The sequence below is a fragment of the Mesorhizobium sp. M1428 genome (assembly GCF_040317515.1).
GTDB lineage: Bacteria > Pseudomonadota > Alphaproteobacteria > Rhizobiales > Rhizobiaceae > Mesorhizobium.
In genome coordinates this window covers 57,672-108,767 of sequence record NZ_JAMYKT010000018.1, presented here as the reverse complement: position 1 = coordinate 108,767, position 51,096 = coordinate 57,672, and the positions used below count along the sequence as shown (strand labels likewise).

Below are 51,096 nucleotides of genomic sequence, written 5' to 3'. Positions count from 1 at the left end.
TGCCCCTCGGGGCGGCGGCGGGGCGGCCCACCGCAACCTCTTCGCAAAAAAATAACAGCCTAAGTGCAATTCCACACATGCGCGGGGGGCCATGCCCGCCGCTCTTGTTTTTTGCATACCAAAGACGCCCGCCTCAGGCCGCCTTTGCTTCTGCTTCATGGAGCGCGAAAGAGCGCCCGTCCGCGTCGAAAATATGCAGGTCGCCGGCGTCCGCCGTCAGCCGCAGCGTCGCCCCGCGCTTGACCTCGACATTGCCCGGCAGCTTGGTCACCAGCGGCAGGTCGGCGCGGCCGATGTCGACATAGACGAGTTGGACCTCGCCGAGTTGCTCGACATAATCGACCGTGCCTTCGAACAAATAGTCGGCGCCGGTGGCAATCATCAGATCCTCCGGCCGCACCCCGAAGCTCACCGCAGCGCCTTTCGCCGAGGCAGGCGTTGCGATCGGCACCGTCGCCTTGCGGCCGCCGACATGGCTGACGACGGTCGGGTTGCCGGTCCTGTCGATCGTCGCCGGCAGGATGTTCATCGCCGGCGAGCCGATGAACTGGGCGACGAACAGATTGCCGGGCCGCTTGTAGAGCTCCATCGGCGTGCCGACCTGTTCGATATGGCCTTCCTTCAGCACCACGATGCGGTCAGCCAGCGTCATCGCCTCGACCTGGTCGTGGGTGACGTAGATCATCGTTGTGGCCGGCATCGATTCCTTGAGCTTGGCGATCTCGATGCGGGTGGCGACACGCAGCGCCGCGTCGAGGTTGGATAGCGGCTCGTCGAACAGGAAGACCTTGGGATTGCGCACGATGGCGCGGCCGATGGCGACGCGCTGGCGCTGGCCGCCCGACATCGCCTTGGGCAGACGGTCGAGATATTTGGTCAGCTGCAGGATCTCGGCCGCCTGGCGCACCCGCTTGTCGATCTCGGCCTTGCTTTCCTTACCGATCTTCATCGAGAAGGCCATGTTGTCGTAGACGGTCATGTGCGGATAGAGCGCATAGGACTGGAACACCATGGCGATGCCGCGCTTCGACGGCGGCACGTCGTTGACGATCTCGCCGTCGATCTTGAGCTCGCCCGAGGTGATCTCCTCCAGCCCGGCGATGCAGCGCAGCAAGGTCGACTTGCCGCAACCAGAGGGGCCGACGAAGACGATGAATTCGCCCGACTTTATGTCGAGGTCGACGCCGTGCAGAATGTTGAGATTGCCATATGATTTCCTCACTTGCCTTAGCGTGACATCGGCCATGGTACCCTCCAGTTCTTCCTTGAATTCAGTCGATACGCCCGAACCAGGCGCCGTAGCCGCCGAGGCGGATAGTGCCGGCGCCAGTCTGTCCCGAAAACCCGTGTCCCGGCAAGGGCTGCAGTGAGCGGCCGCCAAGATCGACCTCGGCCGGCTTTGCTCCGAGATTGAAGGCGCAGACGATCTGCTCGTTGCCTTCGCGGCGCGTGAAGGCGACGGTGTCGCCCTCGCTTTCGATGAACTCGATATCACCCTTGGCCAGTGCCGGATGAGCGCGGCGGAAAGCCAGGAAGCGCCGGTAGTGCTCGAGCAGCGAGCCGTCGTCGCCTTGCTGCACATTGACGGCTTGCGCAAGGTGCTTGCTGGGCACCGGCAGCCAGGGCTTTGCCGTCGAGAAGCCGCCATTGCGGGCAGCACCGTCCCAAACCATCGGCGTGCGGCAGCCGTCGCGGCCCTTGAATTCCGGCCAGAAGCGGATGCCGTATGGGTCCTGCAGATCCTCGAAGCTGAGTTCGGCCTCGCTGAGCCCGAGCTCCTCGCCCTGATAGATGCAGACCGAGCCGCGCAACGACATCAGCAGCGCCGAGATGACCTTGAGATAGGCGGTCGGGTCGGGCTCGCCGGCTGCCCAGCGCGAGGCAGGGCGCATCACGTCATGGTTGGAGAAGGCCCAGCACGACCAGCCGTCGCTGGCGACCTTGCCGAAGGTTTCCAGCACCGAACGCACCTTTGCCGCGCTGATCTTCTCCGGCGCCAGGAAGTCGAAGGAGTAGCACATATGCACGCGCTTGCCGCCGGCCGTATAGGCCGCCACCACTTCCAGCCCACGCTGCGAATCGCCGACCTCGCCAACCGCGGCCGTCGCCGGATATTCGTCGAGCAAGGCGCGGAAGCGTTCGAGGAAGCCGAGGTTTTCAGGCCGGCTCTTGTCGTAGAGATGGTCCTGGTAGTTGTAGGGGTTCACCGCCGGCGCCGTCTGGTCGTTGCGCTGCTCGGGCGGCAGCGGCGGATTGTCTTCCAGGCCTTGGCTGTGGAAATAGAAATTGATGGTATCGAGGCGGAAGCCATCGACGCCGCGCTCCAGCCAGAAGCGGGTGACGTCGAGCAGCGCGTCCTGGACGGCGCGGCTGTGGAAGTTGAGGTCGGGCTGTTCGGCCAGGAAATTATGCAGATAGTATTGCTGGCGGCTGGTGTCCCACTGCCAGGCCGAGCCGCCGAAGATCGACAGCCAGTTGTTGGGCGGCGTGCCGTCCGGCTTGGCATCCGCCCAGACATACCAGTCGGCTTTTGGATTGCTGCGGCTCGACCGGCTCTCCTTGAACCACGGATGGATGTCGGCGGTGTGCGACAGCACCTCGTCGATCATCACCTTGAGCCCAAGCCGATGCGCCTCTGCGGCCAGCGCGTCGAAGTCGGCCAGCGTGCCGAACATCGGATCGACATCGCAATAATCCGACACGTCGTAGCCAAAATCCTTCATCGGCGATTTGAAGAATGGCGAGATCCAGATGGCGTCGACACCGAGCGCGGCGATGTAGGCCAGCCGGCCGATAATGCCCCTGAGGTCGCCGATGCCGTCGCCGTTCGAATCCTGATAGCTGCGCGGGTAGATCTGGTAGATCACCGCACCTCGCCACCAGTCGCGATCGATGGCGAGATCGGGCTTCGGGGTGGCCTTCAAAGCGGATTGCATGATCTCAACCTCCTTTCACCGAGCCGGCAAGCAGCCCGCGGACGAAATAGCGCTGCAGCGAGAAGAACACGATCAGCGGCACGATGATGGTGACGAAGGCCGATGTCGTCAGGATCTCCCAGTCGCCGCCGCGCGAGCCGAGCAACGCATTGAGCTTGGCGGTCAGCACGATCTGGTCGCCCTCGGTACCGAGGAAAACCATCGCCACCAGCAGATCGTTCCACACCCAGAGAAACTGGAAGATGGCGAACGAGGCCAGCACCGGGAACGACAATGGCAGCACGATCTTGACGAAGATCTCGAAATCGCTGGCGCCGTCGATGCGCGCCGATTCCATGATCTCGCGTGGCAGGCCGGCAATGTAGCTCCTCAGGAGATAGATGGCGAAAGGCAGGCCGAAGCCGGTATGCGCCAGCCAGATGCCGAGGTAGGTCTTCGATGGCACGCCGAAGAAGCTGCCGACGCCGTTATAGAGCTTCAACAGCGGGATCAGCGACATCTGCAGCGGCACGACCAGGAGGCCGATGATGACGGCGATGAGCAGCGCTCGGCCTGGAAAGCGCATCCAGGCCAGCGCGTAGGCGGCGAACGCGGCGATCAGGATTGGAATGACGGTCGACGGAATGGTGACGGTCAGCGAGTTCATGAAGGAGCGGCCGATGCCTTCCGAAAACAGCACCGTGTCGTAATTGTCGGTGGTGAATTTCGGCGGCGCCGACGAGGCGTAATAGACGCGCTGGCCGCGTTCGCTTTCGAAAGCCTTCGGCGAGGTCATGACGAAACTGCCGTCGGCATTGAGCTGCAAGGTCACGCCGTCGCCGAGATCGGCTGTCGTGCCGGCGGGATATTGCGTCGGCGCTGCCGACTTGACGCCGAAGGCGCTGATGTTGCGGGTCGGGCCGTCGCCGAAGATATTGCCTTGCAGGACGAACTTGCCGTCCTTCTCGACCTGCGCCGAGGCGGGTGGCAGCCGTCCGGCTTCCGTCTGGCTGGAACTGGTGAACGAGTTCCACCAGCCCGAAGCGATGATCTGGTCCTTGTCGCGCAGCGACGAGACCAGAATGCCGAGCGTCGGGATCGTCCAGATCGCAACGAAGATGAAGACGGCGATATGAACGCCGAAACGGCTGACAAAGGACTTTCCGGTCGAGACAGTCATCTCAATGCCCTTCCGTCTCTTTGTTCGCCTGGCGGATGTTCCAGACCATGATCGGAATGACCGCGATCATGATGATGATGGCGATGGTGGCGCCGCGGCCGAAATCGCCGCCGCCGCGGAACATCCAATCGAACATCAGATTGGCGAGCACCTGGCTGTTCCACTGGCCGTTGGTCATGGTCAGCACGATGTCGAAAACCTTCAGCACCAGGATGGTGATGGTGGTCCAGACGACGGCGATGGTGCCCCAGATCTGCGGCACCATGATCTTCCAGAAGATCTGGAAAGGGTTGGCGCCGTCGATGACGGCGGCTTCCAGCGTCTCTTCTGGAATGCCGCGCAAGGCCGACGACAGGATGACCATGGCAAAGCCGGTCTGGATCCAGATCAGGATGACCATCAGGAAGAAATTGTTCCAGAACGGCAGCGATATCCAGACCTGCGGCTGGCCGCCGAAATACTGGATGATGGCGTTGAGCAGGCCGATCTGCGTCTGCCCGTCGCCGCGATACTCGTAGATGAATTTCCAGATGACGCTGGCGCCGACGAAGGAGATCGCCAGCGGCAGGAAGATCAGGCTCTTGGCGATGGTGCCCCACCAGATCTTGTCGGTGAGCACGGCGATGATCAGCCCGAGGAAGGTGCAGGCGGCCGGCACCACCGCCAGCCAGATGATGTTGTTGAGGATCGAGTTGCGGAACTCGCGGTCGCCGAACGCCCATTGATAGTTGGCCAAGCCGACGAAATGGGCGCCGCCGCGATCGAGGAACGACAGCCTCAGTGTCTCCACCACCGGGTAGATCAGGTAGATAGTGAGGATGATCATCGCCGGGCCGACGAACAGCCAGGGCCTGATCACCCCCTGCCGGCGCAGATTGTTAATCGCCGCCTTGCCGGAAACGCCGCGTGCCGGAAAGATCGTGTCGAGTGCCTTGTTGGCGCCCCAGAAATAGGCGACGCAGCCGCCCACGCCGATGATGATGACGAATATCGCCGAAAAAATCTGAGCCGCCATGGGTCCCTCCCCCTGCGCACGGATCCGCCAGTCGAGAATGGCTTTGGCGACGGGATCATGCGCCGATTCAGTTGTCTGGAGCGCGACCAGCCGAAAAGCAGGTCACTGGGCGCGCGTCATGCCGGAATGCGTTGTGCTCACGACAATCGACGCGACGCCAAGCACCGGATAAGGTCCGGGCCGTTTTGAGGCCCGGACCGCAACATGGGAACTCAAGCCTGCCGCTTACTTGATCGCGTCCCAGCTTTTCTGGATGTCGGTGGCGACGTCCTGGGCGGACTTGCCGCCGACCAGGTCGATCATGCCGGTCCAGAACGCACCGGCGCCGATCTTGCCCGGCATCAGGTCGGACCCGTCGAAGCGGAAGGTCGAGGCGTTGGCCAGGATCTCGCCCTGCTTCTTCAGCGCGTCGCTGGCATAGGCGTCCTTGTTGACCGACTTGAACGGCGTCACGAAGCCGCCCTGTGCCATCCAGATCTCATGAGCGAGCGGCAGCTTCAGGAATTCGATGAACGCGCGGGCACTCTTGCTATCCTTGGTGATCATGGCCAGCGTGCCGGCGCCGAGCACCGGAGTGCCCAGCTCGGGCTTGGAGGCGTAGGGCGGGTAATAGAAGAAGTCGGCATCCTCGCCGATCTTGGTGCCTTGCGGGAAGAAAGTCGGGATGAAGGATGCCTGGTGGTGCAGATAGCATTTCGGCGGCACCGAGAAGAGGCCCTTCGGGCTGTCGCGGAAATCCGTCGCCGCAACCGCCTTGGCGCCGCCCTCGACCATTTTGTCGTCGGTCGCGATCTTGCCGAAAATGTCGATGGCGTTGACCACGGCCGGATCGTTGAACGGAATTTCGTTCTTCACCCATTTGTCGTAGGTCTCTGGCGTCTGGGTGCGCAGCATGATGTCTTCGACCCAGTCGGTCGCCGGCCAGCCGGTGGCGCCGCCCGAACCGAGCCCGATGCACCATGGCGTGCCGCCGTCGGCGATGATCTTCTTTTCGAGCTCGGCAAGCTCTTCCTGCGTCTTCGGCACCTTGTAGCCGGCTTCCTCGAAATTATCCGGCGAGTACCAGACCAGCGATTTCACGTCGGCCTTGTAGGGGAAGGCGAAGAAGCCGGGCTTGCCGTCCTTGTCCTTGAAGGTGCCGAGGTCGACCCAGGATTGGCCGGCGCCGTAATTGTCCTTGACCCAGTTGGCGGTGTCGTCGCCGAGCGGCGTCAAAAGGCCCTTCGATGCCAGATCCTGGATCAGGCCCGGCTGCGGCAGCACGGCGATGTTGGGCGGGCTGCCGGCCTGCGTGTCGATGACGATCTGCTGCTCGTAATTCTCCGACGAGGAGTACTTGATCTCGGCGCCGGTGGCTTCGGAGAAGTAATCGAGGACGGTGCGGATCAGCCCTTCGTCCTCGCCGCGCCACGGTCCGAAGATCGTCAGCGTCTCGCCCTTGAGGTCGACCTTCTTGAGCTCTTCGTAGTTGGCCCAGTTGAAACGGGGATCTTCGCCCGGCTTGAACTTCAGTTCGGCTTGCGCGGGCATGGCCAGGGCGAGCGTGGCAAACGCAGCGCCCAGCAGAAGCATTTTCTTCATCGGTATTCCCTCCCAGTGGTGACAAACACCGAACGAAACCTCCATTCCGTCCGCCGGCGCTGCAGGACTGTGACTCAGTCGGAAAGGAACTGCAACCTTTCGTGGAGTCTTCCAAAGCGCTTTGGTGATTTTGATCACGCCACTGAATTAATCCGGAGTCAAGAGGGAGCCGGTTTAATCGATTTAATTTCTGCGGCCTGATGCCGGCGAAAGTGCGCTGCAGCACAGTTTTCTGGCGGTGCAGCAGCAAATTCGGCTTCAAACCGGCCCGAACCGTGCGTAAGGTCATTGCGCCCGGCAACGCGGTTCGTAGCGGTCAGGTCGATTCAGATTAAAAGCGCTTTGAGGTTTGGAGGCCTCCGGTGAACCTCAAGCAGCTCTCCCACATGCTGGCGCTTTCGCAGACCACGGTGAGCCGTGCATTGAACGGCTACCCGGAAGTCAACGAGGAAACGCGCCGGCGGGTGATCGATGCCGCCAAGCGTCACGGCTACCGCCCCAATCCGAGCGCGCGCCGGCTGGCGACCGGCAAGACCGGTATGATCGGCTATGTGCTGCCGACGGGGACGACCGTCGATATCGACCCGCATTTCGTCGAGTTCCTGTCCGGCCTCGGCGACTATGCGCGTTCGCACGAGCTCGACCTAGTGCTGTCACCGGCCGATGCCGACGACCAGGAGACGACCTACCGCCGCATTGTCGCCAACCGGCAGGTCGACGCGGTCTATATCTCCTCGCCGAGGCCGGCCGACCGGCGGGTGGCACTCGTCAATACGCTCGGCATTCCCTTCATCGTCCACGGCCGCAGCGAAGGCTTCGATTTCGACTACCCCTTCACCGACATCGACAATGAGGGCGCCTTCCACGAAGCGGCGCGGCTTCTCGTTCAACTCGGGCACAGGCGTCTGGCACTGATCAATGGCGACGATCGCGAGACCTTCGCCATCCATCGCGAGCGCGGCGTGCGCCGCGCGCTTGCGGCAAGCGGCCTGCTGCTTCGCGATCAGCATGTCTGTTCCCTCACCATGACCGAGGAGAACGGCTACCGCGCCGCCAGGCGTCTGCTGGAACAAAGCGACGCGCCAACGGCGATCGCCTGCTCCAGCCTGATCATGGCGCTCGGCGTGGTGCGCGCGGTGCGCGATCTCGGCCTGACCATTCCGGGCGACCTGTCGCTGATCGCCCATGACGACGTCTTTCCGTGGCTGAAGCCGGAGAATTTTTCGGTGCCGCTGTCGACGACACGTTCGTCGATCCGCCTGGCAGGCGCGCGCATCGCCGAGCGCTTGGCCGCACGGATTTCCGGCCTGGAGGAGGGCGCTCGCGGCGAGGTCTGGCCGGTCGACCTGGTGGTCAGGGGATCGGTCGCCGGCGCGCCGGCCTAAGGGCATAACTCAATCACTCTGAACGACCAAAGTCGCCGTTGGGTGGCTGTTGGCCAGCACAGGCAATCGCCATGCGTCATGTCTCAGGCCGCGGACTTGAGGTGATCGATAAAGACGCGCAGCTTCGGCAGGACTTGGCGCTTGCCAAGATGGTAGAGAAAGACGCCCGGCGTCGTCGCAGCGATGTCGTCCAGCACCGATCTGAGTTTTCCTTCGGCTATCGGACCTTCGGCGACGGGTCGAGGCGTCTGCGCCAGCCCAACGCCCTTTGTCGCAGCCCCGAGCAACGTTGGATAGTCGTGCGCGATCAGTGGGCCTGAGACGATCGCCTCGATAGCACCGTTGCCGTCGGCGAAGGTCCAGGGCGCGATGGCGCCGTTCGAGCGGCGCAAGCGCAGGCAGGCGTGGTGGCGCAAGTCGTCGACACGTTCGGGGTAGCCGTGGCGCTCGAGATAGTCAGGGCTGCCGACGACCACGAACGTGAACGGCGGGGTCAGCCGCACCGCGACCATGTCGGCGGCGATGAGCTGGCCGAGGCGGATGCCGGCGTCGAACCCACCGGTCGCGAGATCGACCATCTCGTCGCTCGCGGCGATCTCCAGTTCGATCTCGGGATAAGCTCGGCAGAACGACGCGATCATCGGCTCCAGGATCAATGGCACGACGGCGCGGGGCACGGACAGGCGCAGCAGCCCGGTCGGCCGTTGGCCGACGTCGCGCGCAGCCTCGCCGGCCGCGGCGATCTCCTCGAAGGCAGGGCCGGCGCGGTCGAGGAAGCGCTGGCCGGCCTCGGTCAGACCGACGCTCCGCGTCGTGCGGGCGAACAGCGCCGCACCCATGCGGGCTTCCAGCGTGCGCACCGCCTGGCTCACGGCAGACGGCGTCACGCCGAGATCGGCGGCGGCACGGCGGAAATTGCGGTGCCTGGCGACAGCCAGGAACACCTCGACCCCCTCCAGTGCACCACGCCGGATTGTGTAGTCCTGCTTCATAGGTTGTTCTGATTACAGCGGATAGTCGGATTATGGAAGCGGGCTTAGGTAAGAGCTGCAAGCCAGGAGACATCTTGCCCAGGAGATATATTGCAATGACCGATGAACTTGATGGCGTGCGCGACCATTATCGCGCGACCGGCCTGACCGAGCGACTGAAGACGGTACTGGCGGCCCTCGGCCCGGAGGATCAGCTTCTTACGCCCCAGCAATTGGGCACCCTCGACCAGTTTCACACCCGTGGGCTTGCCTCGACCGCCGAGATTGCCCAATTGGCGGGGATCGCGGCCGGCACGTCGGTTCTGGACGTCGGCTCGGGCGTCGGCGGGCCGGCGCGCTTTCTGGCTGCGACCTATGGCTGCCGGGTTACCGGCGTGGACCTCAGCGAGCCTTTCGTGGATGCTGCGCGCTATCTGACCGAGCGCACGGGACAAAGCGGGCAGCTGTCGTTTCAGACCGCCAGCGCATTGGAGCTTCCATTCGATGATAGCCGTTTCGACGTCGTGCTGCTGCAGCATGTGGCGATGAACATCTCCGACCGGGCGCGGCTCTACGGCGAGATCCGACGCGTGCTGAAACCAGGCGGCAGGTTTGCCACCTTCGACGTCGTCTCGGCCATTGGCGAGCCGCACTATCCGCTGCCTTGGGCGCGAACGCCGGCGACGAGCTTCCTCCTCACAGCCGAAGCGACGGGCGAGGCGATCGAACCGGCCGGCTTCCGCGTGCTGGCCTGGCAAGACGACACCGAGACCGCCAAGGCCTGGTTCGCGCAACTGCGCGCATCCGGGCCGCCGCCTTCACCAAATCTCGGCGTGGTGATGGGACCGGACTTCGCTCAGCTTTCGACCAACCTGGGACGAAATCTCATGCAAGGCCGGCTCGGCGTCCTGACCGCGGTGTTCGAGGCCGTGTGAACCAACTGTTGGGAGGACGTCAGATGTCCACGGAAGTGCTGTTTCAAACCCATCTCGTTCTGGGTTATGTCGCGTGGCTGCTTTGCTTCGGCGCGTACGGTTTGCCGTGGCTCCGGTCGATGGACCGGGTCGCGGCGCAGCGCGCTATCGCTACGCTGCACAGCTTCCGCTTCTTCGGGCTCGTCTTCATGGTTCCGGGCGTCGTAAGCCCCAATCTGCCCGCTGATTTCGCCGTGTTCGCCGCCTACGGCGATTTCGCGACTGGGGTGCTGGCCATGCTGGCGCTGCTCACGGTGAGGATACGCTGGTTGTTCTGGCCGTTGGTCGTCGCCTTCAACGTCGTAGGGATGGTCGACCTCATCGTCGACTATTATCACGCCATTCAGATCGGCCTTCCTGCACGCGCGGGGGAACTGGGCGCAACCTACGCGATCCCGATCATCTACGTACCGCTGCTGATGATCACACATATCGCCGCGTTCTATTTTCTGGCGCGTCCTCGGCAAAACACGACTTGAGCGGGCAATTTCTTGGCCGCCTCGGCCGCCTTGGCGTCCAGCAGGCCAAAGCCGAAATCATAGTCCTGAAGCCGGAAAATTTTTCGGTGCCATTGTCGACGACGCGCTCGTCGATCCACCTGGCCGGCGCACGCATCGCCGATCACTCCGGGCGACCGAGTTCGACCCAGAGCGGCCGTCCGCCCCTGCGAGCCCGATGACGCGCGCCAACCCTTAGCAGAACGGACTGAAGAATAGCCGCGCTGCAGCAGCAAACGAGATCGATCGCTTCCCCATACCAAAACCGCTATCGGTGGAGTACCGAATCGGCCGGCTGAGCCGTCGTTATCGGATCGGCATGACGATGCACAATCTTCCACAGACCATCTTCTGGGCGAAAGACGCTCGTCGCGCGTAACGCAAGAGGCGTGACATCGCTCCGACCGCCAACCTTGGACCTGAGCTGCTCCACTTCGACGATGTATGCCAGCTCGGACGTCACACATTTCGCTATGTTCTCGAAGCCGGTAGCGTCGCCGTCCCTGTAGTTCGATGCCGCTTGCTCCATCGTCTCAACCACCTGTTTCCATCCATGCGCGAAAGGGCCAAACGGATTGCCCAGTGTTACATCGTCTCGTTGGGAGAAGAGCTTCTCCGCTGGCGCGGGGTTTCCTTTCATGAACTCATCCAGGGCCAGGTGGTATTTTTCAACTGCTTGATCGAAGTCACTGGCGTCGAGGGACACGTCATCCTCCCTGTCGTTTTTATTTCTGATCCAGACTGGCGACCACAGGTCTACATTCTGTGTGCCCGCAGCGGTGAAGGTCATTATAGCACGGCGTGAGACAAGTTTCGCGACAGCGTTGTGAGACGGCTCGGCAAATCGCCGCTCTCCACCGAGGCCGGTGGAAACCCGTCGCGATATCCTGAGCGTAGAATTCTGTTCCCGAATAATGCTGCTGCTGCCCTTGGGAGGCATAGACGTTCTCAGTTTATACAAAGGTCAGGAACAATATTCTTAGAGCATCGGCCAGAGTCGAGTTTTACACGGCCTCCACCCTTCTCGGCCATTTGCGACAACCAACTGATTGAGCTTTGATAAGTCAGAAGCTTCAAACACGAGACTTAGTCCTTGGCCGCCTCGGCCGCCTTGGTGTCCAGCAGGCCAAAGCCGAAATCATTGTCGCGCCCCTTGGGGCCGAGATCCTTTGCCGTGGCGGCGAGTGCTTTCTCGACCCAGTCGGCGGAGCGGTCGGGCGCGGCATGCAACAGATTGGCGATCGCGCCGGTCACGATCGCCGCTGCAAAGGAAGTCCCGGTCACCACATCCGAGCCGGCGCCGCTCGGCGCCACCATCTCGACGCCGGGAGCGGAGATGAAGACGTAGGCGCCGCGATTGGCCTGTGGCATCAGCCCGTCCTTGGCATCGGTGGCCGTCACCGCGATCACCCCGTCGAAGGCGGCCGGATAGCCATAGGGCGCTTTCGGCCCGTTATTGCCGGCGGCGGCGACCAGCACGATGCCAAGCGCGCGCGCATTGCGGCAGGCGATGCCGAGCAGGTCGTTCTTCGGACCGACGAAGCTCATATTGATGATGCGGACATCCTGCTCCGCCGCCCAGTCGAGCGCCGAAAGGATCACGTCCATGGTCGACTTGTCGCCCTCGAAGGCGCGGGCGTGATAGATCCTGGCGCCCGGCGCCATGCCTTTGAACGCGCCGGTGCCGGCAATCAGTCCATCGACCGAAGTGCCGTGGTCGCGCGCCTTGATCGGCACATCGGGCATGGCATCGAACTGCCCGGCGATGACACCGGAAAGCGCCGGGTTGCTGTCGTCGATGCCGGTGTCGATGACGCCGACGCGGACATTCTCGCCGCTGGCCGCGTTGGCGTCGAGTGAGATGCGCTCGAACGCATAATTGACGATGCTGGCCGCCTGCTGCAGCGCATAGACGTGATTGGCCTCACGCCGCAAAATGCGGCCCTCGGCGGCAAGCTGCGCCAAAACGACACCGACCGGGCGGCCATCGGGTATGCCGAAGCGCACCAGCGTGTTGCCGAGCAGCCGCGACTGCCGCTGCGAGCGCATTTCGAGGCCGAACGAGGCGGCAATCTGCTGGACCGCGCCGGCATCGCCATTGACGATGACCAGCACCTCGTCGGGCACGAAATCGCCGATCACGGCGCGCGGCGGCACGGTTGCGACAAGATCGGTCGGCGCCACGACCGGACCGCCCGGCACGGCAGCCTGTATTGCCGGCGCACCGGCGGGTGGAGCGGACGGCGGCGCCGCAGTATCGCCAGGAGGTATCGGCGTCTCGGTGACTACGGCAGGATTGGGGAACAGGTCGACAATCAAGCCCGGAAGAAACACCGCGCCCGTCGTTCCAGGAGCCGGCGCTGTGCTGCCATCCTTCACGCCGCCGCCATCCTTGGGGCAGTCGGTGTTGGCAGCACTTCCCCTGTTCAGGCAGTCGATCTCAGCCTGGGTGAGGTTCGGGTCGTTGGTCTGGGCCATTGCGGACGCGGCGAAGATTGTCATCGCCGCAGTCAGTCGAATGACCGCCTTAGCCGCCATCAGCCGGTTTCCTTCCCTCCAGCGCAGCTTCGGTGAAAGGCTGGGCGGCAATAAGGCCAAGCAGCTTCTGGTAGTCCGCGGCGGTCTTGGCCGGAACGCCGAGGCGGAAGACGCCGTCGGCGGTCGGCCCGCCGGCGATCTTCAGCTGGTTCTGGTCGAGAAAAGCGACGATGTCGGACAGCTTTGCATCCGCTTTGAACTTCACCAGTGCAAACGGCATTTTGGCCAGATCGTCCTCCGATCCGGCAATCTCGAAATCGCCACCTCTGTTGCCGGTCTGCACAAAGGATTGCGCGACGACCAGGGCCAGCAGCACCGCGGCCGCCGCCCAGGCGACGCCGGCGGGCAGCGCCATGAAGCGGCTCCAGGCCTGCGCCAGCCAGGACGATGCCGCAGGCGCGCGGGACGGGCTGGCCTCGGCGTCGAGCGCCTTGGCAAAGCGGCTGAGCGCATCGGCCGGCGGGCGGATTGCCTCGTTTGCGGCAGCGGTGCCGGAGAATTCGGCCTCGGCCTCGCCTAGTGCGGCCATCGCCGCCGGATCGCTCGCCAGCCATTCCTCGATGGCTTCGAGCTCGGTGCCCTCCAGCGAGCCGTTCAGATAAAACGGCAGCAGCATTTCCATTTCGTCGCGGCGTGACATTTTTTCAGCGGCGCTCATGGCCACCCCCTATCGTAACCGGCAGCCTTGAGGGCTTCGCCGAGTTTCTTGCGGGCGTAGAACATCCTGGTCTTGACCGTGGCGACCGGGACGCCGAGTACCTCGCCGATCTCGCTCACCGATTGCCCGTGATAATAGGCAAGGTCGATCACCGTACGGTGCTCTTCCGGCATGGCATCGATAAAGCGTCGCAAGGCAGCGGCCTTATCTTCCTTCATCGTCACGACTTCCGGCGTGTCGGCACCGTCGGCGACCTGGGCCGCGTCATCGTCGTCGATCCAGTCTTCCTTCTTCTTGCGCAGCAGGGACAGCGCCTTGAAGCGGGCAATGCCGAGCAGCCATGTCGAGACCTCCGAGCGCCCCTCGAAGGCCGGCGCCTGCCGCCACAGCTCGAGGAACACCTCGTTCGCGATATCGTCGGCCATCAGTTCCGATCCCGTCTGGCGTGCCACGAAGCGGTAGACCCGCGCGTGGTGGCGCATGAACAGGAGCCGCACGGCGGCACGGTCGCCCTTCGCGACCCGCTCGACGAGCGCGCGATCGGTCTCCGCGGTCGTCATCGCCGGTCGAGCCGCCTGGCTCCTGCCTGCTCTGTCGCTGATCGGCCCAAAAAGGTTCACCGCATCCGCCCGAGGATTTTTGCGGAGGCTAGCCGAAGAGCGGAGAGGTTGCCAGAGTGTACCGTTCTCCCCCTTTTTAGGGATAATGTCTCAGTCAGTGGCGCCAAGCAGAAGGCGGCCGTCAGGCTCGCAATGACGGCGGCCACGAGGTGGCTCATACCTATCGGGCAAGGTGCAGTCGTTCAGCCTCGGGCGGAGCGCAATTGGACGACATCGCGGTGCAGGGATTCCCGACAGTTTTGTAACTCAAGGGTCCGCTGCCCGGCGACTAAGGTCCCGATCGCAAATGGCAATCCAGCCTGAAGAAACGAAATGTCATGACCAACAACAGCTGTACGGCCGCGATTCTCGTGGATCAGTCGCCGATGGCGGTGTTCGACGCCGTCATGCGTCCACGCGAGTGGTGGGGCGCATGAAGCCTTGTGCGGTCGGAAGGAGCTTTCCATGCGATTGATTAGGCTGAAAGCACCGGGAGGCTTGGAAAATCTCAAGCTGGTCGAGGAAGGTTGCCCGGAACCAGGGCCGGGTGAGTTGCTTGTCAGGATACGCGCGTGTTCGCTGAATTTCCATGACAGCATGGTGGCGCTGGGCAAGAAACCGTGCGCCGATGGCCGTATCCCGCTATCCGATAGCAGCATGCAGGATGGGCGGCCACATCGCACTGATCGGTGTCTTGACCGGCTTTGCCGCGCAAGTTTCGATCCCGGCCCTGTTTTCCAATCAGATTAGGGTCAGCGGAATCTCGATTGGCAGCAGGGCAGACCAGGACGACATGATTCGTGCCATAGAGGCCAACCGTTTGAAACCTGCTATCGACCGCAGTTTTCCGCTGCAGGAGATCGCCAGTGCCTCAAGCACTACGAGTCCCAAAAGCATTTTGGCAAGGTCTGTCTCGACCTTTGACTGCTGTATCCGGCCTCCATTCGGCGTCGCGCATTTCGGGCCGGCTTCATGTTCTCCGCAAGCAAGCAGGCTAGGCAGCAATCAGTCGAGAAATGGCTCGGCCTTCATCGTCGCCGGCACCGGCACGCCGAGGCGCGCAAGCACCGTCGGCGCGAGCTGCAGCTGATCGAGCAGCGTATTGGCTTCCGGACCCTCGCCGGATCCGAAGTAGTAAAGTGCGAAATCCTGCATCTCCTCGTCGTGGCCGCCATGATGGCCGCGATCGGTCTGGCCATGATCGGCGGTGACGATCACCTCGTAGCCAGCCTGCCGCCAGCGCGGCAGGAAGCCGGCGAGCATGGCGTCCATTGCATAGACGGCATGATCCATCTCGTGGCAGTCATGGCCGAAGCGGTGGCCCATCGAGTCCAGAGTGCAGCTGTGCAGGATGCCGTAGTCGATGCCGTAGCGCCTGGTCAGCATGGTCAACGTCGCGAACAGGTCGACGTCGCTCGGCGTCATCTGGTTCCTGGCATTGTAGCCGGTCATGGTGTGGAACCGGCCGTGGCTGATCGGCCTGCCCGGCTGGTCGAACTCCATGTCCTCGACCAGGTCGAACGGATAGGCCCGGAAGAATTCGGACCAGTAGGAATGGGTGACCGCACCCGTCTTGCCGCCGGCTCGGCTGACTTCGGAAAAGATGTCCGGCTGTTCGACGCGAAACCGGTTCTCGTTCGACAGGACACCGTGCACTTGGGGCGGCACGCCGGTGTGGATCGAGGCATAGCAGGATGCCGAGGTCGACGGCAGGACGGAGCGCATTTTCCATACGCGCGCTTCGCCGGATTGCACCCAGCCTTCGAGATTGCCCATCAGCCGTCGCCAGTTCCGGTAAGGCACGCCGTCGAGGATGATGAGCAATAGTTTTGTGTTGAGCGCCAAGGGCGCCTCCATGCGGCTTAATCGGAAAAGTCAGGGCGGGCCTGCCGTTCAATCCACGCCCGGACAAGATCGTCGGGCGCAAAGGGCCGCTAGTTCCCCGCGCTGGCCATGCGCCGTCCTTTGATCGCCTTTTCCAGCCAGCCGATCTCCATTTCTGGCACCGACGACAGCAAAAGATCGGTGTAGGCATCGAAGGGTGGCGTCAGCACGGTGCTCTTGGCGCCGTAGCGCACCACTTCGCCGCGATACATCACCGCGATCGAATCGGCGATCGACTTCACTGTTGCGAGATCATGGGTGATGAACAGATAAGCGACGTTTTCCTCTTTCTGCAGCTCGAGCAGCAGCTCCAGTATGCCGTGGGCGACCAGCGGGTCGAGCGCTGAGGTCACCTCGTCGCAGATGATCAGCTTCGGTTTGGCGGCGAGCGAGCGGGCAATGCAGACGCGTTGCTTCTGGCCGCCCGAAAGCTCGGCCGGATAGCGGTCCACATAGCCTTTGCCCATTTCGATCTTGTCGAGCAGTTCGGCGACGCGTTTGTCGCGCTCGCGCCCGCGCATCCCAAAATAGAATTCCAGCGGCCGGCCGATGATAGTGCCGACCGTCTGCCGCGGGTTCATCGCCACATCGGCCATCTGGTAGATCATCTGCAGCTGGCGAAGATCCTCTTTCGGCCGGTCGGCAAGCCGGTTGGCGAGCGGACGCCCGTCGAAGGTGACGGTCCCCTGTTCGGGCGGCAAGAGGCCGGTGATGGCGCGCGCCAGCGTCGACTTGCCGGAACCGGACTCGCCGACCACAGCCAGCGTCTGGCCCGGGAAAATATCGACCGAGACGTTCTTCAGCACCTTGATGTGACTGCGGCCATAGGCGGCAGTGATGTTCTTGACCGACAGGAACGGGCGCGTGCCGGGCTTCTGCTCCTGGTGTTCGATCTCATGCACCGAAACCAGTGCGTTGGTGTATTCCTGGCGCGGCTCCTTGATGATCTGGCGCGTGCCGCCCCATTCGACCAGCCGGCCGTGGCGCAGCACCATGATCTCGTCCGAGACCTGGGCGACGACCGCAAGGTCATGGGTGATGTAGAGCGCCGCGACATGCGTGTCGCGGATGGCGTCCTTGATCGCCGCCAAGACGTCGATCTGCGTCGTCACGTCGAGCGCGGTGGTCGGCTCGTCGAAGACGATCAGGTCGGGCTCCGAGCACAGCGCCATTGCCGTCATCACGCGCTGCAGCTGACCGCCCGAGACCTGGTGGGGGAAGCGCTCGCCGATGCTTTCGGGGTTCGGCAGGCTGAGCTTCTTGAACAGCGCCACGGCGCGCTTTTCGGCTTCGGCCCGCGTCGCCGTGCCGTGCAGGAGTGCTGCCTCGACCACCTGGTCCATCAGCCTGTGCGCCGGATTGAAGGCCGCTGCCGCCGATTGCGCGACATAGCAGACCTCGCGGCCGCGCAATTTGCGGAACCCTTCGTTGCCGCCCTTCAGGATGTCGCGGCCATTGAGGATGACCTCGCCGCCGGTGATGCGCACGCCGCCGCGGCCGTAGCCCATCGACGACAGGCCGATGGTCGACTTGCCGGCGCCGGACTCGCCGATCAATCCGAGCACCTTGCCCTTTTCGAGCGTCAGCGAGACGTCGTGCACCAGCACGATGTTCTTCGGCGCCTCGCCCGGCGGATATACGGTGGCCTCGATGCGCAGATTGCGGATGTCGAGCAGCACGCCGGACTTCGGTTGCCCAGGCATCGGTTGCTTGTCAGCCATTACCCGCGTCCTCCCTTCAGGCTTGTCGTGCGGTTCAGCACCCAGTCGGCGACGAGATTGACTGAAATCGCCAGCGCTGCGATCGCCGCCGCCGGAATGAGGGCGGCGCCTATGCCGAAGACGATACCATCCTTGTTTTCCTTGACCATTCCGCCCCAATCGGCGTCCGGTGGCTGCACGCCAAGCCCGAGGAAGGACAGCGTCGACAGGAACAGCACGGCATAGATGAAGCGCAGGCCGAGTTCCGAAACCAGCGGCGACAGCGCATTGGGCAGGATTTCGCGGAAGATGATCCAGCCGCTGCCTTCGCCGCGCAATTTGGCCGCCTCGACGTAATCCATGACGTTGATGTCGACGGCGACCGCCCTCGACAGGCGGTAGACGCGGGTCGAATCCAGAACGCCCATGACCAGGATCAGCGTCACCAGATTGGATGGCAGCACCGAAAGCACGACAAGGGCCATGATCAGCGTCGGGATCGACATCAGGAGATCGACGAGACGCGACAGCAGCGTGTCGAACCAGCCGCCGAAAACCGCTGCCGAAAAGCCGAGAATGGCGCCGAGCGAGAACGACAGCGCGGTCGCCAGCACCGCGATGAAAAGGGTGATGCGGGCGCCGTAGATCATGCGCGACAACAGATCGCGGCCGAGATTGTCGGTGCCCAGCCAATGCGCCGCCGACATCGGTTCCCAAGGGACGTCGCTGACGATCTCGGCATTGCCGTGCGGCGCGATCCACGGCGCGAAAATCGCCGCCAGAACGAACAGCGCCGTCAGCACGATGCCGACCAACGCCGGGATGGGAATGCGTTTGATGACGAGCATACCCGACCCCTTCATTTCGGATGTCTGAGGCGCGGATTGGCGACGATCGCCGCTATGTCCGCGATGATGTTGAGGCTGATATAGACGGCGGCGAAGATCAGCCCGACCGCCTGCACCACCGGCACGTCACGCTTGGTGACGTGGTCGACGAGATATTGGCCCATACCCGGATAGACGAAGATGACTTCGACCACGACGACGCCGACGATGAGATAGGCGAGATTGAGCATGACGACGTTGATGATCGGCGCAATCGCATTGGGGAAGGCATGCCTGCGGATAACCGCGAAGGCCGAAAGCCCCTTGAGTTCGGCGGTTTCGACATAGGCCGACTGCATGACGTTGAGGATCGCGGCGCGCGTCATGCGCATCATATGGGCGAGCACCACCAGGGTCAGCGCCGCCGCCGGCAGTGCTATGGCCTGGATGCGTTCGCCGAACGGCATCCCGTCATAGACGGTGGAAATGGCGGGAAACCATTGATGTTGCACCGCGAAGAAAAAGACGAGCACATAGCCGACGAAGAATTCCGGGAAGGACGTCGAGGCCAGCGCCAGTCCCGAGATCAGCTTGTCGACCCAGCCATTGCGGTAGCGCACCGCGATCAGCCCGAGGATGATCGCCAGCGGCACCGCGACGACCGCCGCCCAGAAGGCGAGGAACAGTGTGTTCCACAGCCTTCCCTTGATAGAGGTTGCGATATCCTGACCGCTCGACATAGCCGTGCCGAGATCACCGGTCAGGATGCCGCCGAGCCAGCGAAAATAACGGATGTAAGCGGGATCATTGAGGCCGAGCTGCTCGCGCAGATTGGCGAGCGACTCCGGTGTCGCCGACTGCCCGAGAATGGCTTGCGCGACGTCGCCGGGCAGGATCTGGGTGCCGGCGAAGATCAGGACCGAAACGGCCAATAGAAGGATGATGCCCAGCGCAATGCGCTGGGCCACCAGTTTCACGATGGGTGAGGACATATCCGCAAGGCCGGGCTCAGGCTTCGAGCCAGCACTTCGCCAGTGCATATCCGTTCATCAACTCCTGATGCGGATCATCCACCCAGCCGGCAACCTTGGCGCCCGTCGCGTCGATGAACTGGTTGAACATCGGCAGGATCAGGCCGCCCTCGTCGCGCACCATTACGGCCATGTCGTGGTACATTGCCTTGCGCTTGGCCTCGTCGAGCTCGGCGCGGGCCGCCAGCACCATCTTGTCGAAATCCGGACGCTTGAACCGTGTGTCGTTCCAGTCGGCGGTCGACAGATAGGCGGTAGAGTACATCTGGTCCTGAGTCGAGCGGCCGCCCCAGTAGGAGGCGCAGAAGGGCTGCTTGTTCCAGACTTCCGACCAGTAGCCGTCGCCCGGTTCGCGCTTGATCTCCAGCTTGATGCCGGCCTTGGCCGCGCTTTGCTGGAACAGCTGTGCGGCGTCGACGGCACCGGGGAAGGCGACGTCCGACGTCCGGAGCAGGACGGCACCGTCATGGCCCGATTTCTTGTAGTGGAACTTGGCCTTGTCGGGATCGTATTTGCGCTGCTCGATCTCGGTGAATAGCGGGTACGATGCATTGATCGGGAAGTCGTTGCCGAGCGAGCCATAGCCACGCAGCACCTTGTTCAGCATTTCCTCGCGGTCGATCGCCAGCTTCAACGCCATCCGCAAGTCGTTGTTGTCGAACGGCGCGGTGTCGCAGTGCATGATGAAGACGTAGTGGCCGGGTCCAGAATGGTTGCGGATGGTGACGCCGGGCACGCGCTTGATCAGGTCGACGATCTTCGGCTCGACGCGGTTGATCATGTGGACCTGGCCGCCCTGCAGCGCCGCCGTACGCGCCGTGGCGTCGTTGATGACGATGATCTCTATCTGGTCGGCATGGCCCATCTTGTCGCCCTGCCAGTAATTGGCGAAGCGCTCGCCGCCGTGGCGCACGCCGGGCTCGTTGGTGGTGACCTTGTAAGGACCCGCCGAGATACCGGCATCGGCCTTGTCCTTGCCGCCGTTCGGCTGGATGATCAGGTGATAGTCGCTAAGCAGATAGGGCAAGTCGGCGTTTGGCTCCTTCAGCGTCAGCACCACTTCCTTGCCGCTGGCCTTGATGCTCTCGATGCCTTTCATGTAACCGAGCGCGCCGGACTTCGACTTCTCGTCCGAATGGCGTTCGAGGGTGGCGGCCACGTCCTCTGCGGTCACCTTCTTGCCGTTGTGGAACTCGACGCCATCGCGGATCTTCAGCGTCCAGGTCTTGGCGTCGTCCGACGAGCCGATCTCCTCGGCAATGCGGTTCTCGAGCTTGCCTTCGGGAGACAGTTCGACGATCAGTTCGCCCCACATCTTGCCGAAGGCGAACGGCACCTGCGTCATGAACAGCGCCGGATCGAGGCTGTTGGTGGATTCGCCACCGACCAGGCCGGCCTTGAGCGTGCCGCCCTTGACCGGACCCGCCGCGCGGGAAGCGCTGGAAAGCAGCGAATTGGCGAAGGTTGCGGTGACGCCGAGCGCTGCCGCCCGGCCGAGAAAATCGCGACGGCTCAGCTTGCCGGACGCAACGCGCCGGCTCAGATATTCCAGTTCGTTCGACATGTTAAGTTCCTCACTCTGTTGGTCCGACCTTATGGTCGTTTTTTCTCGTTTCGATCGGGAGAATAATGACCGTAAGGGAAAGCGGTAAGCAAGACCGAATGCGACATGCCGTGGCGTAAATCGTGCGTCGCAATTGGACCAATCGCGATAAGCGCTCAAAGCAGTGCGCGCGGGATTTTCTCCTCGAAGTTGCGCTCGAAGACCAGTTTCTCGCCTTCATAGGCTTCAATTCTGGCGCTAACCATGAAGCTTTGCGAGTCGGAGCGCATTTCGGCGAAGGTTTCGGTGCGCACCGACCATCCATTTCGCGACAGCGTCTGGGTCCAATGCGTCTTGCCCGACGCTGACAGCGGATTGTCGGGATGGATCGACCATGTCTCTCTGGCGACGCTCCCATTGGCGAGGCCATGCTCCAGGTCGCGCACCTCACCAAAATCATCGACGATGGAAAGCGTGATCATTCCGGTCTTTTCGTCGCGGTCGACATGACGCTCGGAATTGGCGGCGCGGACCGTTTCGGTTGCCCAGGGCGTGGCGCCTTCGGGGGCGGGGAAGGTGACCTCGTCGCCTGTCAACGGCGGGCGCAGCGGCAGCATCAACGCCGCGGCCGACAATTCCAGCCGGACCGGCTCCGGCGACGGCCAGATCATCGGCCAATAACTGTTGGAGATGGCAACACGCAAGCGGTGGCCGGCCGGCACGCGATAGGCGCATTGGTCGAGCACCACCCGGGCGCTGACGGTTTCGCCGGGCACCAGCGCTTCGGGAAATTCATGCGAGTTGCGATGCGTCAGGTTGAGCACGCCGTAGGAGATCAGCTCCGACGCTCCGTCCGGATGGACGTCGCACAGCCGAACCGCGATGTTCGCCTGGCGCCGGTCCGACGAGACCCTGACCACAACTTCGGGAGCACCGACGATGTCAACCGCTTCGGTCAGCACCGGATGGTCGAAGCACACCGACAGTGCATCGTCGGGGCGCTGGTCACCCGGCAGTTCCGGGCCGAAGGTGAAGGGGAAATATTCGCCACCGGCAAGGCCGCAGCTTTGCGGCGAAGCGACGATAGCGTGGTTGCCTTCAGCGATAAGCTCAACTTCTTGCGTCTTGATGTTGGGTGACGGCCATTCTGATTCAGCGACCCAGCGGCCCGGCCGCTCGGGATGCCAGCGCGCCGGACGCACGCTGTCCATGACATAGGCGCGGTAGGCGGGGTCGGCCTCGACGCCGGTGTCGATGTCCTTGAGCCAGCGATCCCACCAGCGCAAGGCCTCCTGCAGGAAGCCGATGCGCGGTTCGGGCGCGGCATAATGCGGGTATTTGTGGATCCAGGGGCCGACGATGCCCTTGACCGGCGCCTCGATATTGGCGGCGAGATGGGAAATCGTATTGCGATAGCCGTCATGCCAGCCGCCGATCGACAGCACGGCGGCGTGGATGGCGGGATAGTCCTCGCAGATCGAGCCGCGCTTCCAATAGGCGTCGCGGTGCTGGTGCTTCAGCCACAGCGGCGCCAGGAAGGGCTGGTTCTCCAGCCGGGTCAGCCACAGGTCGCGCCATCTGTTGTCGCCGGCCAGCAACGGATCCGGCGGTCGCGACGAATAGGACAGCATGGTCGAGGCCCAGCCGAAATTCTCGATCAGCAGGCAGCCGCCCTTGTAATGGATGTCGTCGGCATAGCGGTCGACCGTCGAACAGAGACTGATGACCGCCTTCAGCGCCGCCGGCTGCTTGGCTGCTACCTGCAGGCAATTGAAGCCGCCCCACGAAATGCCCATCATACCGACATTGCCGTTGCACCAGGGCTGGGCCGCAGCCCAAGCGATGACATCGCAGGCGTCCTGCAGCTCTTGCTCGGAATATTCGTCGTCCATCAGCCCTTCGGAATCGCCATTGCCGCGCATGTCGACGCGGATCGAGGCGTAGCCATGGCCAGCGAAATAAGGATGCGTCAGCTGATCGCGATAGATCGTGCCGTCGCGCTTGCGGTAGGGCAGGTGCTCGAGGATCGCCGGCACTGGATCGTCGGCAGCATCGGCCGGCATCCACACCCGCGCCGATAGCCGGCAGCCGTCCGGCATGACGATCCCCATGTCCGGAAATTCAACGACCTTGCGGGGAAATTCAGTGACGGTTTTCATGCGGCCACATGATGGAGCCGCTGCCGATGCGTCGTGGGCCAGCCAACGAATTCGGCTGGTCAATCCGCGTCAACTCAGCGGAATGTCGTTGTCGGCCTTGCCAGCCTGGTAGGCGCCGGACAGTTCGTCGTAGCGCGCGGAGATTTTGCCGATCCGCGTTTCCAGTCGCAGGCGCTCGATCTCGGGCAGCGACCGCACCAATTTGCGGATCGAGAGGCTCTTCCAATAGGCGTTCTCGGCATTGTAGCCGCCGGGGTCGAGGGTGAAGACCTCCTTCAGGATCTTCAGATCGTGCGGGATGTCGAAGCTGTCGCGCGAATCCTCGTGGCTGAACAGATAGTAGAAATTGTCGAAGCCGGTCCAGGTGATCGCCGACAGGCAGAGCGAGCAAGGTTCGTGAGTGGCAAGAAAGATCGCATCCCTGGTATCGACGCGCTCGGCCTTCGGCATTTCGTAGAAGCGCTTCAGGCAATGCACCTCGCCGTGCCAGAGCGGGTTTTCTGTCTCATTGTTGGTTTCGGCCAGCACCAGCGAACGGTCGTCCTTGCGCAGGATCGCCGCGCCGAACAACTTGTTGCCATGCGCGACGCCTTCGACGGTCTTCGGCACGATGTCGTGCTCGATGACGTCGAGCAGGCGGTCGATCAGCGAAATGTCGGTCATCATCGGCTCCCATCGGGAAGATCGATCTCGTAGGCGTGCGAGAAATGGCACTCTTCGAGATTGGAGCCGTCGCCGCCACGATCGACGATCAGGAAGTCCTGCGGCTCGCCGATCGGCGTCAGCACGCCGTGCCACAAATTGCGCGGATAGTTGACACCTTGCCCGGGCGCAGTGATGAAGGCATGCGGCTCGCCCGGGCCTTCCTCGCCATCATGGCAGACGACGACTAGGAACGGCCGTGGTGACAGCGGGATGAAGGCCTGGCTGCCGAACGGATGGCGCTCCACCATGGTAAGCTTCAACGGCAGCTCATAGGGCGTGCCACGCACCATCGAGATCAGCACGCGCGCATTCGGCCCTCGTGCTTCCGCGGTGGCGAGGTCGTGGTAGCGCTCGGCCTTGCCGTCATTGATCGGATAATGGTTGTCGCCGCCCATATCGATAACGTCGCCGAATTCGGCGAAATTCTCGCGGGTCAGCGGCCGCGCGACGATGCGGGTCATGGTGTAGGTCTCGCGACGCCGGCGCTGCCAAGCTTGGCGTGGCGGTTGACGTCCTTGTAGAGGAGATAGCGGAATTTGCCTGGGCCGCCGGCATAACAAGCCTGCGGGCAGAAGGCGCGCAGCCACATATAGTCGCCAGCCTCGACTTCTACCCAGTCCTGGTTGAGACGATAGACCGCCTTGCCCTCCAGCACATAGAGCCCGTGCTCCATGACATGCGTTTCGGCGAAGGGAATGACCGCGCCCGGCTCGAGCGTGACGATGGTGACATGCATGTCGTGCCGCATGTCTTCAGGATCGACGAAGCGCGTCGTCGCCCATCGGCCTTCGGTACCCGGCATCGGGCTCGGCGCGATGTCGTGTTCGTTGGCGAAGAACGTTTGCGGCGTATCGATGCCGTCGACCGCATCATAAGCCTTGCGGATCCAGTGGAAGCGGACGGCGGCGCCGCTCTCATTGCGCACCGTCCACCCGCTCGCCGGCGGCAGGAAGGCAAAGCCGCCCGGCCTCAAGCTATGTTTCTTGCCGACAAGCGAAACGCTTAGCTCGCCTTCGACCACGAACAGCGCACCTTCAGCGGCGACGTCAAGCTCAGGGCGGTCGCTGCCGCCGCCAGGCGCGAGCTCGACGATATATTGCGAAAACGTCTCGGCAAAACCCGACAGCGGCCGCGACAGCACCCAGACGCGTGTCCCATCCCAGAACGGCAAGGCGCTGGTGACGATGTCCTGCATCACGCCTTTGGGGATGACGGCATAGGCCTGCGTGAATACGGCGCGGCCGGTCAGCAATTCGCTCTGGCCGGGATGTCCGCCCTGCGGCGCATAATAGGTTCGCTCGGCCATTTTCATCATATCCATAAATTCAAGCCTGTTGCGGAAGCCAGGGCCCATCGCGGCAGCCAAAGCCTATTGCGGAAGCATGTCCTTGAGACGAAGCAGCGCGATGCGCTCGACCTGTCTGCAGGCGGTTTCGAATTCGACATCGTGGCTGTTGCCAATACGCGCCTCGAACTCGGCCAGGATCTCCCCCTTGGTCTTGCCTTTCACCGCAATAATGAAGGGGAAACCGAAACTGGTGACGTAGGCGGCATTGAGTTTTGCGAACAGCTCGCGCTCCTTGTCGGTCAGCGCGTCGAGCCCGGCCGAAGCCTGTTCCCTCGACGATTCCGCCGTCAGCCGCCTGGCCTGCGCCAGTTTTCCGGCAAGATCGGGGTGGGCATTGAGCACGGAAAGCCGCTCGGCCTCGCTCGCCGCGCGAAAGACGCGGCAGAGCGCATTGTGCAGCCCGCCGGCACTGTCATGCGCCGGGCCGAGCTCCAGCTCATAGGCGCGCTCGGCAATCCACGGCGAATGCTCGAACACGCCGCCGAATGCCTGGACGAAGGCCTCGAATTCCATTTTCGACGGGCGCAGCGCCGGCAGCCGGAACGGATGCGTCTCCTGCCAGTGTTTTGCAATGTCGATGCGCCGTGCCAGCCAGACCTTGTCGTGCGATTTGACGTAGTCGATGAAGCGCTTCAGTGCCGCGACCCGGCCCGGCCGCCCAACCAGGCGGCAGTGCAGGCCGATATTCATCATGCGCGGCCGCCCTGCCTTGCCCTCGGCATAGAGCGTGTCGAAACTATCCCTGAGATAGGCAAAGAACTGGTCGCCCGAGTTGAAGCCCTGCGGCGTGGCAAAGCGCATGTCGTTGGCGTCGAGCGTATAGGGGATGACCAGCTGCGGCTTCGCCGACCCGTCCGGTGCCGCATGCTCGAACCAGTAAGGGAGTTCGTCGTCATAGGTGTCCGACACATAGTCGAAGCCGCCCTCCTCCGCCGCCAGCCGCACCGTGTTGATCGAGGTGCGGCCGGTGTACCACCCGGTCGGCCGCGCACCTGTGACCTCATAATGCAGCCGGATCGCCGCTTCCATGTCGCGGCGCTCGTCTTCTGGCGCGTGGTCGCGGTAGTCGATCCATTTCAGTCCGTGCGAGGCGATCTCCCAGCCGGCCTCCTGCATCGCCGCAACCTGATCGGGCGAACGCGCCAGGGCGGTGGCGACGCCGTAACAGGTGATCGGCACTTGCGCCTCGCTGAACAGGCGCAGCAATCGCCAGAAGCCGGCGCGGGCGCCGTATTCGTAGATCGATTCCATGTTCCAGTGACGCTGGCCGGGCCAGGGCGCGGCGCCGACGATCTCCGACAGGAAAGCCTCCGAAGCCTTGTCGCCGTGCAGGACGCAATTCTCGCCGCCCTCCTCGTAATTGACGACGAACTGCACCGCGACATGCGCCCCGCCGGGCCATTTCGGATCGGGCGGATTGGCTCCGTAGCCGCGCATATCTCGTTCGTAACGCATTCTCGCTCCTGCCGGAAAGTGTGATCAGGATAGTCGAAAGGAGTGCCTGCGCATTCCCCCGAAATTTTTGAAAGTGTTTTTGTCGCGCTCCGCTCGACCGGGACTTATGCATCGCCTTTAATTGGCGCACAATTCATGAATAGTGTTCGACTGTGCAGGGAATGGAGCAGCCAGTGGCGGAAACGTCGAAAGCCGAAGGCGGGCGCCTGACGACCCACGTCCTCGACACCGCAGCCGGCAAGCCGGCGGCCGGTCTGTCGATCGAACTCTATCATCTTGACGGTCAGGCCCGGACGCATCTGAAGACGGTCGTCACCAATGATGACGGCCGTTGCGATGCTCCGCTGCTTGCTGGCGCGGAATTCCGTACCGGCGAATACGAGCTGATCTTTGCGGCCGGCGATTATCTGCGCCGGCAAGGGACAAAACTGCCAGAACCGGCCTTCCTCGACCATGTGCCGATCCGCTTCGGCATGGCCGAGCCGACGCACTATCATGTGCCGCTGCTTCTGTCGCCGTACGGTTATTCGACTTACCGGGGAAGCTGAGATGGCCGGGATCAAGACACGCAACGAAATCCGCTTCATCCTCAATGGCGAGGACGTCGCGCTCGGCACGGTTGCACCCGACCAGACACTGCTCGATTGGCTGCGGCTCGACCGCTCGCTGCGCGGCACCAAGGAAGGTTGCGCCGAGGGCGACTGCGGCGCCTGCACGGTGCTGGTCGGCAGGCTCTCCGGTGGAACACTGGTCTATGAAAGCGTCAATGCCTGCATCCGTTTCCTTGGCTCGCTGGACGGCACGCATGTCGTGACCGTCGAGCATTTGCGCGGCGACGCAGGAAAACTGCACCCCGTGCAGCAGGCGATGGTCGATTTCCACGGCTCGCAATGCGGCTTCTGCACGCCGGGTTTCGTCATGTCGCTTTATGCGCTGTGGATGCGGTCGCCGGAGCCGTCGGACGCCGCCATTGAAAAGGCGCTGCAAGGCAATCTCTGCCGCTGCACCGGCTACGAGGCGATCATGCGCGCCGCACGTGCCATCTCCAGCTACGGCAAGGCTGCCAAGGACCCGCTGGCGGCGGAGCGCAAGGCAGTCACGGCCAAGCTGGAAGCGATGAAGGACGGTTCGCGCATCGAGATCGGCTCCGGCAATAAGCGGCTGATCGTGCCGGCCAATGCTGACGATCTGGCCAGCGTGCTGGTCAAGGAGCCGGGCGCCACTATCGTCGCGGGTTCGACCGATGTCGGCCTTTGGGTTACCAAGCACATGCGCGATATTGCGCCGGCGGTTTTCATCGGCAATCTCGACGGTCTGTGCGGGATTTCCGAGGACAAGGGCGTCATCTCGATCGGCGCCGGTGTCACCTATAGCGAAGCCTTCGCGACGCTGGCGAAGCGCATCCCGGCGCTCGGCCCGCTGTTCGACCGCATCGGCGGCGACCAGGTGCGCAACATGGGCACCATCGGCGGCAATATCGCCAATGGCTCGCCGATCGGCGACACGCCGCCGCCGTTGATCGCACTCGGTGCCCGCCTGACGCTGCGCCGCGGCGACAAGCGGCGGACGATCCCGCTCGAGGAGTTTTTCATCGCCTATGGCAAGCAGGACCGGCAGCCCGGCGAATTCGTCGAGGCCGTGCATGTTCCGGTGCCGGGCAGCGAGACGAAATTTGCCGTCTACAAGATCACCAAGCGCCGCGACGAAGACATAACAGCAGCGCTAGGCGCGTTTTTCCTGAAGCTCGCCGGTGATGGCAAGGTGGCGGGCGTGCGCATCGCCTATGGCGGCATGGCGGCAACGCCGAAGCGAGCCTTTGGCGTCGAAAAGGCATTGCTTGGCAAGCCCTGGACGGAAGCGACGGTGGAGGCGGCGATGGCCGCGTACTCCGGCGATTTCACCCCGCTGACCGACATGCGGGCAAGCGCCGAATACCGGGCGCTGGCGGCGCGCAACCTGCTGCTGCGCTTCTTTGCCGAAACCACCGGTACCCGGGCGCCGATCCAGGTATCACGGCACGAGGCGGCATGATGAACAAGCACGCCACCCCAAACCTGAAGGCGCAAAAAATCGCCGGCGGCGTCGCAACCGACCAGCGCCATGATTCCGCGCACAAGCATGTCAGTGGCACGGCCGTCTATATCGACGACATGCCGGAACCGGCCGGCACGCTGCACGGCTGCCTTGGGCTTTCGACGGCGACGCATGCCACCATCACCAGCATGGACCTTTCGGCGGTGCGCGCCGCACCCGGCGTCATCGATGTGCTGACGGCGAGCGACGTGCCAGGCGAGAACGACATTTCGCCGACCGGCCGTCACGACGAGCCGGTGCTGGCCGACGGCAAGGTGCAATTTTTCGGTCAGCCGATCTTCTGCGTCATCGCTGAAACCCGCGAGCAGGCGCGCCGTGCAACGAGGCTGGCCAAGGTCGAATACAAGGAATTGCCGTTCGTCGCCGATGTCGCCGAGCTCGATCCCCGGAAAGACAAGCTGGTCACGCCGCCGCTGACGTTGAAGCGGGGTGATGCAGCGGCTGCGATCAATGCGGCGCCGCGCCGGCTGAAGGGAAAAATGCGCATCGGTGGCCAGGAGCATTTCTATCTCGAAGGCCATATCGCCTTGGCCATTCCTGGCGAGGACCACGACGTCACCATCTATTCCTCGACCCAGCACCCGAGCGAAATCCAGCACATGGTCAGCCACGCGCTCGGTGTGCCGAGCCACGCGGTGACGGTGGAAATCCGCCGGATGGGCGGCGCTTTCGGTGGCAAGGAAACGCAAGGCAATCAGTTTGCGGCATTGGCTGCTGTCGCCGCGAAGAAACATCATCGGGCCGTGAAAATCCGGCCCGACCGCGACGACGACATGATCGCCACCGGCAAACGCCACGATTTCCTCGTCGACTACGAGGTCGGCTTCGACGACGAGGGCAATATTCTGGGCGTAGATTTCATGTTCGCGGCGCGCTGCGGCTTCTCGGCCGACCTCTCCGGCCCGGTCACCGACCGCGCCCTGTTCCATTGCGACAACACCTATTTCTGGCCGGCGGTGCACGCGCAATCGGCGCCGCTCTACACCAATACCGTATCGAACACCGCCTTTCGCGGCTTCGGCGGTCCGCAAGGCATGGTCGGCGCCGAGCGCGTCATCGACGAAGTCGCGTTTGCCGTCGGCAAGGACCCGCTCGAAATCCGCAAGAAGAATTTCTACGGCACCAGCGACCGCAACATCACGCCCTACCACCAGACGGTCGAGGACAACATCATCCAGCGCATCGTCGCCGAGCTGGAGGCGAGTTCCGACTATGCGAGGCGCCGCCGCACCATCGATGCTTTCAATGCCAACAGCCGCTTCATCAAGCGCGGACTGGCGCTGACGCCGGTCAAGTTCGGCATCTCGTTCACCGCCACTCATTACAACCAGGCCGGCGCGCTGGTGCATGTCTATACCGACGGTTCGGTGCATCTGAACCACGGCGGCACCGAGATGGGGCAGGGCCTCTATGTCAAGGTGGCGCAGGTCGTGGCGGAAGAGTTCCAGATCGACCTCGATCAGGTCAAGATCACCGCGACGACGACCGGCAAGGTGCCGAATACCTCGGCCACCGCCGCGTCTTCCGGCTCCGACCTCAACGGCATGGCGGCGCAGAATGCCGCCCGCCAGATCAAGGACCGGTTGATCAATTTCGCCGTCGAGAGATACCAGGTGCCGCGCGATCAGGTGCTGTTCTTGCCCAACCGCGTGCGCATCGGCAACCAGGAGATCGCCTTCGCCGATCTCGTCAGGCAGGCCTATATGGCGCGCATCCAGCTTTCGGCGGCGGGTTTCTACAAGACGCCGAAAATCCATTGGGACCGCGACAAGGGCGAGGGCCATCCCTTCTATTATTTCGCCTATGGCGCCGCGTGCTCGGAAGTCTCTGTCGATACGCTGACCGGCGAATATATAGTCGAGCGCACCGACATCCTGCACGAAACCGGCCGCTCGCTGAATCGCGCCATCGACCTCGGCCAGATCGAGGGCGGTTTCATCCAGGGTATGGGTTGGCTGACGACGGAGGAACTGTGGTGGGACGACAAGGGGCGGCTGCGCACCCACGCGCCGTCGACCTACAAGATCCCGCTCGCGTCGGACCGGCCGAAGATTTTTAACGTGACTTTGGCCGCCTGGGCGCAAGCGGGCGAGCCGACGGTGCACCGCTCCAAGGCGGTCGGCGAGCCGCCCTTTCCGCTCGCAATGTCGGTGCTGCATGCCCTATCGGACGCTGTGGCGAGCGTTGCCGGCCACAAGATCTGCCCGCGCCTCGACCCGCCGGCCACGCCGGAGCGTGTGCTGATGGCGATCGAACGGCTGAAGCGGGAAGCCAGGACCGGCACTTGAATCCCGGAAAACGTGCAATTCAGGCCGAAAAACGCTATATTTCCCAATAGGGAACGCGAATGATGGACGCGAAAGTGCAGAGCCTGAAAGCCTTTCTTGCCGGTGCCGGCCAGGTCGCCTTGGTTGAGGTGGCCGGGACAAAAGGTTCGACGCCGCGCGAAACGGGTGCCTTCATGCTCGTCTCAGGATCGGCCACTTTCGGCACGATCGGCGGCGGCCAGCTCGAATATATGGCGATCGACAAAGCGCGGCAGATGCTTTTCTCCCCCCTTGAGGGGGACATGGCCGCGGAGCGGCCAGAGGGGGTCGTCTCAGAAGGTACCGCCAGCGCGTCGAGCACTGCCGCGGCGACCCCACCCGGCGGCTTCGCCGCCACCCTCCCCTCAAGAGGGAGGGATATCCGCGCCACGCTCGACATCGCGCTCGGGCCGGAGATCGGCCAATGCTGCGGCGGCAGGGTCGAGCTGCTGATCCGGCTGGTCAACGCCGCGCATGAGGCCAAGCTTGTTGCGGAGGCGGAGGCCGAGGAGGCGCAACTGCCGCATGTCTACATCTTCGGCGGCGGCCATGTCGGCCATGCGCTGGCCTCGGCGGTGGCTTTGCTGCCGGTACGTGTCGTCGTTGTCGAGACGCGAGCCGAGGCGCTGGGGGGCATGCCGGATACGGTCGAAACCAAGCTGACGCCGATGCCTGAGGCAATGGTGCGCGAAGCCCCGGCTGGATCCGCCTTCGTCGTCCTTACCCACGACCATGCGCTGGACTTCCTGATCGTCGCCGAGGCGCTGAAACGCCGCGATGCCGCCTATGTCGGCATGATCGGCTCCAGAACCAAGAAGGCGACGTTCCGGAACTGGTTCCTGAAATCGGCGGACGGAGGCGAGGCGGAATTTGCCCGCCTCGTCTCGCCGATCGGCGGCGGTGCCGTCAAGGACAAGCGCCCGCAAGTGATCGCCGCACTCGCCGCAGCCGAAATCATGACGGCGTTGGCGGCCCACGGGATAACACCGGCAGCTCCGTCCAAAGCCCGTCGCGGCAAGGCGATGGCCGGCTGACGTTCCTTCTATTCCTTCTCCTGCGTGTGCGCCTCCAGGAACCACAGCAATTTGTCGAGCGAGCGCGAATAGGCGGTGAAGATGTCGGCGGTGTCGGCGTCACCCGCGCCAGCCGCTTCGTCGATTGCCGCGCGTGCCCGCTTGGCGGTTGCGGCATACCGGTCGATCAGCGCCGCCAGGTGATCCCGGGTCTTGTGGATGTCGGTCGGATAGGCCTCGAGCATAGTCGCCTTCGAGACCTCCTGCGAGGTGCCGAGCGCCGTGCCGCCGAGCTGTACGGCGCGCTCGGCAATGGTGTCGACATGGCCGTCGATCTCCTCGCGGAACGTGTCGAGCATCTCGTGAATGGCGATGAATTGCGGTCCCTTGACGTTCCAGTGCGCCTGCTTGGTGATCAAGGCCAGATCGATGGCGTCGGCGAGGCGGGCATTGAGAAGGTCGATACACTCTTTCTTGGCATTGGATTGCAGGTCGTTGCGGGTGGCGATGGCATCCATGATCGGCTCCTGTGGCGGTGCGTCCGCGTGGTTTGAAGAGGGCGAAGTTTGGGATGGTCAAATCGAATATGCGCGCAGACGCCCTCATCGCCGCGGCACAGCATCCCAAAACGGCGATCTCCGACTTTCGTTCCGCTCGTCGTTTACGCCGGCCTTTTCAAGCCCAGATGGTCGCGCAGCGTGCTGCCTTCATAATCCTTCCGGAACAGCCCGCGCCGCTGCAGCTCCGGCACGACGAGTGTGGCAAAGGCATCGAGTTCGCCGGGAAAATAGGATGGCATGACGTTGAAACCGTCTGCCGCGCCGCCCTCGAAGCGTGCCTCGAGCTCGTCGGCGATCTGGGCCGGCGTTCCGACGACGCGCCAATGGCCGCGCGCGCCGGCGAAATGACGGGCAAGCTGGCGAATGGACAGCTTGTTGCGGCGTGATTGCTCGATGACCAGCGCCTGCCGGCTCTGCATGCCTTCGCTGGCCGGCAGCTCGGGCAGCGGTCCGTCGATGGGATAGCGCGCGAGATCGGATATGCTGAGATAGCTGGAAAGCAGCGCGACTCCGACATCGTCCGGTATCAGCTCCTGCAGTTCATCATGTTTTGCCCGGGCTTCCGCTTCGCTTGCCGCGACGACCGGCGCGACACCGGGCATGATCTTGACGTCCTCCGGCTCGCGCCCATGGGCCGCCAGCCGTCCCTTGAGGTCGTCGTAGAAGGCCTTCGCCTCCTCGAATGTCTGCGCCGCCGTGAACACCACGTCGGCGGTCCGGGCGGCGAGATCGCGGCCCTCGTCCGACGCTCCTGCCTGAACCATGACCGGCGCACCTTGTGGCGAGCGCGGCAGATCGAGCGGGTCGCGCACCGAAAAACTTCTGCCTTCGTGTCCACCCTGGCCTCGCCAAAGGCCGGTAACCACGGCAGCGAATTCGCGCGCGCGTTCGTAACGGTCCGCATGTGGGCGCAGTCCGGTCGAGCCGAAATTGGCGGCCTCGATCTGGCTCGCCGAAGTGACGAGGTTCCAGCCGGCTCGGCCACCGCTCAGATGGTCGAGCGACAGGAAGGTCCGCGCCAGTCCGTAAGGCTCGTTATAGCTCGTCGACGCCGTGGAGACGAGGCCGATGCGCTCCGTCTGGACGGCGAGCGCGGCAAGCAGGCTGATCGGCTCGAAGCCGATCGAGCGCGACGTTTGGCTGGCGATGTCGACATTGGCCTCGCGCACGCCGGCGGCGTCCTCGCAGAAGATCATGTCGAACTTGGCTGCTTCCGCCGTCCGCGCCAGCTGGACGTAGTGGTCGATGTCTATGCCGGCCGTGACATGCGCCTGCGGGTGGCGCCAGGCGGCGATATGGTGGCCCGTCGCCCACAGGAAGGCGCCGAGCTTCATCTGGCCTCGACCGGCGCTCATTGCCGATCCTGACCTGCAAGCCCGAGATGGGCACGCAGTGTCGCCGCGCTGTAGCCCGACCGGACAAGGCCGCGGCGGCGAAGCTCCGGCAGCACGAGACCGACGAAATCGTCGAGCGCCGACGTGAGCGGCGTGGCGATGTTGAAACCGTCGCAGGCTTTCGAGCGAAAGCACTCTTCGAGCCTGTCCGCAAACAGGTCCGGTGCGGCGGTTATTTCGGCGCTGACGGTAACGTTCATCAGCACTTTCAGCGCCTCCGGCCCGCGCCCGAAGGCAAGCGCACGGCGCTTCAGATCGCCAGCCTTCGCCGGCCCGATCGATGGCTCATCCAGCAGGACGACATCGGCGCTGCGGGCGGCGATAGCCATGTCGGGCTCGGACAGGCCGGACACGACCAGCACCGGCGTGTCCTGCGGCGACCGCGCCACGTTGAGCGGCCCGCGCACGGAAAAATATTCGCCCTTGTGGTCGAGAACGTGCATCTTCTCGGGATCGAAGAAGCGGCCGCCAACTTTGTCGAACAGCAGCACGTCTGCGTCCCAGCCGTTCCACAGGCCTTGCACGATGCCGATGAATTCATCGGCGCGCAGGCGGAAATCGTCGCCGGAAAACCCTTCCGGTCGGCTGAAATTGGCCGCCTCGCGCGGGTCGGGCATCATACTCGCGTTCCAGCCGGCGCGGCCATGGCTGATAATATCGAGCGAAGCGAAACGGCGCGCGAGATTGTAGGGCTGGTGGGCGACCGTCGAGGCCGCGGCGACGAGGCCGATCCTGCTTGTCACCGTCGCCAGGGCCGCCGCCAAGGTCGTTGCTTCGAAGCGCATTTGCCGGTTCAGCCCGCCTGCAACCGGCGCGGAATCGCCGAGCAACACCATGTCCAGACCGGCCGCTTCGGCTTCTTGCACGAACCGCATCAGCAGACTGAAGTCCGGGCCGGCGTCGGGCGGATGGGAAGGGGCGGCTTCCGGAGACAGTGAAACGGCGAGACACATTGTGGCGCCGTTGGCCATCGCTTTTCCCTGTTGAGCGAAATTCCTTGGGAATTATCTCGTCGGCTGGACGGAAAGCAACCGGCCAGCCGACGATCATTTGCCGGCCAGAATATCCCTGATCAGCCGCTGGCAGCGCTCCGCCATGAAATCGAGCAGCAGCCGCACCTTCGGATCCTGCAGCTTCTTATGCGGGTAGACGGCGGCGAACTGCACCGGCGTCGGCGGCGTGTTGCTCAGGATCACCTTCAGCCGGTGGTCGCGGATAAACGGCTCGACCTCGAAGCGCGGCTTGTTGATGATGCCGCGGCCGGACAGCGCCCAGCCGGTCAGCACGTCGCCATCATCGGTATCGTAGGGGCCGTGCACCTCGAACTTTTGCGGGCCGTTCGGCGTCTGCAGCGTCCACACATATTCGCGCGCGCCGGAATAGCGCAGCATCAGGCAATCGTGTTTCTTGCCGATCAACTCCTGCGGCTCGGTCGGCTCGCCGCGCACTTCCAGATATTGCGGAGCCGCTACCAGCACGCGCTCGCATTCCATGATGCCGCGCATCCTGAGGCTGGAATCCTCGATGATGCCCAGCCGGAACGCAACGTCGATTCCTTCCTTCATGATATCGACATTGTGATCGGAAAGCCGGAGCCGCACCTCGATATCTGGGTACCTGTCGTGGAAATCCGGGATGCCGGATGCCACCAGCCGCCGCCCGAGGCCGAGCGGCGCTGTCACCTTTATGGTGCCGCGCGGCTGGCCGGATAACGCGCTCACCGCCGCTTCCGCCTCGGTGACCGCCTCCAGCACCTGCTTGGCGCCGGAGTAGAACACCGTGCCGTGCTCGGTCGGCATCAATTGCCGCGTCGTACGGTTGAACAGCCTGACGCCCAGGTGCTTCTCGAGCTCCTTGATCCGGTTGGAAGCGACCGCCGGCGAAATGCGCATGTCGCGCCCAGCCGCCGACAAATTGCCAAGTTCGACGACGCGGACAAAAACGGCGATGTTATCGAGATAGGCCATGCGGCTTCCGTGGCTCTCATGTGGCTGCGTATGATCAACCTAGTATTTTCCAATTTTTTTTGAAAGTCATCGTGCGTCTCGGCCCTTTCCGTTTGCGCTCCAGTCCGTAAAGTCAGTGGGTCGGCAGGGATGATTTTTCATGATGGATTTCGCGATATTCTGGGATTGGCTGAGTTTCGCCGTGCGCTGGCTGCACGTCGTCACCGGTATCGCCTGGATTGGGTCGTCCTTTTATTTCGTCGCGCTCGACCTCGGCCTGCGCCAGCGTCCGGGCATGCCCGCCGGAGCCTTCGGCGAGGAATGGCAGGTGCATGGCGGCGGCTTCTACCATGTGCAGAAATATCTGGTGGCACCGGCTGAAATGCCCGAGCACCTGACCTGGTTCAAATGGGAATCCTACGCCACCTGGCTGTCAGGCTTCGCCATGCTGTGCGTCGTCTACTATGCCGGGGCGGACCTGTTCCTGATCGATCCCAATGTGCTCGCCATGTCGGTGCCTACAGGCATCTTGCTGTCGCTGGCGACGATCGGCGTCGGCTGGGTGGTCTACGATCTCTTGTGCCGTTCGCCGCTCGGCAACAGCGACACCGGTCTGATGCTGGTGCTCTACGGCGTGCTGGTGTTCATGGCCTGGGGACTGACCCACTTGTTCACCGGCCGCGCCGCTTTCCTGCATCTTGGCGCCATCACCGCGACGATCATGTCGGCCAACGTTTTCATGGTCATCATCCCCAACCAGAAGATCGTCGTCGCCGACCTGATCGCCGGCCGTAAGCCAGATCCGAAATACGGCAAGATCGCCAAGCAGCGCTCGCTGCACAACAATTACCTGACGCTGCCGGTTTTGTTCCTGATGCTGTCGAACCATTATCCGCTGGCGTTCGGGACAGAGTTCAACTGGGTCATCGCCTCGCTGGTGTTCATCATCGGCGTGCTGATCCGGCACTATTTCAACACCAGGCATGCGCGCAAAGGCAATCCGACCTGGACCTGGCTGGCGGCCGCCGTCCTGTTCGTCGTCATCATCTGGCTGTCGACGGCACCGAAGCAGCTGACCGGCGAGGCGAAGGCGTCAGCGGCGGCCCAGGTCTACGTCGCCTCGGCGCATTTCCCTGCCGTGCGTGATACGGTGCTTGGCCGCTGTTCGATGTGCCACGCGGCGGAGCCGTCCTACGAGGGCATTTACCACGCGCCGAAGGGCGTGATGCTCGATACCAATGCCGGCATCGCCGAGCACGCCGGCGAGATCTACCTGCAGGCCGGACGCAGCCACGCCATGCCGCCCGCCAACGTCACCCAGATCACCGACAAGGAACGGGCGCTGCTGGTGGCATGGTTCGAAGGCGCGGGGAAATAGCATGACCAGCACGCTGCTGCGCGGCCGCACGCTGTCGTTTTTGCGCTGGCCCGAAACCATCGACGACCACTCCGCCTGGCGCTACGAGCAAGATGGCGGCTTGCTGCTCCGCGACGGCAGGATCGTTGCCGCGGGCGCCTATGCCGAGGTTGAGAAAAAGGCGGGCGAGGGAACAAAAAAGATCGACCACAGGCCGCATCTGCTGCTGCCCGGGTTCATCGATGCGCACGCGCATTTTCCGCAGATGCAGGTCATCGCTTCCTATGGCGCCGAGCTGCTCGACTGGCTGAACACCTACACCTTTCCGGAAGAGGCAAAATTCCAGAACGTCCAGCATGGCCGCCGTATCGCCAGGCTGTTCCTGGACGAAGTGTTGCGCCACGGCACGACGACGGTCGCGGCCTATTGCTCGGTGCACAAGGAATCGGCCGAAGCGTTCTTTGCCGAGTCGCACGACCGCAACATGCTCAACATCGCCGGCAAAGTGATGATGGACCGCAACGCACCGGAAGGCGTGCTCGACACGCCGCAATCGGGCTATGACGACAGCAAGGCGTTGATCGATGAGTGGCACGGCAACGGGCGCCAGCACTATGCCATCACGCCGCGCTTCGCCATCACTTCGTCGCCCGAGCAATTGGAGATGGCGGGCGCGCTCTGCCGCGAATATCCTGATCTGCACATGCAGACGCATCTGTCGGAAAACCACGCCGAGATCGCCTTCACGCAGCAGCTTCATCCGCAGGCGCGCGACTATACCGATGTCTATGAGCATTACGGGCTGCTCGGCCGCAGAAGCCTGTTCGGCCATTGCATTCATCTCTCGGAACGCGAGGCGGATGCGCTTTCCGATAGCGGTTCGGTGGCGGTGTTCTGCCCGACTTCCAACCTGTTTCTCGGCTCGGGCCTGTTCGATTATCAGCGCTATCGCCGCCGCGAGAAGCCGCTCCGCATCGCCGCCGCCACCGATGTCGGCGGTGGCACCAACTATTCGATGCTGCGCACCATGGACGAGGGCTACAAGGTGATCGCGTTGAACGGCGAGAAGCTCAATCCGTTCCAGTCGTTCTGGCAACTGACCCGCGGCAATGCCGAGGCGCTGTCGCTTGCGGAAAAGATCGGCACCCTGGAGGAAGGCAGCGACGCCGATATCATCGTGCTCGACGCCCGCGCCACGCCGGCGATGCGGCTGCGGGTGGAGACGGCAGACACGCTCGCCGAGGAATTGTTTCTGCTGCAGACGCTCGGCGACGACCGCGCCGTGCGCGAGGTCTATGTCGCCGGCTGCGCGGCCAAGACGGATATGGCGGTTTAGCCGTCATATGCGGCCGGCTTGACCGGGCGGCAGCCATCCGCCAAAGCAACAGGCGAGATTGACAGGGGAACGACATGGCCGTTGCGGACGACATCGCTCTGATCGAGAAACAGGAAGCCACGCTTGTCTTTTCGGCCTTCGATGAAGCCGTCGCTTTCAAGATCGGCTCGGCGATCCGCGATCGGGCTCTCAAGGAAAACCAGCCGATCATCGTCGATATCAGAACTTTCGACCGGCCGCTGTTCTATGCGGCAATGCCCGGCTCGAACGCTTCAAATCCCGATTGGGCGCGGCGCAAGATCAACGTGGTACGGCGGTTCCTGAAAAGCACCTACCGCATGGTGCTGGAGCAGCAGCGCCCCGACCGCAGCTTCAAGCCCGGCGAGGGACTGAACATTGCCGACTACGTGCTGGCCGGCGGCGGCTTTCCCATCACTGTCAAGGGCGCCGGCGTCATCGGCGTGATCGCCGTCTCGGGCCTGCCGGAGCGTGGGGACCATGGCGTGGTCGTCGATGCGCTTTGTGAGTATCTCGGCATAAATGCGCGCGAGCTGGCATTGCCGGCGGAAGCACAATGACAGAGATAGACCCCAAGCTCTTTCTCATTTCGATCTTCAACGCCGCCGTTGCCGCCGCCGATCCCCAGAGGACGATCAAGGATCATTTGCCGGCAAGGCCGAAGGGCCGGACCATCGTCATCGGTGCCGGAAAAGGCTCGGCGCAGATGGCGGCGGCTTTCGAGAAAATGTGGGACGGGCCGATCGAAGGGCTGGTCGTCACCCGCTACGGCTATGGCGCGGCCTGCCGGCGCATCGAGATCATCGAGGCGGCGCATCCTGTGCCGGATGCCGCGGGGCTCGAAGCTTCCCGACGGCTGCTCGAAAAAGTCCAGGGACTGACTGCGGACGACCTTGTCGTGGCGCTCATTTCCGGCGGCGGCTCGGCGCTGCTGCCGTCACCTGCCGAAGGTCTGACGCTGGCCGATGAGATCGCCGTCAACGAGGCGCTGCTCGCCTCCGGCGCGCCGATCGCCGCGATGAACACCATCCGCAAGCATGTTTCCACGATCAAGGGCGGCAGGCTGGCGGCCGCTGCCTATCCAGCCAGGGTGGTGTCGCTGGTGGTCTCCGACATTCCGGGCGATAACCCGGCGCTGGTCGCTTCTGGTCCGACCGTGCCGGATATAGGCAGCCGTGAGGACGCATTGGCGTCGATCGCTGCCTATGGCATGAGCCTGCCGGCTTCGGTCATGGCGCATATCAATTCGCCGGCGGCCGATGCACCGCGTCCGGACGACTCGCGTTTTTCGCGCAACGAGGTACATCTGATCGCCTCGGCCGGCGTATCGCTGGAAGCGGCTGCGGCCGAGGCCAGGCACCAAGGTATCGAAGCGGTCATCCTCTCCGATTCCATCGAGGGCGAGGCGCGTGAGGTCGGCGGCGTCCACGCCGCGATCGCGCGCGAAGTGGCGACGCGCAACCGGCCATTCGCAAAGCCGGTGTTGATCCTGTCGGGCGGCGAGACGACCGTGACCTTGCGCGCGAAAGGCAAGGGCGGCCGCAACTCTGAATTCCTGCTCGCCTTCGCCATCGGCATCAGCGGCATGGCGGGCGTCTACGCACTGGCCGCCGACACCGACGGCATAGACGGTTCGGAAGACAATGCCGGCGCCTTCGCCGACGGCTCGACAGTGTCGCGGATGCATAAGGCGGGCGTCGATGCCAAGGCCATGCTTGCCGGCAACAACGCCTGGACGGCATTCAATGCCGCAGATGACCTTTTCGTACCCGGTCCGACCGGCACGAACGTCAACGATCTCCGGGCGATATTGATCAAATAGTTCAGGCGGCCATCAGCTTTTTCACCGCTCTCATATCCTGCAGGAACCGCTCGCGTTCTGCCTGCTTGTCCGCCGGCTCGCGAATGCGCAGGATGAAGGACGGGTGGATGGTGACGAAGACACGCAAGCCATCGTCGCGCTCCACCACCGCTCCGCGCATCTTCATGATCGGCATCACCTTGCCGAGCAGCGCCTGCGCCGCCGTTGCGCCGAGCGCTACCGCCAGATTGGGCTTGATCAGATCGATCTCCTTGTCGAGCCACCAGCGGCAAGCCTGCACCTCGCCGGCGTTCGGCTTGGAGTGGATGCGCCGCTTGCCGCGCGGCTCGAACTTGAAATGCTTGACCGCGTTGGTGACGTAGACTTTCAGCCGGTCGACGCCGGCATCGTCCAGGATCGCGTCGAACACCTTGCCGGCCGGACCGACGAAAGGTTTGCCCGCCAGGTCCTCCTGGTCGCCCGGCTGTTCGCCGACGAAGATCACCTTAGCTTTGTCAGGGCCCTCACCGAACACGGTCTGCGTGGCGTCGTGCCATAGCGGACAGCGGCGGCAGATCTTGGCCGTTTCGCGCAGTTCAGGAATCGTCCTGGCGTCGATTTCTGTCGTTTCCGGGGATTTGCCGGTCGGCAAGCCTCTCGACTGCACCTTGGCGTGGTGCGGCGTGGGGGTCGTCTGCATCCTGGCGATCATGGCTGATGCGGCCTTGTCCGCTCCTGCAATCAGAACCGGAATGAGCGAAGCCCACCGAAGGTTCCGTTGAATTTATTCGGCGTGGCCAACGTGATGCCTACACCTCGTGCAGATAGAGGTGATAATCCAGTTCGCTGACCGTGCGCGCCACGCGCAGATATTCCGACTGCTTGATCGCCACGAACGTCCGGTGCAGGTCTTCGCCCAATGCACCCTTGAGGAAACTCGACGCCCTTGCCGCCTCGATCGCGGCACGCCAGTCGACCGGCATCGTCGTGCGCGTGACGGCCGATTCGTAGCCATTGCCGGTGGTTTCAGGACCGGGATCGAGGCCTTCGTCAAGGCCTTTGACGATGCCCGCCAGCACCGTTGCTGCCACCAAATAAGGATTCGCGTCGACGCCCGATGGCCGGTGCTCGATGCGGCGGTTCTTGGCATCGCCAGCCGGCACACGCAGCGCCACCGAACGGTTGTTGACGCCCCAGGTCGGCGCCACCGGCGCATAGGATTGCGAGACGAAACGCCGCCATGAGTTGGCGTGCGGCGCGAAGACCAGCATCGATTCCGCCATCGTCTGGATCAGTCCGCCGAGGCCGCGCAGCAGCGGCAGCGACCAGCTTTCGCCGCCGGCTTCGGCAAAGACGTTCTTGCCGGCATCGTCCAGCAGCGAGACATGAAAATGCATGCCAGAGCCGGCATACTTCTCGATCGGCTTGGCCATGAAGCAAGCGGTGACACCATGACGGCGCGCCTGCGCCCGCACCAGCCGCTTGAGCATGACGAGATCGTCGGCTGCCCGCATCACGTCCTTGCGGTAGTTGAGTGTCAGCTCGTACTGGCCGGGCGCATATTCCGAGATGACCGTCTCGGCCGGGATGCCCTGCACCTTGGCTGCGGCGTAGATGTCGGAAAACAGCGGCTCCATGCCGTGCAGATGGTCGACGGAATAGACCTCCGTCTTGGCCGAGCGGCGTCCGTCGAGTACCGCGTGCGCCGGCTGCACCTTGCCTTCGGCATCGCGCTCGTTGGCGAGCAGGAAGAATTCGAGCTCGAAGGCGCCGGCCGGATGCAGGCCCTTGGCCGCGAGGATGTCCACCTGGCGGGCGAGCGCCAGCCGCGGGTCGGACGACATCGGCTGGCCATCGAGATGGTACATCGCCATCAGGGCCTGGCCGCGCGGCGGCTGGGTGCCGAACAGCGGCACCAGTGTGCCGGGGATCGGCCACGCCCGCAGGTCGCCGTCGCCGGTCGTCCAGATCAGCCCGGTCTCGTGAACATCCTCGCCGGTGATGTCGAGGCCGAGGATCGAGATCGGCATGTGCCGGCCACTCTCGAAGATGCTCATCAACTCGTGCCGGCGCACGATCTTGCCGCGCCCGACGCCATTGGCGTCAGTCAGCACGATGTCGAACGCTTCGATCTCGGGATGAGCGTCGAGAAAGGCCTGCGCCTCGGCGGGCGTCGAGCCCGAAGGGGATGCCGTGACCAGGTTCAAACTTTGCTTGGGCGCTTGTTTCATGCCGCAAGCTTGTCTCACGCCGTAAGCTTTGCCGCAACCGCGCCGAAGGCAGTGATCAGCCGGTTCACCTGGGCGGTGCTGGTCGCAGGAGAGATCAGCATCATGTTGTGGAAGGGTGCGATCAGCACGCCGCGATTGACCAGCGCGACATGGATTGCCGCTTCGAGCTCCGGCACGTGCGCAACTTCCGCTTCGCCGCCGTTCCTCAGCGGGCCCGGCGCGCAGATGAACTCGACACGGGCACCGACGCGAGCAACATGCCAGGGCAGACGATGGCGATCGATGACGGCGGTCAGCCCGGCGTCGAGCCGCCGCGCCAGATGGTCCATATGGCTGTAGTTCGCGTCGGTCATGACGTATTCGAGCGTGGCGCGCATCGCTGCGAATTGCAGCGGATTGGCCGACAGCGTTGTCCCCATGCCGGAATATCCGGGCTCCTTCCGGCTGTCATAAGCGGCATAGCGGGCCGCAACGTCTTCGCTCATGCCCCAGACGCTCGCCGGTATGCCGCCGGCAATCGGCTTGCCGAGCACGAACAGGTCCGGCTCCAGCCCGTGTTTGCTGGTATAGCCGCCGGGACCGGTCGAGATCGTATGCGTCTCGTCGATTAGCAGCAGCGTGCCGGTCGCACGGGTGAGACGCCGCAAGCCATCGTGAAAGCCGGCTTCGGGCAGCACCATGCAGGAATTGGTCAGCACCGGCTCGGTGATGACGCAGGCGACATCGTTGCCGCGGAGCGCCGCGTCGAGCGCCGGCAGATCGTTGAACTCGACGACATCAGTCGCCCGCGTCAGGTCGCGGAACTCGCCGGCCAGGCCCGGTCGATTCACCGCTTTCCCGGCGACCAGCCGCACCATCGTCTCGTCGACCGAGCCATGATAGCAGCCGTTGAAGACCAGTATCTTCTCCCGGCCGGTAACGGCGCGGGCAACGCGCAGCGCGAAGCGGTTGGCATCGGTCGCCGTCGTCGCGATCTGCCACAACGGCAAACCGAAACGCTGCTGCAGCAGCGGCCCGATGACGAGCGCGTCCTCGGCAGGCAGCATGTAGGTCAGGCCGCGTCCGGCCTGCCTGCGGATGGCGCGTGCGACCGGCGGCGGCGAATGACCGAACATCGAACCGGTGTCGCCAAGGCAGAAATCGTCGAGCCGGTTGCCGTCGATATCGCTGATGACGGCGCCCCTGGCGCTATCGACGAGGATCGGGAACGGCGTCGGCCAGTCGTTCATCCAATGCATCGGCACGCCGCCGAAGAAGCCGGGCAGGCCATTGCCGATTTTCGCCATCGATTTCGGCCGCGCCCGGCGGAAGACTTCTGCCTCGACCGCGCGCAACTTGGCGATCCGCGCCGGGCCGATGCCGCCGATGGAAGTCTTTGCATGGTTGATGACGTTCATGGCGGCCCTCTCAGTCGCACTTTAGACAATCGGCGTCCGCCACCGCAATTGGCCGGGCGGCTGCCCTGTGTTGGGTCAGCGGTCATTTGAATGAAAACAGGCGCTTGACCACGAGCCGCCTTCGGGCGCCAATGGCACTTCGGCTGGAGGGGACAAGATGGTGCGGGCGATCGTCTGCGCAGTAATGCTGCTGTCGTCGGTTGGAGCGGCTCTGGCGTCCGGCGGCATCTGGTGTTCCGCCGAGGACGCAGCCGTCAAATTTCAGGTCGGTGCCGGGGTCACCAGAGGCATGGGCGGGCCGACCTTCAATTTTAGCGGCGAGCTCGAAATTCTGGGCAGGCCGGCTGCCGACAGTCTGCGCAAGACGGTGTTCGAGGATCAGAACCTCACGCAATATTGGCTCGACAACAAGGAATTGCGGCTGCTCGTCTACCACGAACGGCAGGTCGAAAATGCCTACGGCTATGTCGAACTGGCGATCCTGACCAAGGCCAGTGACGAAGGCGTCTATGACGGCCGCTATTTGCTCTCAATCTATGATGTTACGGCTGATGCCGAAAAGGACGGCAAACCGAATGAATTGACCGGCAAAGTATCTTGCGGAGCCGAGTAAGTAACAGGTTACGCCGAAATATCGATGACGCCGCAATCGCCCGCAGCGCTGCCGAAGGCGACGCGGCGCTCTTCCTTGTCCCACATCATCGAGGTGATGGCGCCCTTGCCCGGCCGGCGCAACAGCACTTCCCTGGCGTCGGCGAAGCGCACCGCCATCACCATGCCGTCATCATAGCCGATGGCAACGACGTCCTGGCTCGGGTGACAGGCGACGGAGGTGACCATCGCATTGCCGCGCGTGCCGAGTTCCAGCGGCGCCTTGCCCATCGGCCCGTCCTTGCCGGAAAACGGCCAGACGATCGCCGCTGGCGCGCCGGAACTCGCCAGCCATTTGCCCTTGGCGCTCCACGACAGGCTTTTGACCTTGCCGGGGTAGCCGGACATCCGCATGTGCTTGCCGTCGGCGAGCTTCCAGCCATGCAGCGCGTTTTCCTGCATTGTGGTGACGACGAAGCCGCCGTCCGGCGAGAAGGTGATGCCGGTGTGGGCGCCGGCCCATTCGAGCTCGACCGGCTTGCCGTCGGCGGCCGGGAAATGCAGCGTCGCGCCGTTGTAGCGGGCAACGCCGAAGCGCATGCCCTTGGGCGAGAAGGCAAGCCCCTCGACCGAGCGCGGATGCGAGAATTCCCTGGGTTTGCTGTCGGCAAAGCGCACATAGGCAATCTTGCCCGAAGCATAGGCAACAGCGCCTTGCGGCCCGGCGGCGACGCTGGTGATCCATTTTTTGCCCGCGGCCGCCAATTCCGCAGTATTGCCGCCTGCGGTCACGGCAAAGATCTTGCCGTCCTCACCACCGGTGATCAGCCGGTCGTTTGCCGCATCATGGAAGGCGGCGAGCATTCCGTCATTGGCCTGCACCGTCTTGTGGCCGTGGTCGAGCCGATGGATTGTGCCGTCAGCCAGCGCAAAATGCGGCACGTCACCGAGGAATACGGCGGCGAGGCAGTGGCCTTCGAGATCGAGCGGGGCGACTGTCGGCATGAGAGATCATTCCGTTTGAGATTTCTGCTGCCTCACCCTTAAGGGGTTGAGCTGCGGGTCTCAACCCGTGCTTCGGATCGTCGTGAGGAGAGACCGCCAGCGTTGCGGGCTGCTCCTTCTCTCACAAGGGGAGAAGGAAGAAAGGGCAGCTAAATCAAGCGGCCTGGCAGGCCTCGAAACTGTTCCTAAGCCGCTCGGCGTCGAGTTCGCGGCCGATGAACACCAGCCGGCTCTCGTGCTTCTCGCCGTCCTTCCAGGCGCGCTGGTGATCGCCCTCGATGATCATGTGCACGCCCTGGATGACATAGCGCTCTTCATCGCCCTTCAGCGCGATGATCCCTTTCAGCCGCAGGATGTTCGGGCCTTCCATCTGGGTGACCTTCTCGATCCACGGGAAGAACTTTTTCGGGTCCATCTCGCCGCCGCGCAGCGACACCGACTGCACGGTCACGTCATGGATGTCGGAAGCGTGCGCATGATGATGCCCGTCATGATCGTGGTGATCATGGCCGTCGTGATCATGGTGATGGTGGTCATGATCATGATCATGATGGTCGTGATCGTCATGCGCCTCGAGGAAGTGCGGATCGTTCTCCAGCGCCCGGGACAGGTCGAACGCACCGCGATCGAGCACCTCGGACAGCGCCACGCTGGCGCGTGTGGTGCGATGGATTCGTGCCGCCGGGTTGATGGCGCGGATCGTCGCCTCCACCTTGCTCAGCTCTTCGGGGGTGACCAGATCGGTCTTGTTGAGCACGACGACATCGGCAAAGGCGATCTGGTCCTCGGCCTCGCGGGAATCCTTCAGACGCAGCGGCAGGTGCTTGGCGTCGACCAGCGCCACCACCGCATCGAGCCTGGTCTTGGAACGCACGTCGTCGTCCATGAAGAAGGTTTGCGCTACCGGCACGGGATCGGCGAGGCCTGTGGTCTCGACGACGATGGCGTCGAAGCGGCCGGGTCTGCGCATCAGGCCTTCGACGACGCGGATCAGGTCGCCGCGCACCGTGCAGCAGACGCAGCCATTGTTCATCTCGTAGATTTCCTCGTCGGATTCCACGATCAGCTCGTTGTCGATGCCGATCTCGCCGAATTCATTGACGATGACGGCGTAGCGCTTGCCATGGTTTTCCGAAAGGATGCGGTTGAGCAGTGTCGTCTTGCCGGCGCCGAGATAGCCGGTGAGGACGGTTACGGGGATCTGCGTCTGTGCGTCGCTCATATTGTGCCTCGAATAGGGATTGTCGGCTCCATATAGGATGTGTGCTCGGCTTTTGCACGAGGCAAACCTGTGGGCCAAAGAGAGGCCGGTATTGCCGAACTTTCCTCACATTGCCGAACTTTCATTGGCGCGGGCTGGCGGTAGGGCCTAGATAGGCCGAGGATCATTACAGGGGCTGTTCGCACTGAAGAGGCGCCAGATGTCCGACAAGTCCTTGCCACTAAGCCGTCGGCAGGCGCTCCGCCTCGTTGCGGTTACCGCTGGCGGCATATTCCTGCCAGCCGGTGCAAGGGCCGGGCAGGTTTCGCCCTATGCCGGGCTTGCCTTGTTCGAAGCCGGTGCCGGCGTCTGCGCCATCACGCCCGAGGTCACCGAAGGGCCGTTCTATTTCGACCCGAAGCTTGAACGCACCGACGTCACCGAGGGCAAGAAAGGCATCGCCCTCAATGTGCGGCTGCAAATCGTCGACGCCGCCTGCCGGCCGCTTCCCGGCGCACGCGTCGATATCTGGCATTGCGACGCCCAGGGCGCCTATTCCGGCTATCCCGGACAGGGCGACGGGCAGGATATCGACACGTCCGGCCAGAGCTTTCTCCGCGGCTGGCAGAGAACCGATGAAAGCGGCATTGCTTCTTTCGCCACCATCTATCCCGGCTGGTATCGTGGCCGCACCACCCACATCCATTTCAAGATCTTCCCCGACGACCGCTCGGTGATGACCGGCCAGATGTTCTTCCCCGACAGCCTCAGCGAGCAGATATTCGCCACCGTCGCGCCCTATAAAGATCGCCCCGGCAAACGCGACACATCGAACGCGCGGGACGGCATTGCGCGGCAGGCCGGGCCGCTGTCGCAGGCGGCGCTGCGGGAAATGGCGGACGCCTTTCAGGCCTTGATGGTGGTCGCGGTGAAGGCCGTTGAGAACGCCTCGCCACGTCCCCATCCAGCCATTGCGGAAAGTCGTTTGTCATCTAACTGAAATAAACATCTGGCATTAGCCACGGCGAACACCGCGAAGCTTGCCGGCAAAGCTATTTTCCGAGCCGGAATGTTTTCGATCGTCATTGCCAATCGGCGGCCTGCTTCTATGCTGCCCGCACCGGTTCGGCCGAGGAGGGATGAGCATGGCCAAGGCGGACAAGACTGCAACAATGAGCCGGCTGCATTCGGCGGCGCGGCTGGCGCGCACGGCGCTCGCCGCCCGGCTTCTGGCGCATGGCTTCTATGCCGGCCAGGACCAGATCATGCTGGCGCTCGACCGCGAGGATGGGCAGACGCCCGGCAATCTTGCCGGCCGCCTCGGCGTGCGTCCGCCGACCATCACCAAGACCATCAACCGGCTGCAGGCGCAGGGCTTTCTGGAAAAGCGCGCCTCGTCCGCCGATGCCCGCCAGGCGCATATCTTCCTCACCGACACCGGCCGCGAAATCATCCACGCCATCGAGAAATCGGTGAAGAAGACCGAAAAGCAGGCATTGAAGGGTCTCGACAAGAAGGACCAGAAAGCGCTGTTCAAGCTGCTTGCCCGTGTAGAGGCGAACCTGTCGAACGGCGAAATGGTGCTCCCCGATGACGAACTGGATATCGAAGACAACATCCTTGAATAACTCACGCGTTCGCCACTGACGGCCGTCGCGTGAGTGCCGACCAGCGTCCCGGTGTGACGCCGAACGCCTTTTTGAAATGCCGATTGAAATGGCTTTGGTCACTGAAGCCGGCTGCGATGGCGATTTGCGCCAGTGGCTCGTCGGCTTCGATCATCCGACGGGCTCGTTGAAGCCGGCGCATCAGCAGGAACCGGTGCGGGCTGGTGGAGAAGGTGGCGCGGAAATGCCGCGACAGGGCATACCGGTCCAATCCGGTTATCGCCTCCAATTCATCCGAACGTACAATCCGCGCGACATTTTCCTCCAGATAGTCGCGCGCCAGGCTGGCGGCGCGCCACGCAGTTTTCGCTACCGGTTTCGCCGGCTGACCGGCGTGCCGGGCCAGGCTTTGCATAAGCTGCGTCATGAAATCGACGACAAACAGCTCGTCCAGTTCCTGATTCAGCGGCCCGAGCGCCGAAAGCAGCGTCGCCCGGAGATCGCGGTCTGTCACCACGGCATTCCCGACGAATGGCAGTGATCCGCCGCCGAGGCAATCGAGCATCAGGGACGGCTCCAAATACAGCATTCTGTACCGCAAACCATCTTCGGTGCCAGCACCGCCATCGTGCAGTTCGTCGGGATGAAGGATAATGATCTGGCCAGGCAGGCTCTGATGCGTTTGGCCGCGATAGCGGAAGCGCTGCACGCCATAAAGCGTCACCCCGATCGCATAGGTGTCGTGGCGATGGAGATCGAAGGCGTTGCCGTGGAACCGGGCCTCGATGCGTTCCATGCCGGCAGCACGGGGTGCCGGTACGATGCAGTTTTCGGCTGCATCCATGCACAAACGTCCAAGACCCTGAAAGGCTTCCCCGTCTAGATCGTGCGGCATCGCTTCTCTCGCAGCCTCGGATTGGCCCCCTTTTCGGATTGGAAACTGTCGCATGTTCGATACGAAATTTGCAATCGTGCTCAAGGATGACCTTCCCGTCTGGCAGAAGCTCAATGTCACCGCCTTTCTGACCAGCGGCATCGTCGCGCAATTTCCCGACATTATCGGCGACCCCTACCGTGATCGCGCCGGCAATATCTACAACCCGCTGTCGATCCAGCCGGTCATCGTGCTTTCGGCGGACGGCCAGACGCTCGGCGCGATTCAGCGGCGGGCGCTGGAGCGTGGTGTGACGGTCTCGCTCTATGTCGAGGAAATGTTTTCGACTGGGTATGATCTGGCCAACCGTGCCGTCTTTGCCGAATTTGCGCCGGAGGATGCCAAGGTGGTCGGCATCGCGCTTCGCGCCGAAAAGAAGCTCGTCGACAAGATCACCAAGGGCGCCCGCATGCACACCTGAGTCGTCGGCCACTGGGTCGGCCACCAAGAAACAAAAACTGAGCCTGTCGGCGGCTGTCGTTGTGCCAGCCCATTTTGGCTTGCCCGCAGGCGACAATTGCCGCATTGGTGAGGGACTGCCTTGCTTCCCGTCCGGCCTGAAATTGAATGCTCCCCCAAGACATGACGAAAGCGCGACATCGCCGGCGGCGATCCTGTGCATGCTTTCCGTCTACGTGTTTTTCACCTTCCTCGACACCAGCAGCAAATATCTTGTCCTGGCCGGCGTCTCGGCGCTGATCGTCGCCTGGACCCGCTTCGCGGTCCATGTGCTGATCGTCGGCGTCTTTCTGCGCGGATGGCGCGAGCCGCTGCGCTTTCGCCCCGCCAACCTGCCGGCGCATCTCACGCGCGGTCTGCTCCTGTTCGGATCGACGATATGCAACATTCTGGCGCTGCGGACGCTGCAGCTGGCGGAAACCACCTCGATCTACTTCTTCGGCCCGATGGTGATCACCGCGCTTGCCGGTCCGTTGCTCGGCGAATGGGCCGGCTGGCGGCGCTGGCTGGCGATCATGGGCGGCTTTGTCGGCGTCCTCATCATAACCCGGCCGGGCGTCGGCGTCTTTGGCGTCGGCCATCTCTTTGCGCTCGGCTCGATGCTGTCGAACAGTTTCTACGTCATCATGACGCGCCGCATGTCGGCCACGGAAACCTCGGAAAGCCTCATCCTGTTTTCGGCGCTGGCGCCGGCCGTGCTGCTGCTGCCGACACTGCCATTTTCGCTTTCGCTGCCACAGGATGGCTGGCACTGGTTCATATTGCTGATGCTGGGCGTCTTCGGCGCCCTTGGCCATTGGCTACTTGTGCAGGCCTATCGCCTTGCCACCACCACGGCCCTGGCCCCCTATCCCTATTCGCAGATGATCTGGATGATCGTC

Annotated in this window: 46 protein-coding genes (1 of these 46 cut by a window edge); 16 read left to right on the top strand and 30 right to left on the bottom strand. The window is 63.3% G+C overall.

Annotated features, from left to right (window positions below; genetic code table 11):
* Positions 1–133: 133 nt before the first annotated feature.
* The 5 genes from NKG60_RS23325 to NKG60_RS23305 all read right to left on the bottom strand — a co-directional run bounded on the left by NKG60_RS23325 (position 134) and on the right by NKG60_RS23305 (position 6,691).
* Positions 134–1,246, bottom strand: coding sequence for an ABC transporter ATP-binding protein (locus NKG60_RS23325; protein WP_352667390.1), 1,113 nt, complete (start codon positions 1,244–1,246; stop codon positions 134–136).
* A 25-nt stretch (positions 1,247–1,271) separates the two neighbouring features.
* Complete coding sequence (gene bglA, locus NKG60_RS23320; RefSeq protein WP_352667392.1) at positions 1,272–2,936, bottom strand: beta-galactosidase BglA; 1,665 nt, start codon at positions 2,934–2,936, stop codon at positions 1,272–1,274.
* Between the two features lie 4 nt (positions 2,937–2,940).
* Positions 2,941–4,095, bottom strand: a complete 1,155-nt coding sequence (locus tag NKG60_RS23315; protein ID WP_352866464.1) for a carbohydrate ABC transporter permease — start codon at positions 4,093–4,095, stop codon at positions 2,941–2,943.
* 1 nt (position 4,096) lies between these two features.
* Positions 4,097–5,110: a carbohydrate ABC transporter permease gene (locus NKG60_RS23310; RefSeq protein WP_023680221.1), complete on the bottom strand. Its 1,014-nt coding sequence runs from the start codon at positions 5,108–5,110 to the stop codon at positions 4,097–4,099.
* 225 nt (positions 5,111–5,335) lie between these two features.
* Complete coding sequence (locus NKG60_RS23305) at positions 5,336–6,691, bottom strand: ABC transporter substrate-binding protein (RefSeq protein WP_352452249.1); 1,356 nt, start codon at positions 6,689–6,691, stop codon at positions 5,336–5,338.
* 362 nt (positions 6,692–7,053) lie between these two features.
* Between NKG60_RS23305 and NKG60_RS23300 the strand changes: the two genes are divergently transcribed.
* Positions 7,054–8,076 (top strand): substrate-binding domain-containing protein, encoded by a 1,023-nt coding sequence (locus NKG60_RS23300; RefSeq protein WP_352866469.1) that lies wholly within the window; start codon positions 7,054–7,056, stop codon positions 8,074–8,076.
* Between the two features lie 83 nt (positions 8,077–8,159).
* Here the strand turns inward: NKG60_RS23300 and NKG60_RS23295 are convergent, their stop codons facing one another.
* Positions 8,160–9,068 carry a LysR family transcriptional regulator gene (locus NKG60_RS23295; RefSeq protein WP_352667398.1) on the bottom strand — a complete coding sequence of 303 codons (909 nt, stop codon included), beginning with the start codon at positions 9,066–9,068 and terminating at the stop codon, positions 8,160–8,162.
* Positions 9,069–9,163: 95 nt separating this feature from the next.
* Between NKG60_RS23295 and NKG60_RS23290 the strand changes: the two genes are divergently transcribed.
* Both NKG60_RS23290 and NKG60_RS23285 read left to right on the top strand, forming a co-directional pair.
* On the top strand, positions 9,164–9,982 hold the full coding sequence (locus tag NKG60_RS23290) for a class I SAM-dependent methyltransferase (protein WP_352566969.1): 819 nt from the start codon (positions 9,164–9,166) through the stop codon (positions 9,980–9,982).
* Positions 9,983–10,005: 23 nt separating this feature from the next.
* Positions 10,006–10,500, top strand: a complete 495-nt coding sequence (locus tag NKG60_RS23285) for a DUF8737 domain-containing protein (protein ID WP_352866471.1) — start codon at positions 10,006–10,008, stop codon at positions 10,498–10,500.
* Positions 10,501–10,786: 286 nt separating this feature from the next.
* On the opposite strand, the gene NKG60_RS23280 is transcribed toward NKG60_RS23285, so the two are convergent.
* The 14 genes from NKG60_RS23280 to puuE all read right to left on the bottom strand — a co-directional run bounded on the left by NKG60_RS23280 (position 10,787) and on the right by puuE (position 26,965).
* Entirely contained in the window at positions 10,787–11,308 is a 522-nt protein-coding gene (locus tag NKG60_RS23280) for a YybH family protein (RefSeq protein WP_352866473.1), read from the bottom strand.
* Positions 11,309–11,604: 296 nt separating this feature from the next.
* The gene (locus NKG60_RS23275) at positions 11,605–13,056 is read right to left on the bottom strand and encodes a S8 family serine peptidase (protein WP_352866476.1); all 1,452 of its coding nucleotides are present in this window, start codon (positions 13,054–13,056) and stop codon (positions 11,605–11,607) included.
* Positions 13,046–13,714, bottom strand: coding sequence for an anti-sigma factor (locus NKG60_RS23270; RefSeq protein WP_352866479.1), 669 nt, complete (start codon positions 13,712–13,714; stop codon positions 13,046–13,048). The genes NKG60_RS23275 and NKG60_RS23270 overlap by 11 nt, the downstream gene beginning before the upstream one ends.
* Positions 13,711–14,274: a sigma-70 family RNA polymerase sigma factor gene (locus NKG60_RS23265; protein ID WP_352866481.1), complete on the bottom strand. Its 564-nt coding sequence runs from the start codon at positions 14,272–14,274 to the stop codon at positions 13,711–13,713. Before NKG60_RS23265 ends, NKG60_RS23270 begins: the two co-directional genes overlap by 4 nt.
* Before the next feature lie 1,044 nt (positions 14,275–15,318).
* Positions 15,319–16,158, bottom strand: a complete 840-nt coding sequence (locus NKG60_RS23260; protein ID WP_352975682.1) for an alkaline phosphatase family protein — start codon at positions 16,156–16,158, stop codon at positions 15,319–15,321.
* Positions 16,159–16,247: 89 nt separating this feature from the next.
* Positions 16,248–17,918 carry an ABC transporter ATP-binding protein gene (locus tag NKG60_RS23255; RefSeq protein ID WP_352866485.1) on the bottom strand — a complete coding sequence of 557 codons (1,671 nt, stop codon included), beginning with the start codon at positions 17,916–17,918 and terminating at the stop codon, positions 16,248–16,250.
* Positions 17,918–18,745 carry an ABC transporter permease gene (locus tag NKG60_RS23250; RefSeq protein ID WP_352469848.1) on the bottom strand — a complete coding sequence of 276 codons (828 nt, stop codon included), beginning with the start codon at positions 18,743–18,745 and terminating at the stop codon, positions 17,918–17,920. The genes NKG60_RS23255 and NKG60_RS23250 overlap by 1 nt, the downstream gene beginning before the upstream one ends.
* Before the next feature lie 11 nt (positions 18,746–18,756).
* The gene (locus NKG60_RS23245; protein ID WP_023718086.1) at positions 18,757–19,716 is read right to left on the bottom strand and encodes an ABC transporter permease; all 960 of its coding nucleotides are present in this window, start codon (positions 19,714–19,716) and stop codon (positions 18,757–18,759) included.
* 16 nt (positions 19,717–19,732) lie between these two features.
* Entirely contained in the window at positions 19,733–21,319 is a 1,587-nt protein-coding gene (locus NKG60_RS23240) for an ABC transporter substrate-binding protein (RefSeq protein ID WP_254816007.1), read from the bottom strand.
* Positions 21,320–21,474: 155 nt separating this feature from the next.
* Positions 21,475–23,457, bottom strand: coding sequence for a CocE/NonD family hydrolase (locus NKG60_RS23235; protein ID WP_352866489.1), 1,983 nt, complete (start codon positions 23,455–23,457; stop codon positions 21,475–21,477).
* 69 nt (positions 23,458–23,526) lie between these two features.
* Positions 23,527–24,120, bottom strand: coding sequence for a nucleoside deaminase (locus tag NKG60_RS23230; RefSeq protein WP_352667433.1), 594 nt, complete (start codon positions 24,118–24,120; stop codon positions 23,527–23,529).
* On the bottom strand, positions 24,120–24,623 hold the full coding sequence (locus tag NKG60_RS23225; protein WP_352866491.1) for an ureidoglycolate lyase: 504 nt from the start codon (positions 24,621–24,623) through the stop codon (positions 24,120–24,122). Before NKG60_RS23225 ends, NKG60_RS23230 begins: the two co-directional genes overlap by 1 nt.
* A complete protein-coding gene (locus tag NKG60_RS23220) occupies positions 24,620–25,468 on the bottom strand; it encodes a bifunctional allantoicase/(S)-ureidoglycine aminohydrolase (RefSeq protein WP_502911898.1) in 849 nt (282 codons plus the stop codon). Before NKG60_RS23220 ends, NKG60_RS23225 begins: the two co-directional genes overlap by 4 nt.
* A 63-nt stretch (positions 25,469–25,531) precedes the next feature.
* On the bottom strand, positions 25,532–26,965 hold the full coding sequence (gene puuE / locus NKG60_RS23215) for an allantoinase PuuE (RefSeq protein WP_352866497.1): 1,434 nt from the start codon (positions 26,963–26,965) through the stop codon (positions 25,532–25,534).
* A 173-nt stretch (positions 26,966–27,138) separates the two neighbouring features.
* On the opposite strand from puuE, the gene uraH reads away from it, so the two are divergent.
* The 4 genes from uraH (at position 27,139) to xdhC (ending at position 32,399) form a co-directional block, all read left to right on the top strand.
* Positions 27,139–27,513: a hydroxyisourate hydrolase gene (gene uraH, locus NKG60_RS23210; protein ID WP_352866499.1), complete on the top strand. Its 375-nt coding sequence runs from the start codon at positions 27,139–27,141 to the stop codon at positions 27,511–27,513.
* A gap of 1 nt (position 27,514) precedes the next feature.
* The gene (gene xdhA / locus NKG60_RS23205) at positions 27,515–28,996 is read left to right on the top strand and encodes a xanthine dehydrogenase small subunit (protein WP_352866501.1); all 1,482 of its coding nucleotides are present in this window, start codon (positions 27,515–27,517) and stop codon (positions 28,994–28,996) included.
* Positions 28,996–31,347, top strand: coding sequence for a xanthine dehydrogenase molybdopterin binding subunit (gene xdhB / locus NKG60_RS23200; protein ID WP_352866666.1), 2,352 nt, complete (start codon positions 28,996–28,998; stop codon positions 31,345–31,347). The genes xdhA and xdhB overlap by 1 nt, the downstream gene beginning before the upstream one ends.
* Before the next feature lie 62 nt (positions 31,348–31,409).
* Positions 31,410–32,399 carry a xanthine dehydrogenase accessory protein XdhC gene (gene xdhC / locus NKG60_RS23195; protein ID WP_352866668.1) on the top strand — a complete coding sequence of 330 codons (990 nt, stop codon included), beginning with the start codon at positions 31,410–31,412 and terminating at the stop codon, positions 32,397–32,399.
* Positions 32,400–32,407: 8 nt separating this feature from the next.
* On the opposite strand, the gene dps is transcribed toward xdhC, so the two are convergent.
* From dps to NKG60_RS23175, 4 genes are all read right to left on the bottom strand, one after another.
* Positions 32,408–32,896 (bottom strand): DNA starvation/stationary phase protection protein Dps, encoded by a 489-nt coding sequence (dps, locus tag NKG60_RS23190; RefSeq protein ID WP_023676226.1) that lies wholly within the window; start codon positions 32,894–32,896, stop codon positions 32,408–32,410.
* Between the two features lie 143 nt (positions 32,897–33,039).
* A complete protein-coding gene (locus NKG60_RS23185; protein WP_352866503.1) occupies positions 33,040–34,293 on the bottom strand; it encodes an LLM class flavin-dependent oxidoreductase in 1,254 nt (417 codons plus the stop codon).
* Positions 34,290–35,303, bottom strand: a complete 1,014-nt coding sequence (locus NKG60_RS23180) for an LLM class flavin-dependent oxidoreductase (RefSeq protein WP_352866505.1) — start codon at positions 35,301–35,303, stop codon at positions 34,290–34,292. The genes NKG60_RS23185 and NKG60_RS23180 overlap by 4 nt, the downstream gene beginning before the upstream one ends.
* A gap of 75 nt (positions 35,304–35,378) precedes the next feature.
* Entirely contained in the window at positions 35,379–36,299 is a 921-nt protein-coding gene (locus NKG60_RS23175; RefSeq protein ID WP_352667454.1) for a LysR family transcriptional regulator, read from the bottom strand.
* 139 nt (positions 36,300–36,438) lie between these two features.
* Here NKG60_RS23175 and NKG60_RS23170 point away from each other — a divergent pair, with 139 nt between their 5' ends.
* The 4 genes from NKG60_RS23170 (at position 36,439) to NKG60_RS23155 (ending at position 40,811) form a co-directional block, all read left to right on the top strand.
* Positions 36,439–37,656, top strand: a complete 1,218-nt coding sequence (locus NKG60_RS23170; protein WP_352866508.1) for a urate hydroxylase PuuD — start codon at positions 36,439–36,441, stop codon at positions 37,654–37,656.
* Between the two features lies 1 nt (position 37,657).
* Positions 37,658–38,971, top strand: coding sequence for a guanine deaminase (guaD, locus tag NKG60_RS23165; RefSeq protein WP_352975678.1), 1,314 nt, complete (start codon positions 37,658–37,660; stop codon positions 38,969–38,971).
* Positions 38,972–39,045: 74 nt separating this feature from the next.
* Positions 39,046–39,549: a heme-degrading domain-containing protein gene (locus tag NKG60_RS23160; protein ID WP_352866512.1), complete on the top strand. Its 504-nt coding sequence runs from the start codon at positions 39,046–39,048 to the stop codon at positions 39,547–39,549.
* Positions 39,546–40,811, top strand: coding sequence for a glycerate kinase type-2 family protein (locus tag NKG60_RS23155; RefSeq protein WP_352866516.1), 1,266 nt, complete (start codon positions 39,546–39,548; stop codon positions 40,809–40,811). The genes NKG60_RS23160 and NKG60_RS23155 overlap by 4 nt, the downstream gene beginning before the upstream one ends.
* 1 nt (position 40,812) lies before the next feature.
* Here the strand turns inward: NKG60_RS23155 and NKG60_RS23150 are convergent, their stop codons facing one another.
* From NKG60_RS23150 to NKG60_RS23140, 3 genes are all read right to left on the bottom strand, one after another.
* Complete coding sequence (locus NKG60_RS23150; RefSeq protein ID WP_352866670.1) at positions 40,813–41,535, bottom strand: UdgX family uracil-DNA binding protein; 723 nt, start codon at positions 41,533–41,535, stop codon at positions 40,813–40,815.
* A gap of 64 nt (positions 41,536–41,599) precedes the next feature.
* Entirely contained in the window at positions 41,600–43,021 is a 1,422-nt protein-coding gene (locus NKG60_RS23145) for a glutamine synthetase family protein (protein WP_352975676.1), read from the bottom strand.
* Between the two features lie 14 nt (positions 43,022–43,035).
* Entirely contained in the window at positions 43,036–44,418 is a 1,383-nt protein-coding gene (locus NKG60_RS23140) for an aspartate aminotransferase family protein (protein WP_352866522.1), read from the bottom strand.
* 157 nt (positions 44,419–44,575) lie between these two features.
* Between NKG60_RS23140 and NKG60_RS23135 the strand changes: the two genes are divergently transcribed.
* Positions 44,576–45,031, top strand: coding sequence for a hypothetical protein (locus tag NKG60_RS23135; protein WP_352975673.1), 456 nt, complete (start codon positions 44,576–44,578; stop codon positions 45,029–45,031).
* Positions 45,032–45,039: 8 nt separating this feature from the next.
* On the opposite strand, the gene NKG60_RS23130 is transcribed toward NKG60_RS23135, so the two are convergent.
* Together NKG60_RS23130 and NKG60_RS23125 are read right to left on the bottom strand one after the other, a co-directional pair.
* Entirely contained in the window at positions 45,040–46,014 is a 975-nt protein-coding gene (locus NKG60_RS23130; protein WP_352866525.1) for a WD40 repeat domain-containing protein, read from the bottom strand.
* A 154-nt stretch (positions 46,015–46,168) separates the two neighbouring features.
* A complete protein-coding gene (locus NKG60_RS23125) occupies positions 46,169–47,236 on the bottom strand; it encodes a CobW family GTP-binding protein (RefSeq protein WP_352667481.1) in 1,068 nt (355 codons plus the stop codon).
* A gap of 199 nt (positions 47,237–47,435) precedes the next feature.
* Between NKG60_RS23125 and NKG60_RS23120 the strand changes: the two genes are divergently transcribed.
* Complete coding sequence (locus tag NKG60_RS23120) at positions 47,436–48,215, top strand: intradiol ring-cleavage dioxygenase (protein WP_352866528.1); 780 nt, start codon at positions 47,436–47,438, stop codon at positions 48,213–48,215.
* A 145-nt stretch (positions 48,216–48,360) separates the two neighbouring features.
* Positions 48,361–48,843 (top strand): MarR family winged helix-turn-helix transcriptional regulator, encoded by a 483-nt coding sequence (locus tag NKG60_RS23115; protein WP_352866531.1) that lies wholly within the window; start codon positions 48,361–48,363, stop codon positions 48,841–48,843.
* A gap of 1 nt (position 48,844) precedes the next feature.
* On the opposite strand, the gene NKG60_RS23110 is transcribed toward NKG60_RS23115, so the two are convergent.
* Positions 48,845–49,717: an AraC family transcriptional regulator gene (locus tag NKG60_RS23110; protein ID WP_352866672.1), complete on the bottom strand. Its 873-nt coding sequence runs from the start codon at positions 49,715–49,717 to the stop codon at positions 48,845–48,847.
* A 52-nt stretch (positions 49,718–49,769) separates the two neighbouring features.
* Here NKG60_RS23110 and NKG60_RS23105 point away from each other — a divergent pair, with 52 nt between their 5' ends.
* Positions 49,770–50,177, top strand: a complete 408-nt coding sequence (locus NKG60_RS23105) for a DUF2000 family protein (RefSeq protein ID WP_352667492.1) — start codon at positions 49,770–49,772, stop codon at positions 50,175–50,177.
* Positions 50,178–50,376: 199 nt separating this feature from the next.
* A protein-coding gene (locus NKG60_RS23100) for a DMT family transporter (protein ID WP_352866534.1) crosses the window boundary here: on the top strand, positions 50,377–51,096 show its 5' portion. 165 nt of this gene lie beyond the right edge of the window; only the first 720 of its 885 coding nucleotides appear in the window; it begins with the start codon at positions 50,377–50,379; its stop codon lies beyond the right edge, outside the window.

Excerpts from the sequence above, each read along its gene's own strand:
- xdhC (WP_352866668.1), top strand. The coding sequence starts at position 31,410 with ATGGACGCGAAAGTGCAGAGCCTGAAAGCCTTTCTTGCCGGTGCCGGC.
- NKG60_RS23275 (WP_352866476.1), bottom strand. The coding sequence starts at position 13,056 with ATGGCGGCTAAGGCGGTCATTCGACTGACTGCGGCGATGACAATCTTC.
- NKG60_RS23120 (WP_352866528.1), top strand. The coding sequence starts at position 47,436 with ATGTCCGACAAGTCCTTGCCACTAAGCCGTCGGCAGGCGCTCCGCCTC.
- NKG60_RS23220 (WP_502911898.1), bottom strand. The coding sequence starts at position 25,468 with ATGGCCGAGCGAACCTATTATGCGCCGCAGGGCGGACATCCCGGCCAG.
- NKG60_RS23270 (WP_352866479.1), bottom strand. The coding sequence starts at position 13,714 with ATGAGCGCCGCTGAAAAAATGTCACGCCGCGACGAAATGGAAATGCTG.
- NKG60_RS23235 (WP_352866489.1), bottom strand. The coding sequence starts at position 23,457 with ATGAAAACCGTCACTGAATTTCCCCGCAAGGTCGTTGAATTTCCGGAC.
- xdhA (WP_352866501.1), top strand. The coding sequence starts at position 27,515 with ATGGCCGGGATCAAGACACGCAACGAAATCCGCTTCATCCTCAATGGC.
- NKG60_RS23310 (WP_023680221.1), bottom strand. The coding sequence starts at position 5,110 with ATGGCGGCTCAGATTTTTTCGGCGATATTCGTCATCATCATCGGCGTG.
- xdhB (WP_352866666.1), top strand. The coding sequence starts at position 28,996 with ATGAACAAGCACGCCACCCCAAACCTGAAGGCGCAAAAAATCGCCGGC.
- NKG60_RS23255 (WP_352866485.1), bottom strand. The coding sequence starts at position 17,918 with ATGGCTGACAAGCAACCGATGCCTGGGCAACCGAAGTCCGGCGTGCTG.
- NKG60_RS23180 (WP_352866505.1), bottom strand. The coding sequence starts at position 35,303 with ATGGCCAACGGCGCCACAATGTGTCTCGCCGTTTCACTGTCTCCGGAA.
- NKG60_RS23285 (WP_352866471.1), top strand. The coding sequence starts at position 10,006 with ATGTCCACGGAAGTGCTGTTTCAAACCCATCTCGTTCTGGGTTATGTC.
- NKG60_RS23315 (WP_352866464.1), bottom strand. The coding sequence starts at position 4,095 with ATGACTGTCTCGACCGGAAAGTCCTTTGTCAGCCGTTTCGGCGTTCAT.
- NKG60_RS23140 (WP_352866522.1), bottom strand. The coding sequence starts at position 44,418 with ATGAACGTCATCAACCATGCAAAGACTTCCATCGGCGGCATCGGCCCG.
- NKG60_RS23295 (WP_352667398.1), bottom strand. The coding sequence starts at position 9,068 with ATGAAGCAGGACTACACAATCCGGCGTGGTGCACTGGAGGGGGTCGAG.
- NKG60_RS23280 (WP_352866473.1), bottom strand. The coding sequence starts at position 11,308 with ATGACCTTCACCGCTGCGGGCACACAGAATGTAGACCTGTGGTCGCCA.
- NKG60_RS23185 (WP_352866503.1), bottom strand. The coding sequence starts at position 34,293 with ATGAGCGCCGGTCGAGGCCAGATGAAGCTCGGCGCCTTCCTGTGGGCG.
- bglA (WP_352667392.1), bottom strand. The coding sequence starts at position 2,936 with ATGCAATCCGCTTTGAAGGCCACCCCGAAGCCCGATCTCGCCATCGAT.
- NKG60_RS23160 (WP_352866512.1), top strand. The coding sequence starts at position 39,046 with ATGGCCGTTGCGGACGACATCGCTCTGATCGAGAAACAGGAAGCCACG.
- NKG60_RS23250 (WP_352469848.1), bottom strand. The coding sequence starts at position 18,745 with ATGCTCGTCATCAAACGCATTCCCATCCCGGCGTTGGTCGGCATCGTG.
- NKG60_RS23130 (WP_352866525.1), bottom strand. The coding sequence starts at position 46,014 with ATGCCGACAGTCGCCCCGCTCGATCTCGAAGGCCACTGCCTCGCCGCC.
- NKG60_RS23230 (WP_352667433.1), bottom strand. The coding sequence starts at position 24,120 with ATGACCGACATTTCGCTGATCGACCGCCTGCTCGACGTCATCGAGCAC.
- NKG60_RS23135 (WP_352975673.1), top strand. The coding sequence starts at position 44,576 with ATGGTGCGGGCGATCGTCTGCGCAGTAATGCTGCTGTCGTCGGTTGGA.
- NKG60_RS23290 (WP_352566969.1), top strand. The coding sequence starts at position 9,164 with ATGACCGATGAACTTGATGGCGTGCGCGACCATTATCGCGCGACCGGC.
- NKG60_RS23305 (WP_352452249.1), bottom strand. The coding sequence starts at position 6,691 with ATGAAGAAAATGCTTCTGCTGGGCGCTGCGTTTGCCACGCTCGCCCTG.
- NKG60_RS23110 (WP_352866672.1), bottom strand. The coding sequence starts at position 49,717 with ATGCCGCACGATCTAGACGGGGAAGCCTTTCAGGGTCTTGGACGTTTG.
- NKG60_RS23225 (WP_352866491.1), bottom strand. The coding sequence starts at position 24,623 with ATGACCCGCATCGTCGCGCGGCCGCTGACCCGCGAGAATTTCGCCGAA.
- NKG60_RS23325 (WP_352667390.1), bottom strand. The coding sequence starts at position 1,246 with ATGGCCGATGTCACGCTAAGGCAAGTGAGGAAATCATATGGCAATCTC.
- NKG60_RS23105 (WP_352667492.1), top strand. The coding sequence starts at position 49,770 with ATGTTCGATACGAAATTTGCAATCGTGCTCAAGGATGACCTTCCCGTC.
- NKG60_RS23125 (WP_352667481.1), bottom strand. The coding sequence starts at position 47,236 with ATGAGCGACGCACAGACGCAGATCCCCGTAACCGTCCTCACCGGCTAT.
- NKG60_RS23175 (WP_352667454.1), bottom strand. The coding sequence starts at position 36,299 with ATGGCCTATCTCGATAACATCGCCGTTTTTGTCCGCGTCGTCGAACTT.
- NKG60_RS23170 (WP_352866508.1), top strand. The coding sequence starts at position 36,439 with ATGATGGATTTCGCGATATTCTGGGATTGGCTGAGTTTCGCCGTGCGC.
- NKG60_RS23115 (WP_352866531.1), top strand. The coding sequence starts at position 48,361 with ATGGCCAAGGCGGACAAGACTGCAACAATGAGCCGGCTGCATTCGGCG.
- puuE (WP_352866497.1), bottom strand. The coding sequence starts at position 26,965 with ATGCGTTACGAACGAGATATGCGCGGCTACGGAGCCAATCCGCCCGAT.
- guaD (WP_352975678.1), top strand. The coding sequence starts at position 37,658 with ATGACCAGCACGCTGCTGCGCGGCCGCACGCTGTCGTTTTTGCGCTGG.
- NKG60_RS23265 (WP_352866481.1), bottom strand. The coding sequence starts at position 14,274 with ATGACGACCGCGGAGACCGATCGCGCGCTCGTCGAGCGGGTCGCGAAG.
- NKG60_RS23245 (WP_023718086.1), bottom strand. The coding sequence starts at position 19,716 with ATGTCCTCACCCATCGTGAAACTGGTGGCCCAGCGCATTGCGCTGGGC.
- NKG60_RS23240 (WP_254816007.1), bottom strand. The coding sequence starts at position 21,319 with ATGTCGAACGAACTGGAATATCTGAGCCGGCGCGTTGCGTCCGGCAAG.
- NKG60_RS23155 (WP_352866516.1), top strand. The coding sequence starts at position 39,546 with ATGACAGAGATAGACCCCAAGCTCTTTCTCATTTCGATCTTCAACGCC.
- NKG60_RS23145 (WP_352975676.1), bottom strand. The coding sequence starts at position 43,021 with ATGAAACAAGCGCCCAAGCAAAGTTTGAACCTGGTCACGGCATCCCCT.
- dps (WP_023676226.1), bottom strand. The coding sequence starts at position 32,896 with ATGGATGCCATCGCCACCCGCAACGACCTGCAATCCAATGCCAAGAAA.